The sequence below is a fragment of the Acidovorax sp. AC410 genome (genome assembly GCF_979253235.1).
The window spans coordinates 5,419,382-5,474,417 of the sequence record NZ_CEEDCG010000001.1 but is presented as its reverse complement, the minus strand read 5'-3'; the positions used below and the strand labels follow the sequence as shown (position 1 = coordinate 5,474,417).

The 55,036-nt window shown below is 65.5% G+C and carries 53 protein-coding genes and 1 tRNA gene (1 of these 54 only partly in view); 23 read left to right on the top strand and 31 right to left on the bottom strand.

What is annotated here, in order from left to right:
• Positions 1-1,122: 1,122 nt before the first annotated feature.
• On the top strand, positions 1,123-2,181 hold the full coding sequence (locus AC0IZS_RS25485; RefSeq protein ID WP_471638225.1) for an asparaginase: 1,059 nt from the start codon (positions 1,123-1,125) through the stop codon (positions 2,179-2,181).
• 214 nt (positions 2,182-2,395) lie between these two features.
• Here the strand turns inward: AC0IZS_RS25485 and AC0IZS_RS25480 are convergent, their stop codons facing one another.
• A complete protein-coding gene (locus tag AC0IZS_RS25480; RefSeq protein WP_471638224.1) occupies positions 2,396-2,881 on the bottom strand; it encodes a restriction endonuclease subunit S in 486 nt (161 codons plus the stop codon).
• On the bottom strand, positions 2,878-4,728 hold the full coding sequence (locus AC0IZS_RS25475; RefSeq protein WP_471638223.1) for an HsdM family class I SAM-dependent methyltransferase: 1,851 nt from the start codon (positions 4,726-4,728) through the stop codon (positions 2,878-2,880). The genes AC0IZS_RS25480 and AC0IZS_RS25475 overlap by 4 nt, the downstream gene beginning before the upstream one ends.
• A gap of 699 nt (positions 4,729-5,427) precedes the next feature.
• Between AC0IZS_RS25475 and AC0IZS_RS25470 the strand changes: the two genes are divergently transcribed.
• From AC0IZS_RS25470 to AC0IZS_RS25445, 6 genes are all read left to right on the top strand, one after another.
• Entirely contained in the window at positions 5,428-5,799 is a 372-nt protein-coding gene (locus AC0IZS_RS25470) for a phage integrase N-terminal SAM-like domain-containing protein (protein WP_471638222.1), read from the top strand.
• A gap of 7 nt (positions 5,800-5,806) precedes the next feature.
• Positions 5,807-6,685: a LysR substrate-binding domain-containing protein gene (locus AC0IZS_RS25465; RefSeq protein WP_471638221.1), complete on the top strand. Its 879-nt coding sequence runs from the start codon at positions 5,807-5,809 to the stop codon at positions 6,683-6,685.
• A 237-nt stretch (positions 6,686-6,922) separates the two neighbouring features.
• Positions 6,923-7,750 carry an NAD-dependent epimerase/dehydratase family protein gene (locus tag AC0IZS_RS25460; RefSeq protein ID WP_471638220.1) on the top strand — a complete coding sequence of 276 codons (828 nt, stop codon included), beginning with the start codon at positions 6,923-6,925 and terminating at the stop codon, positions 7,748-7,750.
• Entirely contained in the window at positions 7,747-8,772 is a 1,026-nt protein-coding gene (locus tag AC0IZS_RS25455) for a Gfo/Idh/MocA family protein (RefSeq protein ID WP_471638219.1), read from the top strand. The genes AC0IZS_RS25460 and AC0IZS_RS25455 overlap by 4 nt, the downstream gene beginning before the upstream one ends.
• Positions 8,769-9,791, top strand: a complete 1,023-nt coding sequence (locus AC0IZS_RS25450) for a Gfo/Idh/MocA family protein (RefSeq protein ID WP_471638218.1) — start codon at positions 8,769-8,771, stop codon at positions 9,789-9,791. Before AC0IZS_RS25455 ends, AC0IZS_RS25450 begins: the two co-directional genes overlap by 4 nt.
• Positions 9,792-9,847: 56 nt before the next feature.
• Positions 9,848-10,819, top strand: coding sequence for a Bug family tripartite tricarboxylate transporter substrate binding protein (locus AC0IZS_RS25445; RefSeq protein ID WP_471638217.1), 972 nt, complete (start codon positions 9,848-9,850; stop codon positions 10,817-10,819).
• Positions 10,820-10,892: 73 nt separating this feature from the next.
• On the opposite strand, the gene AC0IZS_RS25440 is transcribed toward AC0IZS_RS25445, so the two are convergent.
• The 10 genes from AC0IZS_RS25440 to AC0IZS_RS25395 all read right to left on the bottom strand — a co-directional run bounded on the left by AC0IZS_RS25440 (position 10,893) and on the right by AC0IZS_RS25395 (position 19,823).
• The gene (locus AC0IZS_RS25440; RefSeq protein ID WP_471638216.1) at positions 10,893-11,429 is read right to left on the bottom strand and encodes a disulfide bond formation protein B; all 537 of its coding nucleotides are present in this window, start codon (positions 11,427-11,429) and stop codon (positions 10,893-10,895) included.
• 172 nt (positions 11,430-11,601) lie between these two features.
• Entirely contained in the window at positions 11,602-12,726 is a 1,125-nt protein-coding gene (locus tag AC0IZS_RS25435) for a sulfate/molybdate ABC transporter ATP-binding protein (protein ID WP_057204261.1), read from the bottom strand.
• A 19-nt stretch (positions 12,727-12,745) separates the two neighbouring features.
• Positions 12,746-13,660: a sulfate ABC transporter permease subunit CysW gene (gene cysW, locus AC0IZS_RS25430; RefSeq protein WP_471638215.1), complete on the bottom strand. Its 915-nt coding sequence runs from the start codon at positions 13,658-13,660 to the stop codon at positions 12,746-12,748.
• Positions 13,657-14,547, bottom strand: coding sequence for a sulfate ABC transporter permease subunit CysT (gene cysT, locus AC0IZS_RS25425; protein ID WP_471638214.1), 891 nt, complete (start codon positions 14,545-14,547; stop codon positions 13,657-13,659). Before cysT ends, cysW begins: the two co-directional genes overlap by 4 nt.
• A gap of 3 nt (positions 14,548-14,550) precedes the next feature.
• Positions 14,551-15,555: a sulfate ABC transporter substrate-binding protein gene (locus AC0IZS_RS25420; RefSeq protein ID WP_471638213.1), complete on the bottom strand. Its 1,005-nt coding sequence runs from the start codon at positions 15,553-15,555 to the stop codon at positions 14,551-14,553.
• A 143-nt stretch (positions 15,556-15,698) separates the two neighbouring features.
• A complete protein-coding gene (locus AC0IZS_RS25415; protein ID WP_471638212.1) occupies positions 15,699-16,319 on the bottom strand; it encodes an RBBP9/YdeN family alpha/beta hydrolase in 621 nt (206 codons plus the stop codon).
• 29 nt (positions 16,320-16,348) lie between these two features.
• On the bottom strand, positions 16,349-16,990 hold the full coding sequence (locus tag AC0IZS_RS25410) for a peroxiredoxin (RefSeq protein ID WP_471638211.1): 642 nt from the start codon (positions 16,988-16,990) through the stop codon (positions 16,349-16,351).
• A 113-nt stretch (positions 16,991-17,103) separates the two neighbouring features.
• Positions 17,104-17,835, bottom strand: a complete 732-nt coding sequence (locus tag AC0IZS_RS25405) for an AAA family ATPase (protein WP_471638210.1) — start codon at positions 17,833-17,835, stop codon at positions 17,104-17,106.
• A 32-nt stretch (positions 17,836-17,867) separates the two neighbouring features.
• Positions 17,868-18,737, bottom strand: coding sequence for an HDOD domain-containing protein (locus tag AC0IZS_RS25400; RefSeq protein WP_471638209.1), 870 nt, complete (start codon positions 18,735-18,737; stop codon positions 17,868-17,870).
• A 138-nt stretch (positions 18,738-18,875) separates the two neighbouring features.
• Positions 18,876-19,823 (bottom strand): LysR family transcriptional regulator, encoded by a 948-nt coding sequence (locus tag AC0IZS_RS25395; RefSeq protein ID WP_471638208.1) that lies wholly within the window; start codon positions 19,821-19,823, stop codon positions 18,876-18,878.
• A 124-nt stretch (positions 19,824-19,947) separates the two neighbouring features.
• Between AC0IZS_RS25395 and AC0IZS_RS25390 the strand changes: the two genes are divergently transcribed.
• Positions 19,948-20,592: an FMN-dependent NADH-azoreductase gene (locus AC0IZS_RS25390; RefSeq protein ID WP_471638207.1), complete on the top strand. Its 645-nt coding sequence runs from the start codon at positions 19,948-19,950 to the stop codon at positions 20,590-20,592.
• A gap of 70 nt (positions 20,593-20,662) precedes the next feature.
• On the opposite strand, the gene AC0IZS_RS25385 is transcribed toward AC0IZS_RS25390, so the two are convergent.
• The 9 genes from AC0IZS_RS25385 to AC0IZS_RS25345 all read right to left on the bottom strand — a co-directional run bounded on the left by AC0IZS_RS25385 (position 20,663) and on the right by AC0IZS_RS25345 (position 30,208).
• Positions 20,663-21,211, bottom strand: coding sequence for an NADPH-dependent FMN reductase (locus AC0IZS_RS25385; RefSeq protein WP_057204243.1), 549 nt, complete (start codon positions 21,209-21,211; stop codon positions 20,663-20,665).
• A gap of 171 nt (positions 21,212-21,382) precedes the next feature.
• Positions 21,383-23,473: a family 2A encapsulin nanocompartment cargo protein cysteine desulfurase gene (locus AC0IZS_RS25380; RefSeq protein ID WP_471638206.1), complete on the bottom strand. Its 2,091-nt coding sequence runs from the start codon at positions 23,471-23,473 to the stop codon at positions 21,383-21,385.
• A gap of 12 nt (positions 23,474-23,485) precedes the next feature.
• Positions 23,486-24,418, bottom strand: a complete 933-nt coding sequence (locus tag AC0IZS_RS25375; protein WP_057204241.1) for a family 2A encapsulin nanocompartment shell protein — start codon at positions 24,416-24,418, stop codon at positions 23,486-23,488.
• Positions 24,419-24,496: 78 nt separating this feature from the next.
• Positions 24,497-24,769, bottom strand: a complete 273-nt coding sequence (locus AC0IZS_RS25370) for a helix-turn-helix domain-containing protein (RefSeq protein ID WP_471638205.1) — start codon at positions 24,767-24,769, stop codon at positions 24,497-24,499.
• The gene (epsC, locus tag AC0IZS_RS25365; protein WP_471638204.1) at positions 24,766-25,701 is read right to left on the bottom strand and encodes a serine O-acetyltransferase EpsC; all 936 of its coding nucleotides are present in this window, start codon (positions 25,699-25,701) and stop codon (positions 24,766-24,768) included. The genes AC0IZS_RS25370 and epsC overlap by 4 nt, the downstream gene beginning before the upstream one ends.
• A gap of 58 nt (positions 25,702-25,759) precedes the next feature.
• Positions 25,760-26,251, bottom strand: a complete 492-nt coding sequence (locus tag AC0IZS_RS25360; RefSeq protein WP_471638203.1) for a rhodanese-like domain-containing protein — start codon at positions 26,249-26,251, stop codon at positions 25,760-25,762.
• 142 nt (positions 26,252-26,393) lie between these two features.
• Positions 26,394-27,605 carry an N-methyl-L-tryptophan oxidase gene (gene solA, locus AC0IZS_RS25355; RefSeq protein ID WP_471638202.1) on the bottom strand — a complete coding sequence of 404 codons (1,212 nt, stop codon included), beginning with the start codon at positions 27,603-27,605 and terminating at the stop codon, positions 26,394-26,396.
• 106 nt (positions 27,606-27,711) lie between these two features.
• Complete coding sequence (locus tag AC0IZS_RS25350; RefSeq protein WP_471638201.1) at positions 27,712-28,863, bottom strand: hypothetical protein; 1,152 nt, start codon at positions 28,861-28,863, stop codon at positions 27,712-27,714.
• 394 nt (positions 28,864-29,257) lie between these two features.
• On the bottom strand, positions 29,258-30,208 hold the full coding sequence (locus AC0IZS_RS25345; RefSeq protein ID WP_471638200.1) for an ADP-ribosylglycohydrolase family protein: 951 nt from the start codon (positions 30,206-30,208) through the stop codon (positions 29,258-29,260).
• A gap of 81 nt (positions 30,209-30,289) precedes the next feature.
• On the opposite strand from AC0IZS_RS25345, the gene AC0IZS_RS25340 reads away from it, so the two are divergent.
• The gene (locus AC0IZS_RS25340; protein WP_471638199.1) at positions 30,290-30,985 is read left to right on the top strand and encodes an NUDIX hydrolase; all 696 of its coding nucleotides are present in this window, start codon (positions 30,290-30,292) and stop codon (positions 30,983-30,985) included.
• Between the two features lie 4 nt (positions 30,986-30,989).
• On the opposite strand, the gene AC0IZS_RS25335 is transcribed toward AC0IZS_RS25340, so the two are convergent.
• From AC0IZS_RS25335 to AC0IZS_RS25325, 3 genes are all read right to left on the bottom strand, one after another.
• Complete coding sequence (locus tag AC0IZS_RS25335; protein WP_471638198.1) at positions 30,990-31,931, bottom strand: CysB family HTH-type transcriptional regulator; 942 nt, start codon at positions 31,929-31,931, stop codon at positions 30,990-30,992.
• A 108-nt stretch (positions 31,932-32,039) separates the two neighbouring features.
• Positions 32,040-32,837 (bottom strand): MetQ/NlpA family ABC transporter substrate-binding protein, encoded by a 798-nt coding sequence (locus AC0IZS_RS25330; RefSeq protein ID WP_471638197.1) that lies wholly within the window; start codon positions 32,835-32,837, stop codon positions 32,040-32,042.
• 113 nt (positions 32,838-32,950) lie between these two features.
• Entirely contained in the window at positions 32,951-34,042 is a 1,092-nt protein-coding gene (locus AC0IZS_RS25325) for a DUF6817 domain-containing protein (RefSeq protein ID WP_471638196.1), read from the bottom strand.
• Between the two features lie 115 nt (positions 34,043-34,157).
• Here AC0IZS_RS25325 and AC0IZS_RS25320 point away from each other — a divergent pair, with 115 nt between their 5' ends.
• Together AC0IZS_RS25320 and AC0IZS_RS25315 are read left to right on the top strand one after the other, a co-directional pair.
• The gene (locus AC0IZS_RS25320; protein ID WP_471638195.1) at positions 34,158-34,757 is read left to right on the top strand and encodes a helix-turn-helix domain-containing protein; all 600 of its coding nucleotides are present in this window, start codon (positions 34,158-34,160) and stop codon (positions 34,755-34,757) included.
• On the top strand, positions 34,754-35,299 hold the full coding sequence (locus AC0IZS_RS25315) for a GNAT family N-acetyltransferase (protein WP_471638194.1): 546 nt from the start codon (positions 34,754-34,756) through the stop codon (positions 35,297-35,299). The genes AC0IZS_RS25320 and AC0IZS_RS25315 overlap by 4 nt, the downstream gene beginning before the upstream one ends.
• A gap of 28 nt (positions 35,300-35,327) precedes the next feature.
• Here AC0IZS_RS25315 and AC0IZS_RS25310 read toward each other — a convergent pair whose 3' ends face one another.
• Positions 35,328-36,224, bottom strand: a complete 897-nt coding sequence (locus AC0IZS_RS25310) for a LysR family transcriptional regulator (RefSeq protein ID WP_471638193.1) — start codon at positions 36,222-36,224, stop codon at positions 35,328-35,330.
• Between the two features lie 71 nt (positions 36,225-36,295).
• Between AC0IZS_RS25310 and AC0IZS_RS25305 the strand changes: the two genes are divergently transcribed.
• Positions 36,296-37,150, top strand: coding sequence for a DMT family transporter (locus AC0IZS_RS25305; RefSeq protein WP_471638192.1), 855 nt, complete (start codon positions 36,296-36,298; stop codon positions 37,148-37,150).
• Between the two features lie 30 nt (positions 37,151-37,180).
• Positions 37,181-37,975, top strand: coding sequence for a GNAT family N-acetyltransferase (locus AC0IZS_RS25300; protein WP_471638191.1), 795 nt, complete (start codon positions 37,181-37,183; stop codon positions 37,973-37,975).
• A gap of 858 nt (positions 37,976-38,833) precedes the next feature.
• Here the strand turns inward: AC0IZS_RS25300 and AC0IZS_RS25295 are convergent.
• On the bottom strand, positions 38,834-39,403 hold the full coding sequence (locus tag AC0IZS_RS25295; RefSeq protein ID WP_471638190.1) for a fasciclin domain-containing protein: 570 nt from the start codon (positions 39,401-39,403) through the stop codon (positions 38,834-38,836).
• Between the two features lie 214 nt (positions 39,404-39,617).
• On the bottom strand, positions 39,618-41,996 hold the full coding sequence (locus AC0IZS_RS25290) for an Orn/Lys/Arg family decarboxylase (protein WP_471638189.1): 2,379 nt from the start codon (positions 41,994-41,996) through the stop codon (positions 39,618-39,620).
• A gap of 178 nt (positions 41,997-42,174) precedes the next feature.
• Here AC0IZS_RS25290 and AC0IZS_RS25285 point away from each other — a divergent pair, with 178 nt between their 5' ends.
• The 4 genes from AC0IZS_RS25285 (at position 42,175) to AC0IZS_RS25270 (ending at position 44,553) form a co-directional block, all read left to right on the top strand.
• A complete protein-coding gene (locus AC0IZS_RS25285) occupies positions 42,175-42,600 on the top strand; it encodes an NfeD family protein (protein ID WP_471638188.1) in 426 nt (141 codons plus the stop codon).
• Positions 42,601-42,635: 35 nt separating this feature from the next.
• Positions 42,636-43,562: an SPFH domain-containing protein gene (locus AC0IZS_RS25280; protein WP_471638187.1), complete on the top strand. Its 927-nt coding sequence runs from the start codon at positions 42,636-42,638 to the stop codon at positions 43,560-43,562.
• Positions 43,563-43,670: 108 nt separating this feature from the next.
• A tRNA-Ser gene (locus AC0IZS_RS25275) sits at positions 43,671-43,760 on the top strand.
• A gap of 187 nt (positions 43,761-43,947) precedes the next feature.
• Positions 43,948-44,553 carry a hypothetical protein gene (locus AC0IZS_RS25270; protein ID WP_471638186.1) on the top strand — a complete coding sequence of 202 codons (606 nt, stop codon included), beginning with the start codon at positions 43,948-43,950 and terminating at the stop codon, positions 44,551-44,553.
• A 184-nt stretch (positions 44,554-44,737) separates the two neighbouring features.
• Here AC0IZS_RS25270 and AC0IZS_RS25265 read toward each other — a convergent pair whose 3' ends face one another.
• Positions 44,738-44,974: a tautomerase family protein gene (locus AC0IZS_RS25265; RefSeq protein WP_471638185.1), complete on the bottom strand. Its 237-nt coding sequence runs from the start codon at positions 44,972-44,974 to the stop codon at positions 44,738-44,740.
• A gap of 14 nt (positions 44,975-44,988) precedes the next feature.
• Complete coding sequence (locus tag AC0IZS_RS25260; RefSeq protein ID WP_471638184.1) at positions 44,989-45,699, bottom strand: SDR family NAD(P)-dependent oxidoreductase; 711 nt, start codon at positions 45,697-45,699, stop codon at positions 44,989-44,991.
• Positions 45,700-45,811: 112 nt separating this feature from the next.
• Between AC0IZS_RS25260 and AC0IZS_RS25255 the strand changes: the two genes are divergently transcribed.
• The 6 genes from AC0IZS_RS25255 (at position 45,812) to AC0IZS_RS25230 (ending at position 53,543) form a co-directional block, all read left to right on the top strand.
• Complete coding sequence (locus tag AC0IZS_RS25255) at positions 45,812-46,705, top strand: LysR family transcriptional regulator (RefSeq protein ID WP_471638183.1); 894 nt, start codon at positions 45,812-45,814, stop codon at positions 46,703-46,705.
• A gap of 144 nt (positions 46,706-46,849) precedes the next feature.
• Complete coding sequence (locus tag AC0IZS_RS25250; RefSeq protein WP_471638182.1) at positions 46,850-48,166, top strand: MFS transporter; 1,317 nt, start codon at positions 46,850-46,852, stop codon at positions 48,164-48,166.
• 60 nt (positions 48,167-48,226) lie between these two features.
• Positions 48,227-49,684 carry an FAD-binding oxidoreductase gene (locus tag AC0IZS_RS25245; RefSeq protein WP_471638181.1) on the top strand — a complete coding sequence of 486 codons (1,458 nt, stop codon included), beginning with the start codon at positions 48,227-48,229 and terminating at the stop codon, positions 49,682-49,684.
• The gene (locus AC0IZS_RS25240) at positions 49,681-51,243 is read left to right on the top strand and encodes a tannase/feruloyl esterase family alpha/beta hydrolase (protein ID WP_471638180.1); all 1,563 of its coding nucleotides are present in this window, start codon (positions 49,681-49,683) and stop codon (positions 51,241-51,243) included. Before AC0IZS_RS25245 ends, AC0IZS_RS25240 begins: the two co-directional genes overlap by 4 nt.
• A 67-nt stretch (positions 51,244-51,310) precedes the next feature.
• The gene (locus tag AC0IZS_RS25235) at positions 51,311-52,294 is read left to right on the top strand and encodes a LysR substrate-binding domain-containing protein (protein WP_471638179.1); all 984 of its coding nucleotides are present in this window, start codon (positions 51,311-51,313) and stop codon (positions 52,292-52,294) included.
• 166 nt (positions 52,295-52,460) lie between these two features.
• On the top strand, positions 52,461-53,543 hold the full coding sequence (locus AC0IZS_RS25230; protein WP_471638178.1) for an alpha/beta hydrolase: 1,083 nt from the start codon (positions 52,461-52,463) through the stop codon (positions 53,541-53,543).
• A 16-nt stretch (positions 53,544-53,559) separates the two neighbouring features.
• Here AC0IZS_RS25230 and AC0IZS_RS25225 read toward each other — a convergent pair whose 3' ends face one another.
• Together AC0IZS_RS25225 and AC0IZS_RS25220 are read right to left on the bottom strand one after the other, a co-directional pair.
• Entirely contained in the window at positions 53,560-54,579 is a 1,020-nt protein-coding gene (locus tag AC0IZS_RS25225; RefSeq protein WP_471639574.1) for a sensor domain-containing diguanylate cyclase, read from the bottom strand.
• A gap of 175 nt (positions 54,580-54,754) precedes the next feature.
• On the bottom strand, positions 54,755-55,036 hold the final stretch of the coding sequence (locus AC0IZS_RS25220) for an acyl-CoA dehydrogenase family protein (RefSeq protein ID WP_471638177.1). It continues 873 nt past the right edge of the window; only the last 282 of its 1,155 coding nucleotides appear in the window; the start codon falls outside the window, past its right edge — the gene reads right to left on this strand; its stop codon occupies positions 54,755-54,757.

Here is a 55,036-nt window from a genome sequence, read left to right as displayed (position 1 = left end):
CTGGCGATGACCAGAGATGGAATAGACTTCTTTTCGAATAGAACGGTCTTCTCGCGAGTGCACACACCTGAAATTGATGACGACGGCAATGGCCGCCATTTTCGCGATCTTGTACCCTTTCTTCCTGCCCTGGCCTGACGCACACCTTGCTCGCGCCGGTGTGGACCTTTCTGCCTTCCTCAGCGGACCGGGGAAGCCTGCTCTCTGGGCGATATTGGCGCCACTGGTCTTTCGTGCAACCGTGCTGCTTGTCTTTGGCTATGCAGTCGCTGTCTGCCTACTGCGCTTGCTGAAGGTGTCGCAGTACCCAGATGCGCTCACCAAACGAAAGAACTGGATGGCTTGGGGGCTCGCGGGGCTGGCAATTTATCTTTTGCTACTCACGGTGATTTTTGCCATCTCGGCAGTGCCTTACGGTGGAGGGAGAGTCCCAGGTGGATTCCATTTGCTCTTGTTGGCCTCGTGGCTCGCAATGGCCTACGGGGTTGGCAGAGCTCTTTTTCAGGACCTGAGAGCCGCGAGTCGCGCGACCGCAAGCGCGCGGACGCGATAAAGAACGGCCATCCGTCACTCCATCAGCTGATTGCTCCCTCCTGAGAAACGAGAGGCGCATCAAAGCGCGCCATTGCGCAGTGCGCCAGCATCCGTGGCGCCACCCCGTCAAGTAAGCGAAGCACTCGGAAGCAGAGTACCGACAACTATATAGACGGCAGGTTGGCAATCGAGCCACCCTGGAACGTCCATGAATCGCCGCACAATCGCCCACGCCGCAGAAGATCATGGAGACTCCGTTGCTGGCGGAATGGCTTTGGGACGCGGTATCCAGCTCCAGAGTGTTCCGGAATTCCGCACAGGTTTGCCGCCCGGTTCCGGTTTCCCGGCCAATGCCATCGCCGTGGAGTTCCGACCGAGGCCGCGCGTTCCCGCGGAAATACCGGTCTTTTCCCCCGAAGCCGCCTGCGCAGCCCTCTGTGCCTGGCCGCGTACCGCAGAAATGCGGCTTGCTGGCACGGCGATTGCGATGAAGCCTTGCCCCGGCACAATCGCGGCAGCACCCCTGCTGCTCAGGTGCCCCGCCTCGGCACCCCTCTCGCTTTCCACAACAGACTGGAGACAACAACCATGAAACTGGGCCATTCCATCGCCACCCTCGCCGCCTTGTGCCTTGCCTGCGGCGCGGCATTTGCGCAGACCCCCGCCAAACCGGTGGTGCAGTTCATCGCCACCGGCGGCACCATCGCCATGAAGGTCGACCCGGTCACCAAGGGCGTGGTGCCCGCCATCTCTGGCGACGACCTGATGCAGACCGTGCCCGACGCCGGTAAGTACGCCACCATCGAGGTCAACAACTTCTCGGCCATGTCGGCCAACTACGTCGAGGCCAAATGGTGGTCGCGCCTGACCAAGGCCGTGGACGATGCGCTGGCCCGGCCCGAAGTCAGCGGCGTGGTGATCGCCCAGGGCACCGACACCATGGAAGAGACCGCCTACTGGCTGGACCTGACCGTGAAGTCCAGCAAGCCCGTGGTCATGATCGGCGCCCAGCGCAACGCATCCTCGCCCGACTTCGACGGCCCGCGCAACCTGCTCAACGCCATCCGCATCGCCACCACCCCCGAGGCCACGGGCAAGGGCGTGATGGTCGCCATGAACAACCAGATCAACGCCGCACGCAGCGTGACCAAGACGCACACCGGCAACGTGGAGACCTTCAAGTCCGGCGACTTCGGCTTCCTCGGCGAGGTGTGGGACGACAAGGTCGTGTTCTCACGCGCCCCGCTGCGCCGCCAGCACATCGACATCGGCACGGCCGAGATGCCCCGCGTGGAAATTTTGGCCATGTTCGGCGGCGCCGACGGCAGCCTCATGCGTTACGCCGTGGACCAGGGCGCCAAGGGCATCGTGGTGCAGGCCGTGGGCATGGGCAACATGAATGTCTCGATGTTCGAGGCGGTGAAATACGCGCTGTCCAAGGGTGTGCCGGTGGTCATCTCCACCCGGGTGCACAACGGCCGCACGTATCCGCTGTATGGCTTCCCCGGTGGCGGCAAGACGACGTTTGAAGCGGGTGCGGTGATGGCCGGTGACCTGAATCCGCAGAAGGCGCGGCTGTTGCTCATGCTGATGCTGCACCAGGGGAAGGCCAGCAAGGCGGAGTTGCAGGCGGCGTTTGAGCGATAACCCGCAGCTCTCACAAAATGAAAGGCGCTCCGAGGAGCGCCTTTCTGTTCAGGTGGCGCTATTCGTCTGCTTCAAGCCCGTGCCAGATATCCAGATTGATGAGCTCACTACCAGAAAGCGACCATTCAACATTGGAAGTAACGAGCCGCCGGGGTGCCCGGGGGCAGGGAGGGTACCCAAGGCGCAGCTATGGGCGGCGCGGCTGACTGAAGGGTTAGATGGCTTTGAGTTGCGCTTCCTTCTCTGCAAGTAGTGCACTCATCAAATTGTTATTGGCTTCTATTTCAGCCATGAGACCGATTGGGGCTTGGCTATGCAATGGTGTCATCATGAGATTTTCAAGGCGCCTACGGCTTGCCTTTCGTCCGAAAGAAAATCTCCAGCCGTGTAGGGCGTTAAACAGAGCGGCGTAGTACAGCAGTTCAGGCTGCTTTAATTCGCCCTTTGGTTTTAAAATTGTGCAGGAATCACCCCCATTACCCTTCGGCAAGAAAAGCCCATAGTGTACTGTCGCATAGCCGAGTCCAGAGATACAAATCGCTGGGCCTTCAAAGACCTTATCGTCTTCGAATGGCTCTACATAGCGGACAACTCCATTGTTTATTTCGGCATTTGTAATAAACGCTACATCGCCGACTGAATAATCATCAGTGCTTTTTGATTTAGCGACGGCCACATCAAATAATTCAACTATTTTCATGAGTGCAATCCTCGGCGGATCTCTTGAAATACGAGCTCCGATTGAGCTGTGCCAAGCGCAGTTTTCAATGATTCAATATCTAGAGAGGCATTATCAAGATAATGCTGTGGGATTATTTCAAGGTGTGGATCCGAGAGATCTATTGACTTTAGCTGAATGACTCCATCCACTTCCTCTGGGGCTCCGCCTTGGATAAAAGAACCGATCTCATCACGAAGATGAGATAGCTGGTTTTTGCCCCCATGAGGAAGCCGTCGCTTCTTGAGCTTTGTGAAGCCGTCGTCTGTAACGCGAACAAATAGGCATTTACCTCCCTCGACATGAGGCAATCCTTTTCGGATTACTATAATTACTGGCTCTACCGATGCCTGCGGATAGAAGAGATCGTTTGGGAAGCCAATGACAGCCATAAGAGTGTTTTCCTGTAGCAGTCTTCTTCTCCAGTCGAGTTCTCGACCACTCGCGTACATAACCGATACAGGGAGAACGGCCAAGAGCAACCCTTCGTCAATCATTTGGTTAAGTGCATGATCAACGAAGGTGAACTCTTGCTCGTCGTCGCGTTTGAGTGCGAACGGGGGATTCATCAGAACTTTTGTCACTGATTGCCGATTAGAGGATTCTGATTGATATTCGGCACTGATTTCACCATTGCGGATCTTTCGAGAGAGATTTATCGCTAAGCAATCGCCATTAATAATGTTGTTTTTTCCATCGCCGCGGAAAATCATATTAACAATAGCCAAGGCCGCAACATTTGCCTGTTGCTCAACCCCAAATATTCGATGTTTTTTGAACATCTCTACTTTTTCGGGCTCCTCGCGCCGGACACGATCATATGCGGCCACAAGAAACCCGCCAGTACCACAGGCAGGATCGTAAACCAGATCGGACGAGTTAATGTCTATAATCTCTGCTGAGAATTCCGTAATGTGCCGGGGCGTTAAGACAATTCCAATATCTTTGGCGCCATTTCCGTACTTGAGGAAAACTTCGTAAAATTTTCCAAGCAAGTCGTGACTACCGTCCATAGCCGCCTTAATATTTATTTTCCGCAGTAAAAAGAACACCCGGACGACAGCGGCCTTGTACTTGTTTCTTGCGGCTTCTTCTTGCGGTAGCCTGAGTTCGATATACTCTGCAAACTCGCGCTTAGCGTGATTAATCAAGACATCTTCTGCTCTATTGTTGATGTCTTTGATGAAGACTTCCGGAGATGCGTTGAAATTTGGAAGTGTGTCTGAGACCATTGAAAGTAGGACCGCCGACATCACGGTAGCACGCAGGTCTTTATTAATGGATGCCTTGTGAAGTTCTTCGTTTATCTCTTCTGCGATTGATAAGAGAAGAGCTTCATCAGTGACGAGTTCGTTGAGCTCTGACGTATTGTTTGCGACCAAATAGCGGGCTTGCTCTGGTGACAGAAAGCCTGTGATTTTTCGACCGTTGTACCTGACTTGCTGAATACGCCCATCATTGCATATGAATGAAGTGGTAACTAGATAGCCATCATCATCAGTCCCCGCGACGCCCGTAACAAGCCGGGTTTTTACTAGTAACGACCTATTGATATCTTTTGCATAGCCCACAGCTTCACTAAAAGCATCATCAATTTGACCGTGTGAGCCCTTTGCTTCGATAACCCAGAAACTGTCTTCGAGAATCTTTATGACATATTCAGGACGCTGCCGGGCGAGACCTGAGGCTATCTCTGGATGATCGAGACATTCCTGCTGAGTGTAGAGTTGCCCGCCGTTCGCGCGCGCAGGGTTTCGAGTGTTCCACCCCATCTTGGCGAGGTCATTTTTTATAAATACGTATGAAGAGAATTCTGATTTTCTTGCCATATAAATCTCGTTGATTGGTAGGGACGACTAAATTTTGACATGAAAGGACACTGAACCGCATGCTGAGCAAGCGTCCTCTCGATGGAAGGATTGGCCGTCGCGTCATGTGGGAAGCGTACGCCTTACCGATAAGCTACAAGAGCGTCTGCATGTTTTGATGTGTGTCGCTCTCTGTTAAACGTAGTCGGTATTGGCCCATTGCTTGTCACCACCGTCTTGATGTATCTTCATCGCGCCAGCTTGCAAGATGGTTGTTGATCAACGGCAAAACCGTGTTCTCGGGAGACAGCCGATTCTCTTAGGCAGCAGTGCTGCGCCCTAAGCCTGCGCCCTCCGGCACCAACAACCCATCGATTCGAGAGTGAGTTCCTCATTTCTCTGTATCTTTATACAGCATCAAATTTCCAACAAGGCAGCATGCACTAACCTGTTCTCTCTGAGGCTTCAGTGCTTGCTAGGCAGCGTATTATGATGCCGCTCTGCGGCTTGCCCCGAGCGCTCGCAAACACCATCGGCTTGGTCAAGGACCTTCCGCAACCGCGCGCCACCTGGGTACTTGAGGGAGCCTCTAAAAACCCCTGATATTTCAAAAATAGCGCACGTAAGTCATTGATTCATATGGGCGAAAATCTCGAGAATTGAGGTTTTTAGAGCTGCCCTTGACTAGGTGTGCAAGCGTCTGCGTCTGATGGGCTTGGCATGCGCACCGAAGAGGTTCGCGTCCACTGGGTAAACGCCTTCTTCCATGCCCACAGGCTTCGTCATCCGGCAGAGATCGGTGAACCTGAAGTGCAAGCCTTTCCGAGGCATCTGGTCCATGACCGCCTGGTGGCGCCATCGACGCACTGCAAGGCGCTCTCGGCACTGCGTTCGCGCCAGCCTTCGGTGCTGCGCGTCAATGACGTGGTAGCTCGCTCAACATGCTTTGAGCAGTGGATTCGCCACGGAGTTGTCGTCGGTGGATTTCCGCTTTTGGCTGTTAGTAGTGTTCGTAGCATCGGGCATTGTCGACTCCCTACAGAGGATCAAAACACCATGTCAGCAAGAATGCATCAATATCTCGACGCTTGACCTCCCCATGGACCTGCGCCGCCTCACCTATTTCGTAGCCGTAGCGGAAGAACGCCACCTGGGCCGCGCCGCCGAGCGCTTGCACCTATCCCAACCCCCGCTCACCCGCCAGATCAAGGCCCTGGAGGCCGAAGTTGGCGCGCAGCTCTTCGAGCGCACGCCCCGCGGCATGGTGCTGACCCACGCGGGCGAGACCCTCTTGCGAGATGCCAAAGCCATCTTCGGCATGGTGGACCAAGCGGCGGACCGGGCGCACCGGGCGGGGCGCGGCAAGCTCGGGCGGCTGGATGTGGGGGTGTATGGCTCTGCCATCTTCGGCATCGTGCCGAACATCCTGGCGCGGTTTTCGCGCGAGAACCCGGATGTGGAGATTGCGCTGTACCACGCACAGACACCGCAGCAGGTGACTGCCCTGCGGCAGGGCCGGGTGCTGATCGTGTTCGAGCGGCTGCTGCCGGCGGACAGCGACCTGCAGGTGGAGCGCGTGGCCAGCGAGCCGCTGTGGGTGGCCATGTCAGACAATCATCCGCTGGCGCGGCGCAAGAAGGTCCCTGTATCCCTGCTGCGCAACCACGCGCTGGCGGTGGGATCGTCCCCTTCGGCCACGGCCACACTGCTGCGGCTGTGCGCCGAGGAAGGCTTCGAGCCGCAGATTGCCACGCAGACCAGCGACGTGGTCATGGCGACGATGCTGACCGCCTTCAGCAACTGCCTGACGGTGGTGCCCTACTCCATGCTGAGCGTGCAGTTTCCTGGCGTGCGCTATGTGCCGCTGGTGGCAGCGCGCGGCGAGGCGACCATGGACCTGTACTGCTTTTACCGCAAGGACGAGGCATCGCCGTTGCTGCAGCGGATGCTGGAAACCGTGCGCTCCCACAGCGCCTGATACTGATTTGCCTTTGCCCGTCTAGCGTCGTTGGGCCGCCTTGCCGTGCTACAGCACTGTCAGCGGCTTCCCGCCTAGCCATACGGGCAAATTCAAACCCGTAGGGCTGATCTGCTGGGTTTCGCCTGCAATAACTCCTTACCGAAAAGGTATGGAGTTGAACGAAATTGGGAATGGACGTTTCTCGTGGACGGGTGAACACTGCGATGCAGGTCACACAAGAACACGGAGACAACATTGAGTTCACGTCCTTTCAAGCGCCTTCTTCTGACAGGCGCCGCAGGCGCGCTCGGCCGCGTGCTGCGGCCGGCCATGCGGGCCCATGCCTCGGTCCTTCGGGTATCGGACATCCAGCCGATGGAGGCCATGGAGGCATCAGGCAGCGACGAGATCATCGTCTGCGACCTGGCCGACAAGGCGGGCACCGACGCACTGGTCGCTGGCTGCGATGCCATTGTGCACCTGGGCGGCATCTCGGTGGAGCGGCCGTTCGAGGAAATCATCGAGTCGAACATCCGGGGCACCTTCCACCTCTACGAAGGCGCGCGCAGGCATGGCGTGAAGCGGGTGGTGTTTGCCAGCTCGAACCATGTGGTGGGCTTTCATCGCCAGGACGAGCATCTGGACACCGACTGCGAGCGCCGGCCTGACGGCTATTACGGCATATCCAAGGCATTCGGCGAAGACCTGTCGCGCTTTTACTTCGACCGCTACGGCATCGAGACCGTGTGCCTGCGCATCGGCAGCGCGTATGCGGCCCCCAAGGACCAGCGCATGCTGTCGACCTGGCTGAGCTTTGGCGACCTGGAGGCGCTGGTCGGCCGGTCGCTGCTGGCGCCGGAGGTGGGCCACCTGATCGCCTACGGCATGTCGGCCAACCCCTCGGTGTGGTGGAGCAATGCCAAGGCGGCGCGCCTGGGCTTTGCGCCGCGCGATACGTCCGCGGCGTTCGAGGGCACAAGCGCGCTCCCCGCTGCCCTGCCCGGCTCGCCGGAGGCGCGCTACCAAGGCGGGTCCTTCGTGGTCCGCGGCCCCTACGAAACTTTGCCCGAGGTGCCCCAATGACGATCCGCTTTGGCGTGGTGGGCATCGAGCACCGCCATATTTACCACCTCATCCAGGGCCTGCTGGACGCGAGCGCGATCTGCGCCGGGTATGCCACCTCGCACGCAGACCCGCTGGTGCTGCAGGGCGTGCGCTCGCGCTTTCCTGACCTGAGGGCCGTGGACTCGGCAGAGGCCCTGCTCGATGACGACTCGATCCAGCTGATCGTGACGGCCGATGTGCCGTCGCGGCGCGCGGAGCTGGCCGTCGATGCGATGCGGCGCGGCAAGGATGTGCTGACCGACAAGCCGGGCGTGACCAGCTTTGCGCAACTGGCGGCGGTGCAGGCGGCGGTGCGCGAGACCGGGCGCCTGTTTGCGATCTGCTTCTCTGAACGGCATATCGTGCCTTCGGTGGCGATGGCGCTAAAACTCGTGCAAGACGGCGCGCTGGGCCGGGTGTTCCACACCCTGAGCATGGGCCCGCACCGGTTGAACGCCCCGACGCGGCCGGCCTGGTTCTTTGACAAGGCGTACTACGGCGGCATTCTGGTGGACATTGCCTCGCACCAGATCGACCAGTTCCTGGTGCTCACCGGCTCGACCGATGCCACGGTGAGCCATGCCGTGTGCTCGCACATCGGGCAGGCCACGCCCGACAGCTTTCAGGACTTTGGCGAGATTGCGCTGGCGTCGCAGAGCAACGCGGCGCGCGGCTATATCCGCGTCGACTGGTTCACGCCAGACGGCCTGCCCACCTGGGGCGATGGCCGCCTGTTCATCGGCGGCACCGAAGGCTCCATCGAGATCCGCAAGTATGTGGACATCGAAGGCCGCGCCGGTGGCGAGCACCTGTTCCTGTGCGACCGCAAGGGCACGCGGCACATCGACTGCAGCCAGGAGCCCATCACCTTCTTCCGCGATCTGGTCGCCGATGTACAGGAGCGGACCGACCGCGCCGTTCCGCAGGAGCATGTGTTTGCCGTGAGCCGGCTGGCGCTGGAAGCGGATGCGCTGGCTACATCAGGGAGTGCCACGCCATGAGCAAGAAACTGGGCATTGCACTCATCGGCGTAGGCCCGGGCTCCGAGCCGCACCTGCAAAGCCTGGCCACGCTGGCAGACAGTGTGGACCTGCGCTGGGCCCTGGCCCGCAACAACCCGGACAAGGCCCAGGCCGCAGTACCGCCGTCCACCCGGGTGACGGCTGATCTGCAGGACATCCTGGGCGACCCGCTCGTCGAGGCGGTCATCGTGGCGACGCCGGCCTATACGCACCTGGAGATCGCTTCGGCCACGCTTGCCGCCGGCAAGCACACCCTGGTCGAAAAGCCGCTGGATGTGAGCCTGGCCCGGGCCGAGGAGCTGGTGGACAAGGCAGCGGCCCATGGCGTGAGGTGCGGTGTGCAGCTGGGCGTGGTGCTACAGCACCGCTTTCGGCCGGGCGCGCAGCGCCTCAAGCAACTGCTGGATGCGGGACCGCTGGGCGCCGTGCAGAGCGCCGTGCTGCAGGTGCCCTGGTGGCGCTCGCAGGAGGGCTACTACGCCAAGGCCGGGCGCGGCACGCTGGCGCGCGATGGCGGTGGCGTGCTGCTCACCCAGGCCGTCCATGCGATCGACCTGTTCCGCAGCCTGGTGGGCGTGCGCGCCGTGGTGGCCTCGCAGATTGCGACCACGGCCATCCATGCGATGGAGACAGAAGACTTTGCCAGCGCCCTGCTCACCCTGGGCAATGGCGCGCCGGGTGTGCTGGTGGCCACCACCGCGATGTACCCGGGCCGGGCCGAGGTGCTGGAGCTGGTCTGCCGCCATGCCACGGCAACGCTGGAGGGCGGGACCCTGCGCGTGCAGTACCACGATGGCCGCATCGAAACCGTCGATGGCGAGGCGAAATCGGGCAGCGGCGATTCGATCATGGATTTTTCGCCCGACGCGCACATCGCGCTGCACCGGGACTTCTTTGGCGCCGTGGCCCAGGGCCGGGCGCCGACGGTGACGGGTGCCGAGGCCCTGGCCACGCACCGGCTCATCGACCAGATCGTGCGGCAGGGACAAGCCGCCTGAACCCAGCAAAGCCAATCCGAGCCAAGTAAAGCAACTACCACAAGGAGACAAAAGCCATGAAGAAAGTGTTCCACCAGATCGCACTGGCCCTGACGGCACTGTGCGCAGCCACCCTGCCCGCGCACAGCGCCGACTTCCCGACCAAGCCCGTCAAGATCGTCGTGCCCTATGCGCCGGGCGGCACCACCGATGTGCTGGCCCGCTTCATCGGGCAGCGCCTGTCCGAGAACCTGGGCCAGTCGGTCGTGGTGGACAACAAGCCCGGTGCCGCCGAAGCCGTGGGCGCGGGCCTGGTGGCCAAGGCGCCGGCCGACGGCTACACCCTGCTGCTGTCGACCATGACCACCCAGGCCATCAACCCGACGCTGTTTCCCAAGCTGTCGTTCGATGCGACCAAGGAGCTGACCGCCATTGGCCGCGTGGCCGATGTGCCGGCGATGATCGTGGTGAACCCTGGCGTGCCCGCCAACACCCTGCCGGAGTTCCAGCGCTACCTCAAGGCCAACCCGGACAAGAGCTACGCCTCACCCGGCAACGGCACGCCCAACCACCTGGCGACGGAGCTGTTCAAGCGCGCGGCGGGCGTCGAAGCCCTGCACGTGCCCTACAAGGGCGGCGCACCGGCGGTGCAGGATGTCATGGCCGGGCAGGTGCAGTTCATGCTGATCCTGGCGCCCGAGGCCATGCCGCTGGTCAAGTCGGGCAAGCTGCGCACCCTGGCCATCACCACGCTGCAGCGCTCGCCCATGTTCCCCGACCTCCCGACCGCCTCGGAACAGGGCGTCAAGGACTTCGAGCTGGTGGTCTGGTACACGCTGCTGGCACCCGCAGGCACACCCAAGGAGGTCGTCGCCAAGCTCAATGCCTCGCTCAACGCCGTGCTCAAGGAAAAGCAGACGACGGACAAGCTGGCCGAGCTGAGCATCAAGCCCGCTGGTGGCACGCCCGAGGAGGCCATGTCCTTTGCCAGGAGCGAGGCAGCCCGCTGGAAGAAAGTGATCGAGGACGCGGGGATCAAGGCGGAGTAAACCAGACCCGCGCTCCCGCCAAGACAAAAAGGCGCTCCGAGGAGCGCCTTTTGCATGGGTACAGACAGAATACTCAGGCCATCGAGTAGCCCGAGCCGCCCCGGCGCCCGCCCTTGAGGTGGCGCGCCAGCAGTACCAGCATCACCAGGCCGAAGCCCACAAAGCAGATGAACGACCAGTTGGCAATCGAGCCGCCCAGGAAGGTCCAGTCAATCGCCGCGCAGTCGCCCGAGCCGCGGAAGATCATGGGGATGGCGCGGCTGATGGGGTAGTTTTCGATCATGCCGTAGAAGTCGCGGCCGCAGGTGGCGACCTCGGGCGGGTACCACTGCAGCCAGCTCTGGCGGGCGGCGACAAAGGCGCCGAAGCCGGCGATGAGGACGGCGATGCCGGCCAGCGACATCCACCAGCCGCGCGAGTCACGCGCAGCGGCCAGGCCCGTGAAGATGGCCACGCCGATCAGCGCGTAGCGCTGCACGATGCACATGGGGCAAGGCTCCAGCCCCACCACATGCTGCAGGTACATGCCGAAGGCCAGCATGGCCACGCAGGCCAGGCTGATCAGCGCGAGGATGCGGCGCGGCGCGTTATCGATCCACTTGAACACCATTCTTGTCATCCTTGATGCGAATTTGCATTCAACCGGCTAACGTCGTTGGGGAGCCTTGCCGTGCCATAGCACTGTCTGCGGCTCCCCGCCTAGTTATCCGATTGAACGCCAATCCGCTTGAGCCCCGGCATCCGGCTTGTGCCGGCCCGCGAGGGGCATGGGGCGACAAGCGTCAGATGTTGGCAGCGTGGTCCAGAAAAACCCGGGCGCGCCGCGGTGTCACCACCAGCGTTTCACCCTCCTTGAAACCCATCTCCCGGAACTGCTGCGCGGGGATCTGCGCCTCGATCAGCATCTCGGGATTCGAATTGTCCGCTGGTTTGTGATCGTCCGAAGGAATAAGTTCCAGCCGTGCGATGGGCCCGACCACGATGGCGCGGCTCAGTTGCGCCACGATGCCGCGGGGGCGGCCTGCGGCGTCGATGCCGGCGCCGGGGGCGTAGCGCTGCACATCGAGGTCGTGCGGGCGCACATAGGCAAAGGCCTTGGTGTCCTGCGCGTCGGCGTGCTCCGGAGCGTCGAGCTGCATGCCGTCCAGGTGTACCAGCCCCTCGTGCGCGCGGCCCTGGAACAGGTTCACGTCGCCCAAAAAGCCGTAGACAAACGGGCTGGCCGGGTTGTCCCACACCTGCTGGGGCGAGCCGCTTTGTTCGATGCGGCCCTGGTTGATCACCACCACGCGGTCGGCCACTTCGAGCGCCTCTTCCTGGTCATGGGTCACGAAGATGCTGGTCACGTGCAGTTCGTCGTGCAGGCGGCGCAGCCAGCGGCGCAGCTCCTTGCGCACCTTGGCATCGAGGGCGCCAAAGGGCTCGTCGAGCAGCAGCACCTTGGGCTCCACCGCCAGGGCGCGGGCCAGGGCGATGCGCTGGCGCTGGCCGCCCGACAGCTGCGAGGGGTGGCGCTCGGCCAGCCAGTCGAGCTGCACCAGCTTGAGCAGGTCGGTGACCTTCTTCTTGATCTGGGCCTCGCTCGGGCGTTCGCTGCGCGGCTTGACGCGCAGGCCGAAGGCCACGTTCTCGAACACCGTCATGTGGCGGAACAGCGCATAGTGCTGGAACACGAAGCCCACGTTGCGCTCGCGCACGTGCACGTCGGTGGTGTCCTCGCCCGAGAAGTGGATGGTGCCCACGTCGGCCGTTTCCAGCCCGGCGATGATGCGCAAGAGCGTGGTCTTGCCGCAGCCCGAGGGGCCGAGCAGCGCGATCAGCTCGCCCGAGGCGATGTCCAGGCTCACGTCGCGCAGGGCATGGAAGTCGCCGAACTGCTTGCTGACGTTGCGAATTTCGATACTCATGGTGTTCTTTCTTCTTCCTTCAGCGCGCAGAGGGGGCGGTGGCGGGCGCGGGGCGCTCGGGCGGCAGCTCGGCTGCGGCCTTCATTTGCTGCTCGTTGCGCCACTCGGCAATCGACTTGATGACCAGGGTGACCAGCGCCAGCAGCGCCAGCAGCGAGGCGGCTGCGAAGGCGGCGACCGACTGGTACTCGTTGTAGAGGATTTCCACGTGCAGCGGGATGGTGTTGGTCTGCCCGCGGATGTGGCCCGAGACCACCGATACCGCACCGAACTCGCCCATGGCGCGTGCGTTGCACAAAATCACCCCGTACAGCAGGCCCCACTTGATGTTGGGCAGCGTGACGTACCAGAAGGTCTGCCAGCCGGTGGCACCGAGCACGATGGCGGCCTGCTCCTCGTCGTTGCCCTGGGCCTGCATCAGCGGGATCAGCTCGCGCGCGATGAAGGGGAAGGTCACGAACACGGTGGCCAGCACGATGCCCGGCACGGCGAAGATGATCTTGATGTCATGCGCCTGCAGCCAGGGGCCGAACCAGCCCTGCGCGCCGAACATCAGCACGTAGACCAGGCCGGCCACCACGGGCGATACCGAGAACGGCAGGTCCACCAGCGTGGTGAGGAAGGCCTTGCCCTTGAACTCGTACTTGGCAATGCACCAGGCCGCCGCCACGCCGAACACCAGGTTCAGCGGCACGGCGATGAGCGCGGTGATCAGCGTGAGCTTGATGGCCGACCAGGCATCGGGTTCGCGCAGGCCGTCGAGGTAGGCCCCGAAGCCCTTGCGCAGCGCCTCGGCAAACACTGCAGCCAGCGGCAGCACCAGGAACAGCAGCATGAAGACCAGCGCCACCGTGATCAGGGTGTAGCGCACCCAGGGCGCTTCGGTCGTGCCGGCGCGGGCACGGCGCACCGTGCGGGAGTTCGCACCGCTCATGCTGGTGCCCCCGCGTGGCGGCGCTGCCAGGCCTGCAGCGCGTTGATGACCAGCAGCAGGATGAACGAGATCACCAGCATGACCACCGCCACGGCGGTGGCGCCGGCGTAGTCGTACTGCTCAAGCTTGCCGATGATGATGAGGGGCGTGATTTCAGAAACCATGGGCATGTTGCCGGCGATGAAGATGACCGAGCCGTACTCCCCCACCGCCCGCGCGAACGCCATGGCAAAGCCGGTGAGCAGCGCGGGGGTGATGGAGGGCAGGATGACCTTGGTGAAGGTCTGCCAGCGCGTGGCGCCCAGGCAGGTGGCGGCTTCTTCGAGCTCCTTTTCGGCGTCTTCGAGCACCGGCTGCACCGTGCGCACCACAAAGGGCAGGCCGATGAAGATCAGCGCGATCACGATGCCCGCGGGCTTGAAGGCCAGCTGGATGCCCAGCGGCTCCAGGTACTGCCCCACCCAGCCATTGCCGGCGAGCAGCGCGGTGAGCGAGATGCCGGCCACGGCCGTGGGCAGCGCAAACGGCAGGTCCACCAGCGCATCGACGATCTTCTTGCCAGGGAACTTGTAGCGCACCAGCACCCAGGCGATCAACAGGCCGAAGAACAGGTTGACGAGGGCCGCGATGAACGATGCGCCGAAGGTCAGCCGGTACGAGGCCAGCACGCGCGGTGCGCTGATGGCGGCCCAGAACTGCTCCCAGGTCAGGGTGAAGGTCTTGAAGATCAGTGCCGACAGCGGGATCAGCACGATGATGCTCAGATAGAACAGCGTGTAGCCCAGCGTCAGGCCAAAGCCGGGCAGCACCCGTTTGGACGCACGCCGGCCGGCCTGCGCAGGGGCCGTCATGGCACCCCGCGCGGCCACAGAGGTCGCAGCGGTCATGGCTTACTTGGCGCCGGGCGTGTAGAGCTTGTCGAACTGGCCGCCGTCGTTGAAGTGAACCTTCTGTGCATCGCTGAGCGAACCGAAGTACTTGGCCACGGTGAACTGCTTCAAAGGCTTGAAGGTGGCGGCGTACTTCTTGAGCACGGTTTCAGAACGCGGGCGGATGGCGTGCTTGGCCGCGATTTCCTGGGCTTCTTCGGAGTACAGGTAGTCCAGGTAGGCCTTGGCCAGCGTGGCCGTGCCCTTCTTGGCCACGGTGCGCTCGACCACGGCCACGGGGTTCTCGGCCACCACGCTGATCGACGGGTAGATGGCATCGACCTTGCCGGCGCCGAACTCGCGGTCGATGGAGACCACTTCGGATTCGAAGGTGATCAGCACATCGCCCTGGTTGCGCTGCAGGAAGGTGGCGGTGGCATCGCGCCCGCCCTTGGCCAGGATGGGCACGTTCTTGTACAGCTTGCCCACGAACTCGGCGGCCTGCTCTTCGGTGCCGCCCTTCTCGCGCACGGCGCCCCAGGCGGCCAGGTAGGCATAGCGGCCGTTGCCGCCGGTCTTGGGGTTGACCACGATGACCTGCACGCCGGGCTTGATCAGGTCGTCCCAGTCCTTGATGCCCTTGGGGTTGCCGTTGCGCACCAGGAACAGCATGGTCGAGGTGGTGGGCGATGCGTCGTTGGGGAATTTCTTCGCCCAGTCCTTGGCCACCACGCCGTTGTCGGCGAGGAACTGCACGTCGGTGGTCGTGTTCATGGTGACCACGTCGGCCGCCAAGCCATCGTTCACGGCGCGCGCCTGGGCGCTGGAGCCGGCGTGCGACTGGTCGATCTTCACGTCCTTGCCGGTGGTCTTCTTGTAGTGCGCAGCAAAGGCAGCGTTGTAGTCCTTGTAGAACTCACGGGCCACGTCGTACGACACGTTGAGCAGCGAGTCCTGGGCCAGCGCCATGCCGCTGGCAGTGAGTGCCAGAGTGGCCAGGAGAGTCTTGAGTTTCAAAGAAGTCATGTGGCGTAGCCTGTAAGGAAAAGCGGAAGATGCCCCATTGTCCACACAGCGCCTTAAAACTCAAAAGAATACATTCTTGTTAATTAATCGGATTTTGGAATATAGAAATGACAAGGGCTGCCCTTCAGCAGCCCTGCAGCCCCTCAGGCTGTGGCCTGCCAGGCCGTGGGTGCGGGGGCCGGGGCACCCACCCCGCCCTGCTCACCCGTCAGCGACTGCAACAGCGCCCAGCCCAAAGGCCATTCGCCATGGCCCGATTCCACGTTGATGTGGCCAGCCTGCTGCATGCGAACGAACTCGCTGCCCCAGGCGCGGGCGTAGGCTCCGGCCAGGCGAATGGGGCAGTACGGGTCGTTGCTGCTGGCCACCACCACGCTGCGGTAGGGCAGTTGCGCGTAGGGGACGGGTGCAAAGTCGTTGAGGATGGCGCGGCGCTCCGGGTCGGCCGGCGCCACCAGCAGCGCGCCGTGAATGCGCGCCGCTGCTTCGGGCCCCAGGTGCGTGGTGGCGATGCAGCCCAGGCTGTGCGCCACGATCACCACCGGGTGCGGGGCGGCCAGCACGGTCTTTTCGAGCGTGCCGACCCAGGCGTTGCGGGTCGGGGTGATCCAGTCGTCCTGCACCACGCGGCGCGCCTGCGGCAACCGTTCGGTCCACAGGCTTTGCCAGTGGCCGGGGCCGGAGTCGCGCCAGCCGGGGACGATGATGATGGAAGTGGGGTTCACGGGTGTACCGCCTGGCGCGGCCCTGGCAACGGCCTGCATCGGCAGGCATGCAGGGGCCGCAGCCGGGCTTACTTGTTGGGCTGGGGCGTGATGCGCAGGTAAGGGCGCACGGCCTTGAAGCCCTTGGGGAAGCGCTGGGCGATCTCGGCCGGGTCCTGCAGGCTGGGCACGATGATGACGTCGTCGCCGTCCTTCCAGTTGGCGGGCGTGGCCACCTTGTGGCTGTCGGTCAGCTGCAGCGAGTCGATCACGCGCAGGATCTCGTCGAAATTGCGGCCCGTGCTGGCGGGGTAGGTGAAGGTGGTGCGGATGACCTTCTTGGGGTCGATGATGAACACGCTGCGCACCGTGACCGTGGTCGATGCGTTGGGGTGGATCATGTCGTACAGGTCGGCCACCTTCTTGTCCGCATCGGCCAGGATGGGGAAGTTGACGGTGGTGTTCTGCGTCTCGTTGATGTCGCCCACCCAGCGGTTGTGCGAATCGACGGGGTCCACGCTTACCGCGATGGGCTTGACCTTGCGCTTGGCGAATTCGGTGGCCAAGGCGGCCGTCTTGCCCAGCTCGGTGGTGCAGACGGGCGTGAAATCGGCGGGGTGCGAGAACAGCACCACCCACGAGTCACCCGCCCACTCATGGAAATGGAGGGGGCCGGCGGTGGATTCCTGGGTGAAGTCGGGGGCGGTATCGCCGAGTCGCAAAGTGGCCATGGAGATGCTCCTTCAATGTCTGATGAAGCCATTCTGCGAGCCGGTCTTTAAAACCCAAACGAATATATTGTTCTGACTTAATCGCAAAAACGTCTATCAAAGCGCGAGAAAGTTCAGTCTTGGTCCAGCAAGCGGCTCAGCCGTGCCCGGTAGTTGTTGAGAAAGTCGTGAGTCACCGCATAGTGTTCGGTGTCCTCGAACGCCACCTCCATGAGCCCCGTACCGTCGAACTGGATGATCTTGGCGTGGGGGTAGGACAGAAGGATTGGGGAATGCGTGGCAATGATGAACTGCGACTTGTCCTCTACCAGTTGGTGGATGGCCGAGAGCGCGGCCAGTTGGCGGTTGGGCGACAGCGCGGCTTCGGGCTCGTCCAGCAGGTACAGGCCTTTGCCGCGGAACTTGTGGGCGAGCAGGGACATGAAGGCCTCGCCGTGCGAGATGCCATGCAGCGAATGGGTGCCGTAGGCGTCGGGAACACCGTTGTCGTCCACAAAGGTGGCGACATTGAAAAAGCTCTCGGCCCGCAGAAAGTACCCATCCTTGGGTTGGCGGAAGCTCCGCGCCAGCCTGAGTGACTCATGCAGCGGAGATACGGACTTCGTGGTGCCCACCATGAAATCGCGGGTGCCGCCTTGCGGGCTGTAGCCCAGGGCCACGGCAATGGCTTCCAGCAGCGTGGACTTGCCCGAGCCGTTTTCGCCGACCAGGAAGGTCACGTCGGCATGGAATTCCAGCTGCCCCATCTCGCGGATGGCGGGGATGTTGTACGGGTAGCTGTCGAAGTCCACCTCTGCATCGGGGCGGATGCAGACGCTCTGGAGATAGGGTTTGGCGGCAAGCATGGTGCCGCCATGCTAACGGGCCGGCGTGCGGATCAGAAGCGCACGGCCTCGAACGCCGGATGCAATTCGTCCACCCAGTGGTCCAGCTCTTCCTCCGACACCGCCAGGTGCTCCATGCAGGCCTGGCCATGCTGCAGCCAGTCGCGCGTGGGCTGCAGGTTGTCGTGGTGGTTCACCAGGTACTCGGCCAGCAGGCCCAGGGCCACCAGGTGGCGCACCGTGGGGTTGAAGCGCTCGTCACCCAGGCTGGTGAAGTCGTGGTGCAGCCAGATGGCCTGGGCCACGTCACCCGTCAGGTGCCAGGTGCGCGCCACGATGGCACCCATCACCGCATGGTCGGTGTGGTGGTTGGCGTTTTCGGTCTGGGTGAAGGTGCGGTCCTTGCGGGCCAGGGCCTCGGTCACGGTGGAGCCGTAGCCGCGCACGGCCTTGACCAGCACCGGCATGCCCACGTGGCAGAACAGGCCGAAGCTGTAGCCCAGGCCGGGGTCGAAGCTGTAGAGCTGGCGCCCGATGTGCTCGCAGGCAATGGCGCGGCGCTGCGAGCTTTCCCAGAAATGCTCGAGCAGCGGCGAGCGCACCATGAGTGCGTTGCGCGTGATGAAGGCCGAGAGCAGCTCCACCGCCGGGTTGAGTCCGAGCACCGTGAGCGCCATGCCCACCGTCTGCACCGGGTGGGCCAGTCCGTACAGGGGGCTGTTGGCCTGGCGGATCAGGGCGGCGGCCATGGCCACGTCGGACGAGGCCAGTTGCTCCAGCGCGCCCGAATCGAGCTCGGGTGCGGCCACGATCTGCTGCAGGCGCACCAGCGACTCGGGGCACGGCGGGATCACGATGGCCCGCACGGAGGGGTGGACGCGGGCCTTCTGGAGGTGGGTATCGATGGGGTGGGGGTTTTTCACGGCGCGCCCCGGCAGCCTGCGCAGGGGTGGCGCGCAGGCAACCGATCAGTTGCAACTGGTTGCATTGTGGCCCGAAAACGCGCACTCGGCAGAGACCCGCGCGCTTGGCGGACTTCGCCACATGGCGTATTGCGCGTGTTATATCCCGGCCCCGTCCAGCCCCGCCCCGCCATCGCGTGTGGCCAGGCTGTTGCGCCCCGGCATGGCCTCGCCCAGGTAGTCGAGGAAGCTGCGCACCGCCGGCGACAGGCCGCGGCGCGAGGGGAACACCGCATGCACGATGGCCGGCGGTGGCACCCACTCGGGCAGTACGCGCACCAGGCGGCGCTCGCGCATCTCCTCGTGGCACATGTAGTCGGGCATCCAGCCCATGCCGATGCCGGCCAGCACCGCGAACTTCAGGGTCAGCAGGTCGTCGGCCACATAGCGCGGCGTGTGGTGTACCACCTGGTGCGCGCCGCCGGGGCCCATCAGGTTCCAGGTGGCGCGGCCGTCGGGGGCCGACATGGCCACGCTGTCCATGCGCGAGAGGTCTTCCAGGGTGGTGGGCGTGCCCTGGCGTATCAGCAGCTCGGGGCTGGCCACGAGGATCTGGCTGGTCATGTCCAGCCGCTTGACGACCATGCTGCCGCTGTCCTCCAGCGAGGGGCGCACGCGCAGCGCGACGTCGATGCCCTCCTCCACCACGTTCACGGCGCGGTTGCTGACCACCATGTCCACCCGCACCTCGGGGTAGCGCGCCAGGAAGGGGGGCATCATCTCGGCCAGCACCGTCTGCGCCAGGGTCACCGGGCAGCTCACGCGCACGGTGCCGCGCGGCACGGTCTGTACCTGGGCCACGGTGTCGGCGGCCGCCTGGGCCGACTCGCGCATGGCCTGGCAGTGGCGCAGGTAGGCCTCGCCCACCTCGGTCAGCGAGAGCTTGCGCGTGGTGCGCTGCAGCAGGCGCACGCCCAGCTGCGCCTCCAGGTCCGACACGCGGCGCGACAGGCGCGATTTGGGAATGCCCAGGGCGCGGCCGGCGGCGGCAAAGCCACCGCGCTCGACCACCTCGGCAAAGTACAGCATGTCGTTGAGGTCTTGCATAAAGTACATCGTTCTACTGATAGGACAATCTATCGCAAGTTCAATACCTTATCAACAAATGAGTGCGTCTCCACAATTCACCCATGGCCACACGCTGTGGCTACCACCCACAGGAGATTCCCTCATGCAACTGCTTCACATCGACTCGGCCATCACCGGCGAACAATCCGTTTCGCGCGAACTCACCAAACGCATCGTCGCCGCCTGGAAGGCCGGCCACCCCAACACCACGGTGCAGTACCTGGACCTGGCCACACAGGGCCCGGCCCACCTGACGGCCGACGCCCTGGGTTTTCGCACCGGCCAGGAAGCCTCCACCGAAGCGCAGCGCAGCGAAAACGCCCTGTCCGAAGCCCTGGTGAGCCAGTTCCTGGCGGCTGACGTGATCGTGATCGGTGCCCCGCTGTACAACTTCACCATCCCCAGCCAACTCAAGGCCTGGATCGATCGCGTGGCCCAGATCGGCCGCACCTTCAAGTACACCGACAAGGGCCCCGTGGGCCTGGCCGGCGGCAAGACCGTGATCGTGGCATCGAGCCGCGGCGGCGTGTACTCCACCAGCGAAGGTGGCCAGGCCATGGAGCACCAGGAGAGCTACCTCAAGGTGGTGTTCGGCTTCTTCGGCATCACCGACGTGCGCTTCGTGCGCGCCGAAGGCGTGGGCATGGGCCCTGACGCCAAGGCCCTGGCCTTTGCCGGCGCCGACAAGGACATCCAGGCACACACCAGCGTGCCTGCCAACCAACCCCAGGTTGCACAGGCCGCCTGACCCGGTAGCGGGCCAGCCAAACAAAACGCCGCCCTGCAAGGGCGGCGTTTTCATGGGGCGATCAGAACGCTCAAATGTGCTTCTTGACCCAGCCCACGTACGCATCCACCCAGCCCTGCAGGAACTTCTTGCTGCCCTCGCCCACGTTGCCATCGGCATCGAACAGGCCTTCCTTGGCGTGGATGAAGCCCTCGGGCTGGCCCAGGGTGGGCACGTCGAGGTAGGCCAGCACATTGCGCAGGTGCTGCTGCGCCAGCGCGGTGCCGATGGCGCCCACCGAGGCGCCGATCACGCCCGCAGGCTTGCCGCCCCAGGCGCTCTGGCCGTAGGGGCGCGAGGCATGGTCGAGCGCGTTCTTGAGCACGCCGGGGATGGAGCGGTTGTACTCGGGCGTCACGAACAAGAGGCCCTGGGCGGCCTTGAGCTCGCCCTTGAGACGCAGCACCGAGGCGGCCTGCTGGCCGTCGTCGTCCTGGTTGTACAGAGGCAGGTCATCGATGCGCAGGTGGGTGAATTGGAAATCGGCCGGGGCCAGCCGCTCGATGGCGGTGGCCAGCTTGCGGTTGAACGAATCCTTGCGAAGGCTGCCGACGATGACGGCGATCTGGACATTGCTCATGGAAACTCCTTGTGAGTGGGACGACATGGAGAAAAGCGCTGCAGGGTCTCCCAACCCTGCAACACGAAGCGCTTGCCATGATAGCCACAGACCGTGGCCTGAGGATGAAGCAGGCCCAGCGCAATTGCTATATTTTGTATAGCAATTGCGCCAGGGCCTGAGACCTCCTGCTTACCCCGCTCGCCTTTGCCCTGCCAGGCGCTGCACCACGGCCACCAGGCGGTCGATCTCGTCGAAGGTGTTGTAGAACGCCAGCGACGGCCGCACCGTGGTCTCCACGCCGAAGCGGCGCAGGATGGGCTGGGCGCAGTGGTGGCCCGTGCGCACGGCGATGCCTTCCTCGTTGAGCGCCTTGCCCACCTCTTCGGTGGTGTAGCCGGCGAGTACGAAGGACATCACGCTGGCCTTGTCGTCGGCCGTGCCGATGAGGCGCACGCCACGGATGGCAGACAGGTGGTGCATGCCGTAGACCAGGAGCTCGTGCTCGTAGCGCGCGATGTTCTCGATGCCCACGCGGTTCACGTAGTCGATGGCGGCGCCCAGGCCCACGGCGTCGGCGATGTTGCCGGTGCCGGCCTCGAACTTGTTCGGGATGGGCTGGAACACTGTCTTCTCGAAAGTGACGTCGGCAATCATGTTGCCGCCGCCCTGCCAGGGCGGCATGTCTTCGAGCACCGCGCGCTTGCCCCAGACCACACCGATGCCGGTGGGCCCGAAGACCTTGTGGCCCGAGAAGACGAAGAAATCGGCCCCCAGGTCCTGCACGTCCACCTGCATGTGCGAGACCGACTGCGCGCCGTCGACCAGGGTGGTGGCTCCCGCCCGCTTGGCCAGCGCCACGATCTCCTTGACTGGCACCACGGTGCCCAGGGCGTTGGAGACCTGGGTGACGGCGACGATCCTGGTGCGGTCGTTGAGCAGCTTCTGGTACTCATCGAGCAGCACCTGGCCCGAGTCGTCCACCGGGATCACGCGCAGGCGTGCGCCCTTGGCGGCGGCCAGCTGTTGCCAGGGCACGATGTTGGCATGGTGCTCGAGGTGGCTGACGATGATCTCGTCGCCCTCGCCCACATGCTGCGCGCCCCAGCTCTTGGCCACCAGGTTGATGGCCTCGGTGGTGCCGCGCACGAAGATCACCTCGTTCACCTCGGGCGCGTTGATGAAGCGCTGCACACGCTGGCGCGCGCCTTCATAGGCGTCCGTCGCGCGCGCGGCCAGCTCGTGCGCCGCGCGGTGGATGTTGGAGTTTTCGTGCGCGTAGAAGTGGCTGATGCGGTCGATGACCGACTGCGGCTTGTGCGTGGTGGCCGCGTTGTCGAACCAGACGAGCTGGCGGCCATTGACCCGCTCCTGCAGCACCGGGAAATCGCGGCGAACCGCATGCACGTCGAACGCCGGGTGGGCGCTGCGGTCGGCCTGCGGAACACCGCTTCCAGCAGCAGGGGCACGGCCGGGCGTGGTGTAGCCGCCGGGCAGCACCACGGCATCGGCAAAGTAGAACCGGGGTTCGGTCGACGGCACGGTGCTGGGCACACCGGTGCCGGCCGTGGGCGAGCCCACGCGCGGCACTTCGGGCGCCGCGAACGGCAGGCGTGCCAGGGCATCGAGCCCGCCAGGAGCGGCGCCATGCCCGTCGGGCGGGGTCAGCTGGGGCGCGCGGTCTGCCGCCAGCGGATGGCCGTGGCGATCACCGAGGAAGTAATACGGCGATGCGCCCTGCGTCACCGCAGGGGCCGCCTGGGCGGGCGCCACAGAAACAGGCTGGGAGGTCGGCTGCGCCGCCCCGGGAACACCCAGCACGTCGCTGCCAAAGCGCGGCTCGTAAGCCGGCAAGATGCTGATCACCGAATCGGGCACGCCATTGCCTGCCACCGCATGCGGCAGCAGGGCCGGCGCGCGGTGCGCCAGCGAAGCCAGCGGCGTGGGCGAGGCCGGCACCAGGTTGGCACCCGGCACCAGCCCTTGCGGGATGGGCATGCCAGGCACGCCAGGGCCGAAGCCTGCAGGGCTTACCAGGGGCGAGCCGGCCGGCGCGATGTTGAGGGGCGCCTGCACACCCGGGGGCAGCGGTGTCGCCTGCCCTGCCCCAGGCAGCGAGCCCGGTGGCGTGGACGGCAAGGCACCTGCCGGCCCGGCGAAACGGGGTTGCTCGCCAGGGGCAGCGGCAAACAGCGCCGTCGCCAGGCTGGCCAGCAGCGCCGTATCGATGGGTGGCTGCAGCGTGGCGGGCACGCCTGCAGGGGTGAAGGAAGAAGTGGTCACCGCGCGGCCGCTTTACTTGTAGGTGTCGGGGTAGTCGTGGTACTTGTTGATCTCCACGTCGTCCAGCACCGCCAGGGCGTCGGGCGTGAGCACGGCCAGCGAGCAGTACAGCGAGATCAGGTAGGACGCGATGGCATGGTTGTTGATGCCCATGAAGCGCACCGACAGGCCCGGGCTCTGCTCACCGGGCAGGCCGGGCTGGAACAGGCCGACCACGCCCTGGCGCTTGTCACCCACGCGCAGCAGCAAGATCTTGCTCTTGCCATCGGCCACCGGCACCTTGTCCGAGGGGATCAGCGGAATGCCGCGCCAGGTGATGAACTGCGAGCCGAACAGGCTCACCGTGGGCGGCGGCGTGCCGCGGCGCGTGGCTTCGCGGCCGAAGGCGGCAATCGCCAGCGGGTGGGCCAGGAAGAAGGCGGGCTCCTTCCAGACCTTGGTGAGCAGCTCATCGAGGTCGTCCGGCGTGGGTGCGCCCGTGAGCGGAAACACGCGCTGCTCTTCGGTCACCTGGGCCAGCAGGCCGTAGTCGGGGTTGTTGATGAGCTCGCTCTCCTGGTTCTCCTTGATCGTCTCGATCGTCAGGCGCAGCTGTTCCTTGATCTGGTCGTGCGGGCTGCTGTACAGGTCGGAGATGCGGGTGTGTACGTCGAGCACGGTGCTCACGGCGTTCAGGAAGAACTCGCGCGGGTTCTCTTCGTAATCGACGAAGGTGCGCGGCAGCTGGTTCTCTTCCTCGCGGGCGGTGCAGGTGACCTTGATCAGCTCGGGGTTCTTGACCGTGTTGAGGCGGTAGATGCCCGCCTCCACCGGCACCCATTGCAGCAGGTGCGTGAGCCAGCGCGGCGAGATGGTCGAGAGTTGTGCGGTGGTCTTGGTCGCGTTGGCGAGTTGCCGTGCTGCGTTGTCGCCCAGGGCGGTCGTGCCGCCCACTGTTGCCGTCATGTGAGGCTCCGTATCAGAAAGGTTGGTAAACGAACAGGTATCGATTCCCAGCCAGTGTCGGATGCCCCCGCTACCGCTTCAACATGCTATAGCCGCCAATCGCGTGCCTTTCAGTGCATTGGCGCTGCTCAATTCATCGCAATGCCCTAGCAAGGTCGCACTGCTTACGCCCAGGGCCTGCGAGAGCTTGTCGATGGTGACCAGTGAGGCAATGGCCCGGCCGCGCTCGATCTCGCCCACGTAAGACCGGTTCAGGTCGGCATGTTCGGCCAGCAGTTCCTGCGACCAGCCGCGCGCCTCGCGCAGGCGCCGCACCGCGGTGCCGAAGCTGCGTACCAGCACATCGCTCATGCCGCCACCGTTCCCGCAGACTCGCCGTTGCGGCTGGCATCGTGGCGCGACAGGGCCTGCGTCACGTTGCCGCCCGCGGGCACGTCGTGCGTGATCCAGACATTGCCGCCGATGGTGGCGCCGCGCCCCAGCGTCACCCGACCGAGCACCGTGGCGCCGGCGTAGATGACCACGTCGTCCTCTACCACCGGGTGGCGCGGCAGGCCCTTTTGCAGGTGCCCGTCATCGTCGGTGGGAAAGCGCTTGGCGCCCAGCGTGACGGCCTGGTACACGCGCACGCGCTCGCCGATCACCGCCGTCTCGCCAATCACGACGCCCGTGCCATGGTCGATGAAGAAGCCCGCGCCGATCTGCGCGCCGGGGTGGATGTCGATGCCGGTCTGCGCATGAGCCTGCTCGGCCACGATGCGCGCCAGCAGCGGCAGCTCCAGCTGGTACAGCGTGTGCGCCAGGCGGTGGTGGATCATGGCCAGGATGCCGGGGTAGCACAGCAGCACCTCGTCCACGCTGCGCGCGGCCGGGTCGCCGTGGTAGGCGGCCAGCACGTCGCTGTCGAGCAGGCTGCGGATCTCGGGCAATGAGGCGGCAAAGCTGCGCGCTGCCTGCACGGCGCGCTTTTCGATGTTCTGCTCTTCCACCGGCTGGTGGCGCAGCACATAGCGCAACTCCAGCCGGACCTGTGCCAGCAGGGCATGCAATGCGGCGTCCAGCGTGTGGCCCACATAGAAGTCCTCGCTCTCCTGGCGCAGGTCGGGCGGGCCCAGGCGCATGGGAAAGAGCACGCCCTTGAGCTGCTCCACCACGGCAGCCAGCGCATCGCGCGAGGGGAACTCGCGCCCGCCGGGCTCCTGCGAGCGCTTTTGCAGGCTGCGCCAGTCGCGGCGCACGGCGTGCAGCGACTGCACGATGGGTTCGATGTTGAAGACGGCCATGGGAGGAAGCAAGAGCAGTGGTTCAGTCGTGGGGGGGCGGCCGCGGGCAGTCGGTTCTTCAGTCCTGGATCCAGGGCAGGCCGTGGAAGCGCCAGCCGTCCGATCCGCCGCGCTGCTGGCGTTCGTCGATCTCGCCCTCGAAGCCTTCGAGCACGTTGAAGACCTGGGTGAAGCCGGCCTTGGCCGCGGCTTCTGCCGCCAGGGCCGAGCGCTTGCCGCTGCGGCACAGCAGCAGCGCCGTGGCCTCCTTGCCGCCGTGGCTGGCCAGGCGCGCCTCCAGCTCGCGCACGAAGCGCGGGTTGCGCTGCAGCGCCGTGCCCGTGGCCCATGGCACGTGCAGGCTGTCCGGCACTTGGCCGACGAACTTCAGCTCTTCGGCCGAGCGCACGTCCACCAGCACGGCATCGCCAGCGGAGACGAGTTTCCACGCCACGGCGGGAGAGACACCGCCCGCATAGGGCAGGCCGGAGGCCAGTGCGACCGAGCGGGCAGATTCCAATTCCTGTGCGAGCACAGTGTCCTGGGTGTCCTGGATAGTGGATGAAGACATGGTGGGGTCCTTGGGGAGAGGGGTTGTCGCGGCCCTCGTTGGCGGGGCTGCTGTGAACAATGGGTCCACTCTAGAACCCTTCCCATAAAACCCAAAAGAATAAAAATTGGTTTCTATAAAACCAAAACATCCTTGCAATGGCTCACGCCACCTCGGCGGCGGCCAAGCCGTGCAGGGCGTGGCCAAAGGGCCGCAGATCCAGGCGCTCCGGCAGGTCGAGCACCTGCTGCGCCAGCGCCTCCCCCAGGGCGGCCGAGTGCTTGAAGCCATGGCCCGAACAGGCCGACGCCACATGCACGCCCGGCCAACCGGGCAGGCGGTCCACGACGAAGCCATGGTCGGGCGTCACGGTGTAGAGGCAGGCCCGCGCGTCCGTGCAGCGGGCGCCCGGGGCGTGAAAGTGCGGCAGCACATGGCGCTGGCGCATGGAATCCCTCTCCGCGTCGGCCACGACCCTGTCCACTGCCTCGGGCGTGGTGGTCTCAAGGTACTGCGCGGTGGCCACCTTGAAGGCCGGCGCGCCCGGGTCCGCCACCGGAAAGCCATAGATCGAATCGTCCGGTCCGTCACGGAAGGTCCAGATGAAGACCGGGAAGGCGCCGGGCCCGAACGATGGTGTGGCCGCCCCCATGTCGAACCAGAACATCACCTGGCGGTACACCGCCAGCTGGGGTGCCCAGGCATGCTGCAGCTCCTGGCCGAGCAGGCCCGGCAGCCACGGGCCGGCTGCCAGCACCACCTGCCCTGCATGGAAGCTGCCGTGGGTGGTGTCCACACGCAGGTGCTCGCCTTCGCGCACAAGGCCGGTCACGCGCACCCCTGTCTGCAGGCTGGCGCCGTGTACCTGGGCCTGTTGCAGCTGCGCGCTGATGGCGGCCTCGGGCCGCACGAAGCCGGCGTCGCGCTCCCAGTAGGCGAATTCGTTGTCGTTGAGCTGGAACTGCGGGTAGCGCCGGCGCAGGTCGGCATGGTCCAGCACCTCGTGGGCTATGCCATGGCGGCGCGCGATCTCGATGGTGTTGTGTACGAAGTCCAGGCGGCGCCCCTGGTGCAGCGGCGCGCCATCGCGCGGCCCGAGCACCAGGCCGTGCGTGCGGGTGTAGATCGACTGGCCGGTCGCGGCCTCCAGTTCACGCCAGATCTCGTGCGAGCGGCGCACCAGGGGCACGTATTCGTCGCCCTCCCCCACGGCCAGCCGCGTGATGCGCGTCTGCCCATGCGAGGAGCCCAGGCTGTGTGGCGGCTGGAACTGGTCCAGCCCAAGCACATTCGCCCCACGCCGGGCCAGTTGGTAGAGGGTGGCGGAGCCTACGGCGCCGAGGCCGATGACGATGGTGTCGAAGTGTGGGGGCATGCGCAAGAAGCAGGCTGAAAGTCAAGGCAGCAGCTTAAAGGCTGGCATCCCATCTTCCAAAGCCGCATTGCGCATGAGCTCATGACGAAACCCCCAGGCACGGCCCTCACTGCGGCCAGATCTTGCCCTTGCTCACGAAGCTGCCGGTGCCGGTCTTGTAGCCGAAGTGGACCTGCACGTTGAACGCGCGCAGCTCGGCCTCGGTGAAGTCCAGCGAGGGCGTGAACCTGAGGCTGGTGGCGTTGGCCACCTGGCTGGCGAAGGCAATGCCCTCCACGTCCGCCGGGACCTGGCTGCTCCAGCTGCCGTTGGCCAGGCGGAAGAACCAGGCGTCCGCCGGGAACGACAGGCCATTGGCCGGCACAAAAGCCGCGACCCAGGTGCTGATCTTCGGGTTGGCGGCGACATCCGCCACCGCCTGCGCCAGGCTGATGTCGAGCCGCAACGGCTGGCCGGCAGCGGACACCACCGCGGTGGCCACCGTGGCCGGGACCGGCAGGGTCGTCGCATTGTCCGGCGGGTTGACCGTGCCGGTACCGCCGCCCGCGCTCGGTGCGTCCACGGGGTCGGGGTAGTTGCTGCTGGTCCAGACGATCTTGGCATACCCTGCTGCGTACTGGGCCATGTCCACGTCGATGGCGCCCTGCACGTCGTACAGCGGGCTGCCGCTGAGCTGGCGCACGTAGAGCCAGTTGCCCTCCTTGGTGCTGCCACGGTTGGCATCGAGCTGGCCGCCCACGAAGCGCAGCGTGCCGCCGCCGTCATGCACCACGAGCTGGTCGGCGCGCTCGTTGACCAGGCGCGCGAACGAGGTGTCGATGCGCTCGCCGGTCTGGGCGTTCTGGTATTGCGCGCCGCTCAGGGCCGCCTCGCGCACCGGTGCCGAGCCGTAGCGCAGAACGAAGGCCGATTGCGTTCTCTGCGGCGCATAGCCCGAGAACATGAACGAGCGGGTCCCTGCGGGGATGAATATCTTGAATTCCTTGTACTGCAGCTGGTAGCCGGTGAACTCGGGCAACGCCAGCGATCCGCCGCCAGGGAACGCGCAGCCGCCCGTGGCGTAGCCGATCACGCAGCCGGTGGCACCTTGCGGCGCGTACTGCTGCTTGAAACCCACCTTGGTATCGAACTTGTAGTTGTAGGAACCGGCTGCCGGGGGCAGTGCAATCCTGAGCGCCGACTGGTGCAGCGAGACGAAGTTGGCAGCCTGGGCAAGCGGGGCCACCGCAGCCAGCAGGAAAACAGCGAGATACCGCATGGGATACATCCAGGAAAAATAGACAGGGAACAAGGACAAAATGAAACAATGAATGGCAGGTAGCTGGCCCTGATCAGGTTTCGTGCCTGGTTGCCGGGCGCAGCTTCCACCGAGGTCTAGCGTATCGCGCAGCAGCCAGAACGAAGGGCGGAAAAGCGGGAATGCCCGGCCGCTTTTCCCGGCCAGGCGGCAGTGCGAAGGCTAGGAGCGTGCGCGGCAGAAGGCATCGAAGCGAAACGTCCGAAAACCGAGGATCGTTGGGTAGTACCGACAAGCCCAGGGTGGCCCCCTGGGCGCCGGAGGTGATACCCGGCGAGACCGGTTTGTCGGGCGTTGCAGCCGATGCTCCTTCTGCCGCGCACGCTCCTAGGTGCCTGCGATGCTGAGCGAAGGCCTATACCGGAACGGCCCGCCCGTCCCGGTGCAGCAGCCCCGCCGCCATCTCGCCGATCTCCTCGCCCATGAACAACTGGCTGCGCCAGTGCGCTGGAATGCCTTCGATGCCGTAGAACGCCCCCGCCACCTGCCCGGTGATCGCTGCCGTGGTGTCGGCATCGTCGCCCAGGTTGGCGGCGGCCAGCACGGCATCGGCAAACGAGTCGGTGCTGGCAAAGCACCACAGGGCCGCCTCCAGCGAGGCCACGCAGTAGCCGCTGCCGCGGATCGCCTCGCGCGGCTTGCCCCGGTACTGGCCTGCCGCGATGCTGCGCACCGCAGGACAAGCCAGCCCCTCCTGCAACACGGTCAACACCTCCATCCTCGCGGCCTCGCCGCGCCGGGCGTCGGCCGCGAGGGCATGGGCAATCACCTCGGCCAACACGCTGCAGCACTCGAGCGCCTCGGCCGCGCCGTGCGTGGTCTGCGAACTGAGCCGCGCCTGGCGCACAACCGCCTGCATGTCAGGGAAGTAGCGCAGCACCACGGGCGCCAGCCGCATCAGCGAGCCGTTGCCGGCGGTCTGGGGGTCGGTGGAGCCAGCCATCGGTTCGCCATTGGCCATGAAGCGCGACAGCGCATCGCGCACGGTGATGCCGATGTCGAAGCAGGTGCCGGTGGGGCTGGGGTAGCCCCAGCGCCACCAGTTCACATAGCGGCGCATCTGGTCTTCGGCATCGAAGCCGCCGCGGTGCAGCAGGCTTTGCGCCAGGCAGATGGCCATGGAGGTGTCGTCCGTCCACTGGCCCGGCGCCAGGCGGAACGGGCCGCCGCCCACCATGTCGGCGATGGGCGCAAAGCTGCCGCGCGGGCTGAACTCCAGCGTGGTGCCCACGGCATCGCCACAGGCCAGGCCGACGAAGGAGCCGCGGTAGCGGCCTTCCAGGCCCTTGTCGAAATCTGTTGCCATAGGCCCTCCAACTTAGTTTAATTGATAAACTTATCATAGTTTCATTAAAATACTAAGTCAAGCCAGCGCCACGGAAACACCATGCCAAAAACCTCTGCAGAAACCCTGTTCCCGCCCGTCATCTGCACCGTGGACGTGGTGCTCATGGCGCTCAAGGACGATGCCCTGCACGTCGTGCTGCTCGAGCGCAAGAACCCGCCTTTTGCCGGCGCACTGGCCTTGCCGGGCGGCTATATCCACGCACAGGAGGACCGCACGGCCTGGGATGCGGCGGCGCGCGTGCTGCGCGACAAGACCGGCATCACAAGCCCCTACCTTGAACAGTTGGCCACCTACTCCGGCGCCGACCGGGACCCGCGCGGCTGGTCGGTCTCCGTCGTCTACTATGCGCTGGTGCCGGCAGAGCTGCTGCCCGCCGACCGCGAGGGGCTTACCCTGGCACCGGTGGCCGCGCTGCCGGCCCTGCCCTTCGACCACCAGGACATCGTGGCGCTGGCCGTGGAGCGCGTGCGCGCCAAGAGCCAGTACTCGTCGCTGCCGGTGTACCTGTGCGGCGAGCGCATCACCCTGCCACGCCTGCAGGCGGTGTACGAGGCGGTGCTGGGCGAGCCCATCAACAAGGTGAGCTTTCGGCGCAAGATCGACGAGCTGGACATGCTGGAACCCATCGCGGGCGCGCAGGAAACCGGTGGCGCGCACCGGCCGGCGCAGATCTACCGCCTGCGCGAAGAGTACCGGCGCGCGCTCTCCACCGTGCAGCGCGGCATCAATTCCTGACCGGCTACTCCAGCGGCGTGCCGGTGGCGCGCACGGCCTTTTCCACAGCCTCGCGCTGCAGCGTGGGCGCAAAGGTCTCGATGAAGCTGTAGGCATAGCCGCGCAGCCAGGTGCCCTTGCGCACGGCCAGGCGGGTGACGTTGACCTCGAACAGGTGGCGCGCTTCGAGCATGCGCAGCTGGCGGTCGCGCTCGGGGTCGACCGCGATGGAGGCCACGATGCCCACGCCCATGCCCAGTTCCACATAGGTCTTGATCACGTCGGCATCCATGGCCGAGAGCACCACGTCCGGGCGCAGGCCTTCGCGCGCAAAGGCCTCGTCGATGTGGGCCCGGCCGGTGTAGCCCAGCTCGTAGGTGATGATGGGGTACTCGGTGAGCTGCTGCAGCGTCACGGGTTCGGTCAGCGCCAGCAGCGGGTGCTCGGGCGGCACGACGATGCTGTGCGTCCAGCGGTAGCACGGCAGGGTGACCAGCGCATCGTAGTGCGCCAGCGCCTCGGTGGCCACGCCGATGTCGGCCTCGCCGCTGAGCAGCATCTCGGCCACCTGCTTGGGCGAGCCCTGGTGCAGGTGCAGCGAGACCTGCGGGAACATGGCGCGAAAGTCGCGCACCACCTGCGGCAGGGCATAGCGCGCCTGCGAGTGGGTGGCGGCAATCGACAGGCGCCCCTCGTGGCTGGCGCTGTAGTCCTGCCCCGCCCGGCGCAGGTTGTCGGCGTCGTGCAGCAGGCGCTCCACGATGGGCAACACCGCTTCGCCCGGCGGCGTGAGGCCCGTGAGCCGCTTGCCCGCGCGCACGAAGATCTCGATGCCCAACTCTTCCTCGAGCTCGCGGATCTGGCGGCTCACGCCTGGCTGCGAGGTGTACAGGATGTTCGCCACCTCGGTCAGGTTGAAGCCGCTGCGCACGGTCTCGCGCACGGACCGCAGTTGCTGGAAGTTCATGGAGTGTCTCTGTAGTTCGTGTCGGCAGGCGGATGGAACGGGCGGCCTCGGCGATGAGGTCGCCCATGAAAAAAGGGCGGCATGCCGCCGCCCTTACGCTTGCCCGGCTCAGAAGCCTGCCAGCACCGATCCCTTGAACTCGGTCTGGATGAACTTGCGTACTTCCTCCGAGTGGTAGGCCTTCACGAGCTTGGCCACCCAGGGCTTGTCCTTGTCGGCTTCGCGCACGGCGATCAGGTTGACGTACGGGCTCTTGGCGTTTTCTTGCGCAATCGCATCCTTGCCCGGGTTCAGGCCGGCGGAGAGTGCGAAGTTGGTGTTGATGGCCGAGGCGTCCAGGTCGTCGAGCGAGCGCGGCAGTTGGGCGGCATCGAGTTCCACGAACTTGATCTTCTTGGGGTTGCCCACCACGTCCAGCGGCGTGGCCTTGAGGTCGGAGCCCTCACGCAGCTTGATCAGGCCCTTGTCCTGTAGCACCAGCAGCACGCGGCCGCCGTTGGTCGGGTCGTTGGGGATGCCGAACTTGGCGCCTTCTTTCAGGTCTTCGAGCTTCTTGACCTTCTTGGAGTACAGGCCGATCGGGAAGTTGACGGTGTAGCCCACAGGCACGATCTTGTAGCCACGGTCCTTGACCTGGTTGTCCAGGTAGGGCTTGTGCTGGTAGCTGTTGGCATCAAGGTCGCCAGCGGCCAGGGCGGCGTTGGGCTGCACGTAGTCGCTGAACTCGACGATCTGGATCTTCAGGCCGTCTTTCTCGGCGACCTTCTTGACCACCTCGAAGATCTGCGCGTGCGGGCCGCCCGTCACGCCGATCTTCAGGGGCTTGTCCTGCGCCATGGCGCCCGTGGCGAAACCGGTGGCGAGGGCCAGGGCAAGGGCGGATTGCAGGAGGGAGCGCTTGTTCACGGAAAACACCTTTCGTTATGGGATGTTTCCACTATAGGGTTTGCCCTTTAAAACTCAAAAGAATAACTTTTAATTACCTTAGATTCAATTGATATAAAGAAGTCAAGCAAGCGTCAACCGCGCAGCGCCACGTTGTTGAGCTTGTCCAGCCGCTCGGGCCAGTTGCCCTCGGTGGCCGACTGCTGCAGGATGCGTGTCCACGCCACCCAGGCATCCCACTGCACGCGCTTGTCCCAGGAATTGCCCCAGGCGCTGAACTGCTGCAGCGCGCCGGAGGCCGCGGCGGCAGCGTCGGCATTGCGGCCGGCGGACAGGTACAGCTGGGCCAGCACCATCTGCGGCTCACCCACCCAGGGGTTGTGGCGCACGGCGCTCTCCAGCACGGCGGTGGCCACGTCGAGGTCGGCCAGGGGCTGGTCCTGCTGGATCACCGACCAGTACAGCGAGGTGGCGGCCGCCTCGTCGGCCGCCGACAGTGCGGCGGTGCAGCCGTTGAATACGGGCGGCGTAGGCAGTAGGCCCCTCAGGCCCGGGTGCTGCAGCGCCAGGCCCAGCGCATTGATCTGGCTCACCATGCGGCCACTGGGCCGCATGGGGCCGGGCCACAGCGCGGCGGCCCAATGCACGGCCTGCGGGCGCTGCTGCACGGTGGGAAAGCGCGAGTAGATGTCGTCCTGCCAGCTGAACCACTGCTCGATGGTGTCGGCCATGCTCACGATGGTGAAGGCCGCCACCTCGTAGGGCGTAAGCACGTGGGGCTGGCCGTCCTTCTCCAGCACCAGGCTGCCATCGGCCTCCAGCGCGCCGGCCAGCACGCGCTGCACGAACTGCGTGCGCGACTGGGTGCAGAACAGGTAGACCAGATGCTCTGCCGATTCGCCGGCAATTTCGCGCACGCGGGCCCGCTCCTTGGCGGGGTCGAACTTCACCAGGTCCACGAAGGCATTGCCGTACACGCTGTGCAAGAGGCCCAGCAGACGCACGTCCTGCGGCTGCTGCCACATGGCCAGCGACCGCGCCACGCCCACCAGGTGGTGGCGGAAGGTGCCGGCCTTGTGCCAGTCCTGCCCCACGTTGCGCGCCAGCACGGTGGGCAGCACGGGGGCCAGGTCGGCGTCGCGGGCCAGCCACTCCTCGTCGAGCAGGGGCAAGGCACGGGCCAGCAGGTCGGCATCGAGCGGTTGGAATGGCAGCGTCGTCGTCACGGTGTCTCCTTCAATCCTGGATGTTCTCGTTGCCAAGTATCGCCGCTCAGCGAGGCCATGGGATGTGCACACACCATTCCAACATAATGGATTAAATATCCATTAAACTGGAAACATGGACATCCACACCCGCATTGCCCAGCGTTTGCGCGAATTGCGCGACGCACGCGGCTACTCCCTCGAAGCACTGGCCGAGCGCAGCGGCGTAAGTCGCTCCAACATCTCGCTGATCGAGCGCGGCCAGAGCAGCCCCACGGCAGCCGTGCTCGACAAGCTGGCCATTGGCCTGGGCGTGGCATTGGCTTCGTTCTTCGATGATGCCAGCGCCCAGGCGGCCGAGCCGCCCGCGCCCCTGATCCGCGCGGCCGACCAGCCCCTGTGGCAGGACCCGGCCTCGGGCTATGTGCGGCGCCGGCTCTCGCCGCCGGCACCCTCGCCGCTGCAACTGGTGGAGGTGGTGTTCCCTGCGGGCCGGCGCGTGGCGCTGGATTCGGCCGTGCATGACGCCGACATCCACCAGCAGGTCTGGCTGATCGAAGGCGCCATGGACCTCAGCGTCGGCGAGACCACCTGGCACCTCCAGGCCGGCGACTGCCTGGCCATGCGCCTGAACCAGCCCATCGTGTTCCACAACCCCACGCCGCAGGACGCGCGCTACCTGGTGGCGCTGGCCACCCTGCCCCCACCACCCATCCCTACCCGGAGAAACCCATGAATGCCGCCGCCGACACCACTACCACCATCACCGTGCGCCGCCTGGGCGCCAACGAAGCCGCCGCCAGCGCCCAGGCCCTGGCCGAGGTGCTGATCGACTGCGTACACGGCGGCGCTTCGGTGAGCTTCATGGACCCGCTGCCGCACGACAAGGCCCTGGCCTTCTGGCGCGGCGTGGCCGACGGTGTGGCGCGCAATGAGCGCGTGCTGCTGGTGGCCGAGGATGCGGTAGAGGGCATCGTGGGCACCGTGCAGCTCATCACCGCCATGCCCGACAACCAGCCCCACCGCGCCGACGTGGCCAAGATGCTGGTGCACCGCAAGTCCCGGCGCCAGGGCGTGGCCCAGCGCCTGATGGCCGCGCTCGACGATGCGGCGCGCAGCGAAGGCAAGAGCGTGCTGGTGCTGGACACCGTGACCGGCGGCGATGCCGAGCGCCTGTACGAGCGCGCGGGCTGGCAGCGCGTGGGCGAGGTGCCGCGCTATGCGCTGATGCCCGATGGGGCCTTTTGCGGCACCACGTTCTTCTTCAAGCACCTCTAAGGCCGATGATCCGCAGGCGGCGTCCTGTCTACGCAAGGCTCTGCAGAGCATCCAGGACCGCGCGCGTGGCTGCGCCATGTGCCTGGTCCGTGCGGTAGGCCAGACCCAGTTCGCGCAGCAGCGGCGGGTGCAGAGGGCGTACCTGCAGGCCGGCGTTGTCGGGGTCGCCACCACCACGCACCCCGGGCTGCTCCAGCGGCAGCAGGGCCACCCCCTGCCCGGCCGCCACCAGGCTGCGCAACGCCAGCGGGTGGTTGAGCTCCATGCGCGGGCGCGCATGCAGCCCGGCCTGGGCAAACCAGGCTGCGATCAGGCGGTACATCTGCGTGGCCGGGCCGAACGACATCCAGGGGTGCCCGGCCAGCCATTCTCCGGTGATGCGCCGGGGCGCCTTCCAGCCCGGCGGCAGCAGCGCCACCATGGGGTCGCTGCGCCAAGGCACCACCTGCACCTGGCCGGTGGCGGCCTGCGGCATGGCGACGATGGCCAGGTCCAGCGTGCCTGCCGCCAGGCGCGCCATGGCCTCGGCAGAGCCGAGCACGTCGAGCCGCACGTCCACGCCCGGGCTTTGGCGCGCCAGCGTGTCCACCAGGCGCGGCAGCAGGTGCGCGCTGACGCCCGCCGTCGTGCCCAGGCGCACCAGGCCTTCGAGGCCCTGGGCGCGGCGGCGCACCTGCTCGACCACCTCGTCCACCCCGGCCAGCAGACGGCGCCCTCCGGCCACCAGGGCCTCGCCCGCCGGCGTCAGGCTGGCGTGGCGGCGCCCGCGCACCACCAGCGTGGCACCCAGGCGCGACTCCAGCTCGCTGATGTGCAGGCTCACGGTGGGCGGCGCCAGGTGCAGCGCCTGCGCGGCCGCAGCCAGCGTGCCCAGATCGGCAATGGCGATGAGTGTCTGCACCTGGTCCAGATTGAGGTTACGCATCAGAAATCCTGAATTCAGCAGTCATTGAATTCAACTTTACAGATGTCTGGAGGGAAAACACCATCCCTCCCATGATCACCAACGACGTTTTTTTCATCGTCCTGCTCTCCGCAGTCCTCAATGCCGGCTGGAACAGCGCCATCAAGATCGGCGGCGACCGGATCACCGCCATGGCCATCACCACGCTGATCGGCAGTGCGCTGTCGCTGCTCGTGCTGCCCTGGGTGGCCTGGCCCAGGCCCGAGAGCTGGCTGCTGCTGGGTGCGTCCATCGCCATCCACACCGCCTACCACTTTGCGCTGCCCCTCGCCTACAACCATGGCGACCTGGGGCAGGTGTACCCCATCGCGCGCGGCTCTGCGCCGGTGATGGTGATGCTTGGAGGGGCACTGTTCGCTGGCGAGTCGCCCGGGCCTGGCGCCTTGGTGGGCGTGCTGTGCCTGTGCGCCGGGGTGCTCTCGCTGGCATTGCTCAAAACCCAGGCTGGTAGCGGCAACCACAGCCGCAAGGCGGTGGGCTACGCGCTGCTCACCGGCGCGCTGATCGCGGCCTACACCGTGGTGGACGCGCTTGGCGCGCGGCAGTCCGGCACGGCGATTGGTTTCGCGGTGCTGATCACGCTGGGCGACGGCATTGCCACGGCCCTCATCGTGCTGGGGTGGAAGGGTCGGCGCGCCTTCACGGTGGAGCGCCGTGCCCTCTGGCTGTGCGCTGCCGCCGGCACCATGCAGATGGGTGCCTACTGGACCGCCGTATGGGCCCTGGCCCGTGCCCCCATGGGCCAGGTATCTGCCCTGCGCGAGACCAGCGTGCTGCTGGTGGCGCTGGTCTCGGCCTGGCTGCTCAAGGAGCGCGTGGGGCCGGGTCGCATCGTGGCGGCGGGGCTGGTGTTTGCGGGCATCGTCGGCATCCGGCTCGGGTCATAGCGCGGTCGCCTGCGGTTGGTATAAATGGGCATGTCCCTCGCAATGCCCCTGGCCAACGCGGCCCAGTCCACGTCGGTTGGCCCCGAGACCATCCGCGCCCTCGAAGAGCGCGCCTTCAATGCCTGGCCCGCGCGCCAGAGCGCGCTGCAGGGCGGCTGGGTGTTTCGCCTGTCGGGCGGCTTCACCAAGCGCGCCAATTCGGTGAATGCCATCGAGGCCGGCGCGTCCTTCAGCGGCGTGCGCGCTGCGGCCGAGGCGCTGTACGCACGCCACGGATTGCCGCCGGTGTTCCGCATCTCGCCCCTGGCCCACCCGGATGCCGACCAGGAACTGGCCGACGCCGGCTACGCGCACTTCGATCCCTCTTTGGTCATGGCAACCACCGGGTTGGGTGCGGCGCAGGCCCATGCCGGCGTGCAGATCGACACGGTCCCCACGGCAGCATGGCTCGATGGCTTCGCGGCGGCCAATGGCGTGCAGGTGAAGAACCATGCGATCCACCACGCCATGGTGCATGCGATCGCCCTGCCCTGTGCGTTTGCCAGCCTGCGCGATGGCGCGGGCCAAACCATCGGCTTCGGGCTGGCGGTGCTGGAGCGCGGGGCCATCGGGCTCTATGACATCGTGGTGGATCCTGCCCTGCGCGGGCGGGGGCATGGCAGTGTTCTGGTGCGCGCGCTGCTGCAGTGGGGGTGCGATGTGGGGGCTGGGTCGGCTTATCTGCAGGTGCGGGCGGTCAATGGGGTGGCTCGGAGCTTGTATGCGGGGCTGGGGTTTGTGGAGGTTTATGGGTACCACTATCGGATTCCGCCTGTGAAGGCTTGATGGGTTTGTGGTGATGGTTGCTGTTTGCCTTTGTTGAGGGCGGAGGCCGGGTCTCGGCCCGGCGGCCGAGGTACCTTTCTTTGCGTCGCCAAAGAAACGTACCCCAAAGAAAGGCGACCCCGCTGCCCGTGTCCCCCTCGCCCGGGGGCGAGGGGGCAGCCTGCGATGCTCGGACCTGGGGTGACGCCGAAGAACTCCCTGCGCTGCCTCTGCGAGGCAGCTGCGGTCAAACAGCTTCGGCGAGCCAGATGACGAGGCGCGTGTCCTTCGGCACGCGCTCACCCCAGGCCCTGCGCTTCTCGGCACGGTCAGAAGGGGGTGGGAGCGGGCTCCACTCGGGCCATTGCTTCGCTCGGCCTGTGGTCCTTCGCTGCGCTCGGCTCGCCAGGGCGGCTGCGCCGCCCGTCGGCAGCGCGCAGCGCGTAACCGACACCCGGCGCAGCTGCGAAGCAGCAGCCGTCTGTGACCCCGCTCCCCACCCCTTCTGGCTGCGCCGAGAAGCGCAGGGGCTGGGGTGGGTGCGTGTGCCGAAGGACACACGCACTTCGTGATCTAGCTTGCCGATGCTGTTTGAGCGGAGTTCGAAGAACGCAGCGAGTTCATCGGCACCACCCCAGGTCCGAGCATCGCAGGTTGCCCCCATCGCCCGACAGGGCGATGGGGGACGCAGACTGGGGGCCGCCTTCTCTTTGGTGACTTTCTCTTGGCGGCCAAGAGAAAGTTACTGCGCCGCCGGGCGCACATCCCGGCCTCCGCACTCAACCAAAGCACGCAGCCAGCAAAACAATCAGACCCCCCAAAAAAATGGCCGCAAAACCCCAAAGGCCGCGACCACTCTTAAGCACCTACCGACAGTGATTACTTGGGCAACAGCACCTTGTCCACCACGTGAATCACCCCATTGGACTGGTACACATCCGCAATCGTCACATTCGCCATACCTCCCTTTTCATCGGTCAGCATGATGGTCTTGCCACTGGCCTTGGCCGTGAGCGTGCCGCCGGCCACCGTCTTGATGCTGGCCATGCCCTTGCCATCGGCAATCATCTTCGACAAGGCCGCCGCATCCCACTTGCCGGCCACCACGTGGTAGGTCAGCACGGTGGTCAGCGTGGCCTTGTTCTCGGGCTTGAGCAGCGTGTCCACGGTGCCGGCTGGCAGGGCCGCGAATGCAGCGTTGGTGGGTGCGAAGACGGTGAACGGGCCTGGGCCCTTGAGCGTGTCGACCAGGCCCGCGGCCTTGACCGCAGCCACCAGCGTGGTGTGGTCCTTGGAGTTCACGGCGTTGTCGATGATGTCCTTGCTGGCCAGCATGGGGGCACCGCCCACCATCACGTCGGCGGCCATGGCAGGAACGGCGGCGGCAGCGACCAGGGCAGCGGCGAGGCCGATGGCGGCGAGGCGGGCATTGAAACGAATGGCGGTCATGGAAATCTCCTGGAGTCGATTGATGAACTGTCTGTGACCGCATGAGGAATGCCACGCGGCTGTCAATCAATACGGCACTCGCACGGCATCGGATGCAAGCCCGGGAAAAATGACTGCAAATAACAAAAAAAATCGCCCTGCGGCACTGGCCGGGGGCGATTGATCGGGTCATGCGGGGCCCAGGTTTTCGCTGGGCTCCGCTGTTCGTCCAGACTCAGATCGTGCGACCGAAGGGCCCGTCCGATCCCACCTGCACCAGGTTCTTCTCGGTTGCCAGCGGCTTCGGATTTTTCTTGGTCGGCTTGGCGGGCACTTCCTCGGCCACGCAGTCGGCGTAGTAGCGCACATGGCCGTTCTCGTCCTCCACCTCGACCAGGCCGTGGATGTCGGTCTCGAAGCCCGGGCACAGCTTGGCGAACTCGCGAGCGAACTTGAGGTAGTCCACGATCTTCTTGTTGAACACCTCACCGGGGATCAGCAGCGGAATGCCCGGTGGGTACGGCGTGACCAGGCCCACGGTGATGCGGCCTTCGAGCTGGTCGATCTCCACGCGCTCGGTCTTGCGGTGCGCGATGTGCGCGTACGCATCCGAGGGCTTCATGGCGGGCGTGAGGTCCGACAGGTACATCTCGGTCGTCAGGCGCGCGATGTCGTACTTGGCGTACATCTCGTGAACGTGCTGGCACAGGTCCTGCAGGCCCATGCGCTCGTAGCGCTTGTGCTGCTGGCAGAACTCGGGAAGGATGCGCCACATGGGCTGGTTCTTCTCGTAGTCGTCCTTGAACTGCTGCAGCGCGGTGAGCAGCGTGTTCCAGCGGCCCTTGGTGATGCCGATGGTGAACATCACGAAGAAGCTGTACAGGCCCGTCTTTTCGACCACCACGCCGTGCTCGGCCAGGTACTTGGTAACGATGGACGCAGGAATGCCCTTCTTGTCGAACTTGCCGTCCAGGTTCAGGCCTGGCGTGACAATGGTGGACTTGATCGGGTCCAGCATGTTGAAGCCGTCGGCCAACTGGCCGAAGCCGTGCCACTTGGTGCCGGCCTTCTTGCCCTTGGCGTCGCTGCGGATGATCCAGTCTTCCGCACGGCCCATGCCTTCTTCCACGAGCTTGTCGGGGCCCCAGACCTTGAACCACCAGTCGTTCTTGCCAAAATCGTTCTCGATCTGGCGCATGGCGCGGCGGAAATCGAGCGCCTCCAGAATGCTCTCTTCCACCAGCGCGGTGCCGCCGGGCGGCTCCATCATCGCGGCGGCCACGTCGCAGCTGGCGATGATGCTGTACTGCGGGCTGGTGCTGGTGTGCATCAGGTAGGCCTCGTTGAAGAGGTGGCGGTCCAGCTTGGTGGTCTGCGAGTCCTGCACCAGCACGTGGCTGGCCTGGCTGATGCCGGCCAGCAGCTTGTGGATGGACTGCGTGGCGTAGGTAACCGAGTGCTTGGGGCGCGTGCGCTTCTTGCCCATGGCGTGGTAGGTGCCATAGAAGGGGTGGAAGGCGGCGTGCGGCAGCCAGGCCTCGTCGAAGTGCAGGTTGTCCACGTAGCCATCGAGCATGCCCTTGATGGTTTCGGTGTTGTAGAGCACGCCGTCGTAGGTGGATTGCGTGAGCGTGAGCACGCGCGGCTTGACCTTCTTGGCGTCCACGCCCTTGAGCAGCGGGTTGGCGCGGATCTTGGCCTGGATGGCCTCGGGCTCGAACTCGCTTTGCGGGATCGGGCCGATGATGCCGAAGTGGTTGCGCGTGGGCTTCATGAACACCGGGATGGCCCCGGTCATGATGATGCTGTGCAGGATGGACTTGTGGCAGTTGCGGTCCACCACCACCACGTCGCCCGGGGCCACGGTGTGGTGCCAGACCATCTTGTTGGAGGTGCTGGTGCCATTGGTCACGAAGAAGCAGTGGTCGGCATTGAAGATGCGCGCGGCATTGCGCTCGCTCTCGCCGATGGCGCCGTTGTGGTCCAGCAACTGGCCCAGTTCTTCCACGGCATTGCACACGTCGGCGCGCAGCATGTTCTCGCCGTAGAACTGGTGGTACATCTGGCCCACCGGGCTTTTCAGGAAGGCGACGCCACCCGAGTGCCCTGGGCAGTGCCAGCTGTACGAGCCGTCTTCGGCATAGTCGAGCAGCGCCTTGAAGAACGGCGGCTGCACACTCTCCAGGTAGCTCTTGGCTTCGCGGATGATGTGGCGCGCCACGAATTCGGGGGTGTCCTCGAACATGTGGATGAATCCGTGCAGCTCGCGCAGGATGTCGTTGGGCAGGTGGCGGCTGGTCTTGGTCTCGCCGTGCACGTAGATCGGCACTTCGGTGTTCTTGCGACGCACTTCGCCGATGAAGTTGCGCAGGCTCAGCACGATGGGGTCAAGCCCCTCGCCCACGGTGAACTCCTCGTCGTCGATGGACAGGATGAACGCACTGGCGCGGCTTTGCTGCTGCGCGAACTGCGACAGATCACCGTAGCTGGTGACGCCCACCACCTCGAAACCCTCGGCCTCGATGGCCTGCGCCAGGGCGCGAATGCCCAGGCCCGAGGTGTTCTCGGAACGATAGTCCTCGTCGATGATGATGATGGGAAAACGAAACTTCATGCGCAGCCTCCGTGAAACCGTGCCCTGCCGGCCAAAAAACGAAATAGGCGCGAAGTGTAAGGAATAACGAAGTCAGGCCTTTGACCTGGGGTTCTTTTGACCCAGAATGTGGTGGATTAAGAACAGACATACGGGCTGTTCAGAATCGGAAGAACACACAACACAGGAGGAGGTACACATGGAGGAATCCACCATCTGGTGGCTGGCGGCAGGGATCGTCGTGGTGGCAGAAATGCTCACGGGCACGTTTTACCTGCTCATGATGGCCGTGGGCCTGGTTGCGGCGGCCCTGGCCGCGCACATGGGCCTGTCTTCGGCTTTGCAGATCGTCGTTGCGGCCCTGGTCGGCGGCGGGGCCGTGGTGGCCTGGCACTTTGCCAGGCGCAAGCGCCCGGGCGACCCATCACCGCGCGCAGACCGCAGCGTGAACATGGACGTGGGTGAAACCATCCTCATCGAGGGCTGGAACCCCGACGGCACCACCACCGTGAAATACCGCGGCGCCATGTGGACGGCCATCCACCGCCCGGGCGTCACGCCCTCCACCGGCATGCACCGGGTCGCCGAGCTGGTGGGCAACCGCCTGCTGGTCGACCCCATGTAACCCCACCGTACGTGCAAGAACACTGAAAGTCGTCCATGGACAAAACCTACATCGCACTCGTCATCATCGTCATCGTGGCGGTGTTCATCATCCGCAGCTTCAAGCAGGTGCCCCAGCAGAACGCCTGGGTGGTGGAGCGGCTGGGCAAGTACCACAGCACGCTGGCGCCCGGGCTCAAGCTCATCATCCCGTTCATCGACAAGGTCGCCTACAAGCACAGCTTGAAGGAAATCCCGCTCGACGTGCCCAGCCAGGTCTGCATCACGCGCGACAACACGCAGTTGCAGGTGGACGGCATCCTGTACTTCCAGGTGACCGACCCCATGCGCGCCAGCTACGGCTCGTCCAACTACATCATGGCCGTGACGCAACTGGCCCAGACCTCGCTGCGCTCGGTGATCGGCAAGCTTGAGCTGGACAAGACCTTCGAGGAGCGCGACATCATCAACGCCCAGGTGGTCCAGGCCATCGACGAGGCGGCCCTGAACTGGGGCGTGAAGGTGCTGCGCTATGAGATCAAGGACCTGACGCCCCCGGCCGAAATCCTGCGCTCCATGCAGGCCCAGATCACCGCCGAGCGCGAGAAGCGCGCGCTGATCGCCGCCTCCGAAGGCCGCCGCCAGGAGCAGATCAACATCGCCACCGGCGAGCGCGAGGCCTTCATCGCCCGCTCCGAAGGTGAAAAGCAGGCCCAGATCAACAACGCCCAGGGCGAGGCAGCAGCCATCATGGCCGTGGCCGAAGCCACGGCCCAGGCCATCGAGCGCGTGGCCGCCGCCATCCGCCAGCCCGGCGGCGAACAGGCCGTGCAGCTCAAGGTCGCCGAAAAGGCCGTGGAGGCCTACGCCAAGGTGGCCGCCGATGCCACCACCACCCTCATCGTGCCCAGCAACATGACCGAGGTCTCGGCCCTGATCGGCTCGGCGATGAAGATGGTGCAGACGACGCAAAGAACCGTATGACGGCATCCACCCGATGAAGGGGGCGGGCAGCCAATGCAGCGTTTTTTTGGCCCACCCTGCCCCAACTTCCAAAAACAGCCCAAACCTGTGGCTATAATCGAAGGCTTCGGAGAGGTGGATGAGCGGTTTAAGTCGCACGCCTGGAAAGCGTGTGTGGGCTAATCCCCACCGCGGGTTCGAATCCCGCCCTCTCCGCCAAAGATACAACCCCAAGTAGCTCACGCTGCTTGGGGTTTTTTCTTGGCTGCGCAGAGACCGGACCTTCCATGGACGCATGGTCATGGAATAATTCTTTGCGGGTAGCGACGTCAAGGCGGCAAGTGCCGCCCCGGCCCCACACAAGACCAGTAGATGGCCCGGAACATATCGAGAGGGATGTCCAAGAATGCTTGAAATTACACGACAGGCCCTAGATAGAGCGGCCGTGGTGGCCGCTGCTGTTTGCAGCATGGCGTTTGCCACACCCGCGTTTGCCGACACATTCAAATGCACGGTAGGCGGCAAGGTGCAGTACCAGCAGATGCCCTGCGCAGATGGACAGGAAAAGGTGCTGGACGACAGCAATCGGCGCATGCTCCAGCGTGAGCGCGAAGCGAAGGAACGGCTGATGAAACAGGAAGGCGAGGCATTCACGGCAAAGGGGGGCGCTGGTGCTGGCAATGAGGGTGAGCGCCATGCAAAGGCGGACCAGGCGATGCGCTCCTACTTTGAGCAAACCCTGATAGACCCTTCCAGCGTGCAGTTTCGAAACCTTCGGGTGTTCCTTGACGTGCCCGGGTCGAAGCTACGCAAGAGCGGTTCGAAGACCACTCCGCTTGTCGACGTGGTGTGCGGGGAAGTGAATTCCAAGAATCGCATGGGCGGCTATGTCGGTTTCAGGCATTTCTACTGGGACAGCGATGAAAGAAAGGCCGTGGGGCCGCTCGATGACCGGGAAATGGGTGCCATCCTGGAAGGCGTGGCGCAACGTACTTGCGCAGGACTGCGCTAAGCGCTTTCGGCCTTGCGATCACGGCAGGCAGGGCCGATGCCATGCTCTTTGCGCTCGGGGCCGAGCGTTCCGCCCTCTGCGCCAAAGATGCAACCCCAAGTGGCTCACGCTGCCTGGGGTTTTTTCTTGGCTGCTCGGCCATGCCCAGGCCGCATGCACCCGCCCCTGAGCCGGCCACGCAGAGTCAGCCCGGTTGCGGCTTGGATCGCGCTCGCCACTCGGGCACGGTCAGGCCGCCGACGCCCCAACTGTCGAGATCGACCTCGTCGATGACCACGAAGGTGGAGTCGTGGGGCTTGCCCATGACCTCGTACAGCAGGTCGGAGACGCCCTGGATGAGGGCGCGCTTCTGTTCCAGGGTGGTGGCGCTGGCGCCGGGCGCCGTTCCCTCGCGCGTGACCTTGATGTTGACGTAGGGCATACGGGTCCCCTCTCTTACCAGCGGCCGGCGTGCTGGCCGCCGTCGACGTTGAGGGTTTCGCCCGTGACGAAGGCAGCGTTCTCCAGGTACATGACGGCGTCGGCCACCTCGGAGACCTCGCCCATGCGCCCCATGGGGTGCATGCCGGCGAGAACGCCGTGCGCCGCCGGGTCGTGCATGGGCGTCTTGATGATGCCGGGGGCCACCGCGTTCACGCGCACGCCGGTCTGCGCGTACTCGATGGCAAGGCCGCGGGTCACCGCGTCCAACCCGCCCTTGGTCAGCAGGGCCAGGCCCGAGGGCGCGCCGGCAATCGCCTGGTGCACCAGCGTGGTGGTGATCTGCACGATGTGGCCGCGGCCCTGGCGCAGCATGTGCGGCAGCACGGCCTGCGTGGTGTGGAAGAAGCCGGCCAGGTTGATGTCCACCACGTTGCGAAACTCTTCGCCGGTGTAGTCGGTGAACGGCTTGCCCAGGAAGATGCCGGCATTGTTGACCAGCGTGTCGATGCGGCCGAAGCGCTCCAGCGCGGCCGCTACCAGATACGCAGCGGCCAATGGGTCACGCACATCGCCCGCAACGGACAGGACGTCCGGGTCCGTGGAGGGCTTAATGCTGCGCGAGGTGGCGACCACGGCGTAGCCGTGCCGGCGGTACGCGGCGGCGATGCCGGCACCGATGCCTTGCGATGCGCCGGTGACGATGGCGACTTTTTTCTCACTCATGAATGGCTCCTTGGGAATGCCGATACAGACAGATGGATGGCGAAGGGTTCTCCCTAAGCTGTTCATAGAGTGGGGACGGCACCCCTGGAGCGGTAGCCGTTATCCTCGCACAATGGCTGATAGAAAACGCACAGAGGTCGACTGGCAGGACGTGCGCGTCTTCCTGGCATTGGGGCGCTACCGCAGCCTGTCGGCCGCGGCCCGGGCGCTGCAGGTGAACCACGCGACCATCGCCCGGCGCATCCAGTCGCTTGAGCACAGCATGGGCGAAAAGCTGGTGGAGCGCCGGCCCGACGGCTATGTGATGACCCCGGCCGGCGAGGTGGCACTGCAGGCGGCCACCAGCATGGAAGCGGCAGCGCAGACGCTGACCCGGGCCGAGCGCGGCGAGGGAGAGGACCTGCGCGGGCTGGTGCGCATCAACGCACCGCCGGCACTGGCCCATGCCTTCCTGGCGGCGCAGCTGGCCAGGCTCACCTCGCTTCACCCGGGGCTGGACATCGACCTGGCGACAGACCTGCATTCCATCAGCCTGAACCGGCGCCAGGCCGACATTGCCGTGCGCCTGGGCCGGCCCGGCGACGGCGACCTGATTGCCAAGCCCGCAGGCAAGATGGCTTTCGGCTTCTATGGCACACGCCAGCGCTGCGAGGAGGTCGAACAGGGCCTGCCACCGGTGTTCATCAGCTTCGACGAGCAGCACTCGGGCATGCCGGAGTCGAGTTGGCTGGTGCAGCAGTTCCCGCGCGCGCGCCTGGCCTTCCGGGCGGAGAACCAGGTCCTGCAGGCGACCGCCGCGCGTGCCGGCGCGGGGATCGCGCTGCTGCCGCACTACATCGGTCGGCAGGTGCCCGAACTGCAGCCGTGCCCGCTGGGCCCGCTGCCGCCCGCGCGCGAGATCTTTGTGCTGATCCGCGGACAGGACCGGCATGCGGGCCCGATCCGCGCCGTGGTGCTGCACCTGCTCGATGTGTTTCGGGAAAACCGCGCCCTGTTTGCCGCCTGACCCTGTGCAGGGATGCCCTTGCGACCATCTCTTTCAGAGATACGAAGCTCGCCAATCCATATGAATTTTGCGTAGTAACCCCCGGCGGTGCAGCCGGCACCGGTGCAACCATCTCGCCACACCAACAACGAAAGCGAGACAGCCATGGGTTCCCCCGCAATCACGCAGCCCTACGCGGGCCCGTTCGACAGCACCGCCGACGCGACCTACCGCAAGGTCGGCTGGCGCCTGCTGCCACTGCTCTTCCTGTGCTACATCGTGGCCTACCTGGACCGCGTGAACGTCGGCTTCGCCAAGCTGCAGATGCAGGGCGACCTGCAGTTCAGCGAAGCGGTCTACGGGCTGGGCGCCGGCATCTTCTTCCTCGGTTACTTCCTCTTCGAGGTGCCCAGCAACGTGGTGCTGCACCGCGTGGGCGCGCGCCGCTGGATCGCGCGCATCATGGTCACCTGGGGCCTGCTGTCGGCGGGCACCATGTTCGTCAGCTCGCCCACCTCGTTCTACGTGGTCCGCTTCCTGCTCGGCGCGGCCGAGGCGGGATTCTTTCCCGGCATCATCCTGTACCTCACCTACTGGTACCCCGCAGCACGCCGCGGCAAGGCCACCTCGCTGTTTCTGGCCGCCATCCCGTTCGCGGGCATCCTGGGCGGGCCGATCTCGGGCTGGATTCTGCAGGGCATGGGCGGCATCAACGGCTGGGCCGGGTGGCAGTGGCTGTTTTTGCTGCAGGGTCTGCCGACCGTGGCGCTGGGCCTGGTGGTGTGGCGCTACCTCGACGACCGCGTGAAGGACGCGCGCTGGCTCACCCCGGCCGAGCGCGCGCTGATCGCCCGCGAGATCGCGGCCGAGGATGCCGGCAAGCCCGAGGCGAAGATCCTCAGCGTCCTGGCCAACCCGCGCGTCTGGCTGCTGGCACTGGTGTACTTCGCCTTCGTCTCGGGCCTGTACGGCATCTCGTTCTGGCTGCCCAGCATCATCAAGGCCATGGGCATCAAGGGCGCACTCGACATCGGCCTGGTCAGCGCCATCCCCTGGTCCTTCGGCGTGGTGGCCATGTACCTGGCGGCGCGCAGTGCGGACCGGCGGCTCGAATACCGCTGGCACAGCGCGATTGCAGCGGTGGTGGGCGCGGCCGGACTGATCCTGAGCGTGGCCTTCCATGGCAACGCCGTGTGGGCCATGGCCGGGCTCACACTGGCCACCATGGGCATCATGGCCACCCTGCCCATCTTCTGGGGCATGCCCACGGCATTTCTCGGCGGTGCGGCCGCAGCCGCAGGCATCGCCTTCATCAACTCCTTCGGCAACCTCTCGGGCTTTTCCGCACCCTACCTGATCGGTGTGATCAAGGATGCGACCCAAAGCACCGACGCGGGCCTGCACATGCTGGCCGCACTGCTCGTGATCGGCGCGGTGCTGGTGCTGTTCGTCAAGCCAGAGACACGCGCGCCCCAGCGTTGACCGCCTTGCGCTGCCGCGATCCTGCGCAGCGCCCTCCCCTTTTCCAGAAAGAGACTTCCCATGCTTGCGGAACTGAGTCCCCTCGCGCGCGCGCAACGCCGCGCGCCCTCCAGCGAACTGCTCGCCCTGCTGCGCCAGCGCTTCGGCGAGCGCTGCTCCACCAGCCAGGCCGTGCTGCTGCAGCACGGCACGGACGAGTCGGCCTACCTGCCCCAGCCGCCCGACGCCGTGGTCTATGTGCAGAGCAGCGAGGAGGTGGCCTTTGTCGTGCGGGCGTGTGCGCGCGAACGTGTACCGATCATCGGCTTCGGCGTGGGCTCCTCGGTGGAGGGGCACCTGCTGGCCATCGAGGGCGGCGTCTGCGTGGACTTCTCGCAGATGAACCAGGTGCTGGCCATCCGGCCCGGCGATCTCACGGCCACCGTGCAGGCGGGCGTCACGCGCGGGCAGCTCAATGCCGCGCTGGCGGGTACGGGCTTCTTCTTCTCGGTGGACCCTGGTGCCGATGCCTCCATCGGCGGCATGGCGGCCACCGCAGCATCCGGTACCAACACCGTGCGCTACGGCACCATGCGCGACAACCTCGTGAACCTCACCGTGGTCACCGCCAGCGGCGAGGTGGTGCGCACCGCCTCGCGGGCGCGCAAGAGCGCCGCAGGCTACAACCTCACGCAGCTGTACTGCGGGTCGGAAGGCACGCTGGGCCTGATCACCGAGGCCACGGTGCGCCTGCACCCGCACCCCGAGGCCTGCGCGGCAGCGGTGGTGCACTTCCCCACGGTGCAGGCCGCGGTGGACTGCGTGATCGAGTCGATCCAGATGGGTGTGCCACTGGCGCGTGCCGAAATGCTGGATGCGCTGACCATCCGCGCCGTCAACGCCCACAGCCGCACCACGCTGAGCGAGAACCCCACGCTGTTTCTGGAATTTGGCGGCAGCCGGGCGCAGATCGGCGAACAGTCGGACACCGTGCGCGAGATCGCAGCCAGCCATGGCGGCGGCGCCTTCGAGTGGGCGCACCTGCCCGAAGAGCGTTCGCGCCTGTGGACGCCGCGCCACCATGCCTACTTCGCCTGCCTGCAACTCAAGCCCGGCAGCCGCAGCCTGACCACCGATGCCTGCGTACCGCTGTCCGCCCTGGCGCAGTGCATTGCCGAGACCCAGGACGACCTCGCCGAGCACGGCCTGCTCGCGCCACTGTTCGGCCACGTGGGGGATGGCAATTTTCATTGCCTGGTGCTCGTCGATCCTGAAAGCGACGAGGAGAACGCCGCCGCCGAAGCCTTCAGCCACCGCCTGGTGCAGCGCGCGCTGCGCCATGGCGGCACCTGCACGGGCGAGCACGGTGTGGGCCTGCACAAGCAGCACTACCTGGCACTGGAGCATGGCGCGCCGGGCGTGGCGCTGATGCGCGCCGTCAAGCAGGCGCTGGACCCGCACAACATCTTCAACCCCGGCAAGGTCGTTGGCGCAACCGGGCCAGAACACCACGCCAACCACCAAGGAGACACCCCATGAGGAAACAGATGCAATGGCTGCTGCTGCCTGCGGCTGCACTCGCCACCCTGGCCGGCTGCGGCGGCGACGACGCGCCTGCGATGCCGCTGGCCGAAAAATGCGCCACCCTGCAGGGCAAGACCCTGGGCAACGGCAGCGTGGTGATCGACGAGGCGAAGGTGGCCGCCGCAGCGCCGCCCCAGCCCGAGTACTGCGTGGTGACGGCCCGCTTCAGGGACTCGGCCCTGCGCTTCGAGGCCCGGCTGCCCACCACGGGCTGGAACGGCAAGCTCGCCTTCCTGGGCGGTGGCGGCTTCGATGGCGCTATGCCCACGGCCGCCGCAGCGCAGTTCAGCGAGTCCATCTTCACCGAGCGCTACGCGACCATCGGCACCAACGGCGGGTACGACTACCCGCCGCCGCGCGACCTGAACTACTTCAAGGGCGAATTCGCGCTTGATGCTGCCCAACTGCTCGACTTTGCGCAACAGTCCGAGCACCGCGCCCTGCCGCCCGGCAAGGAGGTCATGGCGCAGTTCTTCGGAACGCCGCCCAGGCGCAGTTACTTCGAGGGCTGCTCCATGGGCGGGCACGACGCGCTGATGCAGGCGCAGCGCTTTCCCGAGGATTTCGACGGCATCGTCGCGCGGGCGCCAGCCGGCAACGTGATGGGTCTGTTCATGCAATTCAACCGCATCGCCCGGCAGCTCAAGAACCCCGGTAGTGCGCTCAGCCCCGCCAAGCAGGCCGTGCTGGCCAACGCGGTGCTGGCGCAGTGCGACGGGCTCGACGGCCTGAACGACGGCATCATCGCCCGGCCCGCCGCATGCCCGTTCGACGCCAGGGCATTGCGCTGTACGGGCGGCGCCGATACCGGCGACAGCTGTCTGTCGGACGCGCAGATCGCCACCGTGCAGGCCGTCACCTCGCCCACCGCCACGGCCAACGGCGTCTGGTCGCACCCCGGATACCCTTTCGGCGGCGAGAATGCGTCCAAGGGCTGGGGCGAGTACGTCTGGCCGCAGGCCGGCCTGGGTGGCGCCTCGCCGCAGGGCCTGTTCTCGGACGGGTTCATCCGCTCCTTCATCGCCCGCGACGCGTCGTTCGACACCGCCACCTGGAACCCAGACCAGTGGCTGGCGCGCATGGACACCATCGGCGGCCTGTTCGGCGCGACGGACCCGAACCTGGCCACGCTGCACGCGCGCGGCGCCAAGCTGATCCTGTGGAACGGCACGCTCGACACCTCGGTGAGCGCGCGCGACACCGCCCGCTACTACGAGCAGGTCGTTTCCGCCCTGGGCACAAAGAAGGCCGATGAAACGGTCGAGCTGTTCCTGGCGCCCGGCGTGGGCCACTGCTTTGGCGGCCCGGGGCCCGACAAGGTCGACCTGCTGCAGGCCATGGCCACCTGGGTGGAGCAAGGCGTACCCGCATCGCAGCAAAAGCTGGTGCTGCGCAAGGTCGAGGCCTCGGGTGCGACGGCCATGGCCCGGCCGATGTGCAGGTACCCGGCCTACCCGCGCTACAAGGGCACAGGCGATGCCAACGATGCGGCCAGCTTCGACTGCATGAACTGACGCACGCAGCGCTTCTTACAATGACGGGCCACCCCTGCACTGCAGGGGCAAGGCCGGAGGCCCCTGGATGGAATTGCGCCAGTTCAAGTATTTCGTGGCCATTGTGGACTGCGGCAGCCTGTCGCGCGCGGCCCAGCAGCTCTATGTGGCGCAATCGGCCCTGAGCAAGCAGATGACCGAACTCGAAGGCGAGCTGGGCACCCAGTTGCTGCTGCGCGGGCGCAATGGCGTGGCCATGACCGAGGCCGGCAAGGTGTTCTACGAGTACGCCCAGGGCATCACCAAGCAGGTCCAGGACGCCAAGGCCGCCGTGCATGTGGCGGCCGACTCGGTGGTGGGCACCGTCGTGGCTGCCGTGCCGCAGAGCGTCTCGCCGATGATCGCGCTGCCGCTGATGCGCGCCGCCGCGCGCCGCTACCCGGAGGTGGTGCTGCACCTCAACGAGGAGCTGACCGGCAACATGGTTGACCAGTTGCTGCGGGGGCGCGTGGACATGGCGATCTTCTCGCCCACCATGCCGGCGGAGGACACCACCTTCACGCCCCTGGTCGAGGAAGAGTTCGTCTTTCTCGAATCGCCCCAGGACCCGCAGGCCCTGCCGCCGGGCGAGGTGAGCCTGGCGCAGGCCCTGGCCCGCCCGCTGGTGTGGCCCGCCAACACGCACGGCCACTGCACGCGCTGGCTGGTGGACGCGGCGCTGGGCAGCGCAGGGCACCCGGCCGCGCGCGTGGCCGCAGAAATCAATTCGGTCTATACCCTGAAGGCCGCAGTGGAGGCGGGCCTGGGGCCCACCATCATGCCGCTGGGACTGGCCCAGCGCGAGGTCAGCGAGGGCCGCCTGCGCGCCCACCGCATCGCCTCGCCCGCCATGTACCGCACGCTCGGCCTGTGCCTGTCGGTGCATTTGCCCACCACCAATGCCAAGCGGGCCATCGTCCGGCTGATCGGGGACGTGGTGCGCGAGCTGTGTACCAGCGGGGAGTGGCAGGGGACGCGCCTGCCGACTGGCCCGAAAGCCGGAATTTCCGCGTCCGGATCGAGAAGTAGTTAACGCCCCGGTGCTGCGAAGGGCTTGCTGCCCTGCCCTAGCGGGCACTAAGCTCGATGCACCTGGAATCGATCCAACGCCGAGCCGGCACTCCAGGAGTCAAGTGCGTGAGCTGCGGCAGGCACCAAGCATTCCCTGCCCTTCCTACCCTTCCAACTGGAGTAGTCCGATGAAGCATTTCTGCCTCCTGGCCATCACCGCGGCGATCGCGGCCCACAGCCCGCTCGCAAGCGCGCAGGCAACCCTCAACCTGAACGACGGCGCATTGCGCATCCCCAGCCTGACGGTGGGTTCCGACGTCTACACCAACGTGGTGCTGCGCTACGGCGCAGACGGGCGGTTCGGCCTGGAAGCAGCCACGCCTCCTGCCGGCAACCCGGGTGGTGGAGGCGGCGGCGCAGCACAGACCCTCCAGCTGGCCTATGCGCCCCAGCCAAACACCCAGTACTGGTACACCGCACAGGGCCGGGTGGTCGCCACCTGCTCCAACCTGCCCCAGGCGGCCATCACCCTCAAGATACCGGCCGGCGCCACGGCCCAGGCCAAGGTGCCGCTGGTGATCAGCCTGGCGGGCTGGGCTCCCAATGGCAATCCGCCGGCGCCCGTGCCGCAGGACCCGGCCGGGCTGGACCAGTTCAGCGCTGCCGGCATGGCAGCGGCCACCTTCGAGTACCGGGGCTGCGACAACTGGAGCAGCCCGTTGATTGCCCGCACCAACGTGAACGAGACTTTCGACATCGCCAGTTCGGACTTCGGGCTCGGCCTGGCGGCGATCAAGGCCGCCGTCGCCGAGCGCAACCTGCCCATCGACACCAGCCGCATCGTTGTGGCTGGCACCTCGTTCTCGAGCAACCTGATCTTCACGGTGGCCACCAAGCACCGGCTGCAGGGCGCCATCGCACTGGCCGGGGGCTGCGACTACGACTGCAACGCCTCCGGCACGACCTACGAACAGCCCAATGATTTCCGGGTCAACGGCGCCGCCATCCGCGTCGCAGCGGTCTCGGGCAGCGCCGACCAGCTGTTCCCACCCGTCGGGCTGGGCAGCTCGGGCTACGGGGCCTCCGGCGCCCGGGCCCGCATCCTGACGGGCATTCCCGACGGCACCAAGAGGCCTGCGGCGTTCTACACCTACGTCGCGCCTGGCGCCGGCCATGAAGTCAATGCGGCGATGTGGGCCAAGGCGCGCACGTTTGCGCAGTGCATGACCAACGTGCGCCCAGCGGCAGACTGCGCGGCGGACGACCGCTGAGTCTGGGCGCCAGGCCTCAGTGCTGCAGCGCGCTGCGGCGCTCGTGCTTGGCCTGGTACATGGCCTCGTCCGCATGGCGGATGGCCGCATCGGCCGTGTTCAGCCCGGGGTCGGAGCAGACCACGCCCACACTGGCCCCCGGGTACTCCAGGGTCCGCTTGCCGGCCAGCGGAATGCGGCACACCGTGGCCTGCTGCAGGCGCTGGCGCAGGCTGCGGATGGCCTCGGCAGGGTCCTGGTCGCGCTGCGGTCCCGGGCCGACGAACACGAACTCATCGCCGCCGAAACGGCTCAGGAAGTCGCTTTCACGCATAGCTGCGCGCAGCTGGTTGGCAATGGCGCACAGCAGGGCATCGCCGGCTTCGTGGCCATGGCTGTCGTTGACCTGCTTGAAGCTGTCGAGATCGAGAAAAGCCACCATCACCATGCTGCCCGAGCGCCGTGAGCGCGCCTGCAGCCGCTCCAGCTCCTCGAACAGGGCGCGGCGGTTGGGCACGCCCGTGAGCGGGTCCAGCAGGGCCATGCTGGTGAGCTGCTCGTTCTTGCGCTGCAGCTCCCCCAGCAGTTGCTCGCGCTCGACCTGCTGGGCGATGAGGCCGGCGAACAGCTGCAGCATCTTCTCGGTCTCGGGCGGGAGCTCGGCGGGCTCGGCACTGGCCGCGCACAGCGTGCCATAGATAGCGCCGTCGGACAGCCGCACCGGCATGCTCACGTAGGTCTGGATGCCCAGGGCGGCAGCAGCCTCCGAGTCGCCCCAGCAGCCCTGCACGTCGGCCGTGAACATGCGGCCTTCCTTGAGGGCGCGATAGCACAGGGTGTCGCCCCATGGCACGGTCAGGCCCTCGGGGATCTCCATCTTGCGCGTATTGCGCGAGTACAGCACGTGCTGCAGCGCGCGCTGGAAGTCGATGGTGGTCAGGTAGGTGGACTCCAGCCGCGTGACCTTCTCCAGCATTTCCAGCAAGGGGCGGGTCAGCTCTTCCAGCGTCTTGGCCTGGACGACAGAGTCGGAAAGTCGGGCGAGAAGCGGGTCCATGGCAGCAGCAACGATGGGGTACACGGTTGGCATGTCAGTCCCCTGCGGACGCAGCCCATGCGGGCAATGTACGCCAATTCTGGCAATTAATTTATTGCCACAGGAAGAAATGTAGGATAAAGCCGCATTGTTCTGTCGGACTGCATCCTGCCGAGGCCCGCACTTCAACAACCTGTCATGACATGCCCAGCTTGCGCGCGATCAGGTCCTTCATGATCTCGCTGGTACCGCCGTAGATGCGCTGGATGCGCGCATCGGCGTACATGCGTGCAATCGGGTACTCAACCATGTAGCCATAGCCGCCGAAGAGCTGCAGGCACTCATCGGTCACCCTGCCCTGCTGCTCGGTACACCACAGCTTGGCCATGTAGGCGGCCTCGTTGTCCAGCGTGCCGTCCAGCATGCGCTGGGTGCAGTCGTTGACGAAAGTGCGCGCCACGTGGGCCAGCGTGGCGCA

Excerpts from the sequence above, each read along its gene's own strand:
- solA (WP_471638202.1), bottom strand. The coding sequence starts at position 27,605 with ATGCCCCCACACTTCGACACCATCGTCATCGGCCTCGGCGCCGTAGGC.
- AC0IZS_RS25285 (WP_471638188.1), top strand. The coding sequence starts at position 42,175 with ATGGAGGAATCCACCATCTGGTGGCTGGCGGCAGGGATCGTCGTGGTG.
- AC0IZS_RS25250 (WP_471638182.1), top strand. The coding sequence starts at position 46,850 with ATGGGTTCCCCCGCAATCACGCAGCCCTACGCGGGCCCGTTCGACAGC.
- AC0IZS_RS25305 (WP_471638192.1), top strand. The coding sequence starts at position 36,296 with ATGATCACCAACGACGTTTTTTTCATCGTCCTGCTCTCCGCAGTCCTC.
- AC0IZS_RS25435 (WP_057204261.1), bottom strand. The coding sequence starts at position 12,726 with ATGAGTATCGAAATTCGCAACGTCAGCAAGCAGTTCGGCGACTTCCAT.
- AC0IZS_RS25445 (WP_471638217.1), top strand. The coding sequence starts at position 9,848 with ATGAAGAAAGTGTTCCACCAGATCGCACTGGCCCTGACGGCACTGTGC.
- AC0IZS_RS25235 (WP_471638179.1), top strand. The coding sequence starts at position 51,311 with ATGGAATTGCGCCAGTTCAAGTATTTCGTGGCCATTGTGGACTGCGGC.
- epsC (WP_471638204.1), bottom strand. The coding sequence starts at position 25,701 with ATGGCCGTCTTCAACATCGAACCCATCGTGCAGTCGCTGCACGCCGTG.
- AC0IZS_RS25405 (WP_471638210.1), bottom strand. The coding sequence starts at position 17,835 with ATGCTTGCCGCCAAACCCTATCTCCAGAGCGTCTGCATCCGCCCCGAT.
- AC0IZS_RS25340 (WP_471638199.1), top strand. The coding sequence starts at position 30,290 with ATGCCAAAAACCTCTGCAGAAACCCTGTTCCCGCCCGTCATCTGCACC.
- cysT (WP_471638214.1), bottom strand. The coding sequence starts at position 14,547 with ATGACCGCTGCGACCTCTGTGGCCGCGCGGGGTGCCATGACGGCCCCT.
- AC0IZS_RS25375 (WP_057204241.1), bottom strand. The coding sequence starts at position 24,418 with ATGACGGCAACAGTGGGCGGCACGACCGCCCTGGGCGACAACGCAGCA.
- AC0IZS_RS25225 (WP_471639574.1), bottom strand. The coding sequence starts at position 54,579 with ATGGACCCGCTTCTCGCCCGACTTTCCGACTCTGTCGTCCAGGCCAAG.
- AC0IZS_RS25410 (WP_471638211.1), bottom strand. The coding sequence starts at position 16,990 with ATGGCCACTTTGCGACTCGGCGATACCGCCCCCGACTTCACCCAGGAA.
- AC0IZS_RS25385 (WP_057204243.1), bottom strand. The coding sequence starts at position 21,211 with ATGAGCAATGTCCAGATCGCCGTCATCGTCGGCAGCCTTCGCAAGGAT.
- AC0IZS_RS25230 (WP_471638178.1), top strand. The coding sequence starts at position 52,461 with ATGAAGCATTTCTGCCTCCTGGCCATCACCGCGGCGATCGCGGCCCAC.
- AC0IZS_RS25480 (WP_471638224.1), bottom strand. The coding sequence starts at position 2,881 with ATGAAAATAGTTGAATTATTTGATGTGGCCGTCGCTAAATCAAAAAGC.
- AC0IZS_RS25360 (WP_471638203.1), bottom strand. The coding sequence starts at position 26,251 with ATGTCTTCATCCACTATCCAGGACACCCAGGACACTGTGCTCGCACAG.
- AC0IZS_RS25350 (WP_471638201.1), bottom strand. The coding sequence starts at position 28,863 with ATGCGGTATCTCGCTGTTTTCCTGCTGGCTGCGGTGGCCCCGCTTGCC.
- AC0IZS_RS25390 (WP_471638207.1), top strand. The coding sequence starts at position 19,948 with ATGCAACTGCTTCACATCGACTCGGCCATCACCGGCGAACAATCCGTT.
- AC0IZS_RS25395 (WP_471638208.1), bottom strand. The coding sequence starts at position 19,823 with ATGCAAGACCTCAACGACATGCTGTACTTTGCCGAGGTGGTCGAGCGC.
- AC0IZS_RS25290 (WP_471638189.1), bottom strand. The coding sequence starts at position 41,996 with ATGAAGTTTCGTTTTCCCATCATCATCATCGACGAGGACTATCGTTCC.
- AC0IZS_RS25485 (WP_471638225.1), top strand. The coding sequence starts at position 1,123 with ATGAAACTGGGCCATTCCATCGCCACCCTCGCCGCCTTGTGCCTTGCC.
- AC0IZS_RS25345 (WP_471638200.1), bottom strand. The coding sequence starts at position 30,208 with ATGGCAACAGATTTCGACAAGGGCCTGGAAGGCCGCTACCGCGGCTCC.
- cysW (WP_471638215.1), bottom strand. The coding sequence starts at position 13,660 with ATGAGCGGTGCGAACTCCCGCACGGTGCGCCGTGCCCGCGCCGGCACG.
- AC0IZS_RS25295 (WP_471638190.1), bottom strand. The coding sequence starts at position 39,403 with ATGACCGCCATTCGTTTCAATGCCCGCCTCGCCGCCATCGGCCTCGCC.
- AC0IZS_RS25475 (WP_471638223.1), bottom strand. The coding sequence starts at position 4,728 with ATGGCAAGAAAATCAGAATTCTCTTCATACGTATTTATAAAAAATGAC.
- AC0IZS_RS25255 (WP_471638183.1), top strand. The coding sequence starts at position 45,812 with ATGGCTGATAGAAAACGCACAGAGGTCGACTGGCAGGACGTGCGCGTC.
- AC0IZS_RS25450 (WP_471638218.1), top strand. The coding sequence starts at position 8,769 with ATGAGCAAGAAACTGGGCATTGCACTCATCGGCGTAGGCCCGGGCTCC.
- AC0IZS_RS25320 (WP_471638195.1), top strand. The coding sequence starts at position 34,158 with ATGGACATCCACACCCGCATTGCCCAGCGTTTGCGCGAATTGCGCGAC.
- AC0IZS_RS25245 (WP_471638181.1), top strand. The coding sequence starts at position 48,227 with ATGCTTGCGGAACTGAGTCCCCTCGCGCGCGCGCAACGCCGCGCGCCC.
- AC0IZS_RS25465 (WP_471638221.1), top strand. The coding sequence starts at position 5,807 with ATGGACCTGCGCCGCCTCACCTATTTCGTAGCCGTAGCGGAAGAACGC.
- AC0IZS_RS25260 (WP_471638184.1), bottom strand. The coding sequence starts at position 45,699 with ATGAGTGAGAAAAAAGTCGCCATCGTCACCGGCGCATCGCAAGGCATC.
- AC0IZS_RS25420 (WP_471638213.1), bottom strand. The coding sequence starts at position 15,555 with ATGACTTCTTTGAAACTCAAGACTCTCCTGGCCACTCTGGCACTCACT.
- AC0IZS_RS25270 (WP_471638186.1), top strand. The coding sequence starts at position 43,948 with ATGCTTGAAATTACACGACAGGCCCTAGATAGAGCGGCCGTGGTGGCC.
- AC0IZS_RS25440 (WP_471638216.1), bottom strand. The coding sequence starts at position 11,429 with ATGGTGTTCAAGTGGATCGATAACGCGCCGCGCCGCATCCTCGCGCTG.
- AC0IZS_RS25280 (WP_471638187.1), top strand. The coding sequence starts at position 42,636 with ATGGACAAAACCTACATCGCACTCGTCATCATCGTCATCGTGGCGGTG.
- AC0IZS_RS25455 (WP_471638219.1), top strand. The coding sequence starts at position 7,747 with ATGACGATCCGCTTTGGCGTGGTGGGCATCGAGCACCGCCATATTTAC.
- AC0IZS_RS25265 (WP_471638185.1), bottom strand. The coding sequence starts at position 44,974 with ATGCCCTACGTCAACATCAAGGTCACGCGCGAGGGAACGGCGCCCGGC.
- AC0IZS_RS25310 (WP_471638193.1), bottom strand. The coding sequence starts at position 36,224 with ATGCGTAACCTCAATCTGGACCAGGTGCAGACACTCATCGCCATTGCC.
- AC0IZS_RS25415 (WP_471638212.1), bottom strand. The coding sequence starts at position 16,319 with ATGCAGGCCGTTGCCAGGGCCGCGCCAGGCGGTACACCCGTGAACCCC.
- AC0IZS_RS25335 (WP_471638198.1), bottom strand. The coding sequence starts at position 31,931 with ATGAACTTCCAGCAACTGCGGTCCGTGCGCGAGACCGTGCGCAGCGGC.
- AC0IZS_RS25470 (WP_471638222.1), top strand. The coding sequence starts at position 5,428 with ATGCGCACCGAAGAGGTTCGCGTCCACTGGGTAAACGCCTTCTTCCAT.
- AC0IZS_RS25315 (WP_471638194.1), top strand. The coding sequence starts at position 34,754 with ATGAATGCCGCCGCCGACACCACTACCACCATCACCGTGCGCCGCCTG.
- AC0IZS_RS25370 (WP_471638205.1), bottom strand. The coding sequence starts at position 24,769 with ATGAGCGATGTGCTGGTACGCAGCTTCGGCACCGCGGTGCGGCGCCTG.
- AC0IZS_RS25300 (WP_471638191.1), top strand. The coding sequence starts at position 37,181 with ATGTCCCTCGCAATGCCCCTGGCCAACGCGGCCCAGTCCACGTCGGTT.
- AC0IZS_RS25240 (WP_471638180.1), top strand. The coding sequence starts at position 49,681 with ATGAGGAAACAGATGCAATGGCTGCTGCTGCCTGCGGCTGCACTCGCC.